Here is a 57,671-nt window from a genome sequence, read left to right as displayed (position 1 = left end):
TCAGCGGGTGCCGCGACGGCGCCCGCCCCGGGCGCGGTCACCGGTCTTGGCGCCGGCGTTACGACCGGCCCGGGCCGCCTTGGCCCGCTTGGTCGCGGCCTTCACGCCACCGGGGCTCTCCCCCGCCTTGACCTGGACCACCCGGGTGGAGGTCTCCAGGGTGCCCTCGCCGACCGAGATGACGGTCCACTCGACGGCGCCCAGCTTGGCCAGCCCGGCGCGCGAGTCGGCCAGCTCCTGCTCGGCGCTGTCCCCCTTGAGCGCCAGCATCTGCCCGTGCGGACGCAGCAGCGGCATGCCCCAGCCGGCCAGCCGGTCCAGCGGCGCCACGGCCCGGGCGGTCACCACGTCCACCGCGAGCTTGCCGATCATCTCCTCGGCGCGGCCGCGCAGCACCGTGACGTTCTCCAGCCCCAGCTCCCGGACGACCTCCTCCAGGAAGGTGGTCCGGCGCAGCAGCGGCTCCAGCAGGGTCACCGAGACGTCCGGCCGGGCCAGCGCCACCGGGATGCCCGGCAGACCGGCGCCGGAGCCGACGTCGCACAGGGTGGAGCCGGCGGGCAGCAGCTCGGCCAGCACCGCGCAGTTGAGGACGTGCCGGTCCCACAGCCGGGGCACCTCGCGGGGCCCGATCAGCCCGCGCCGGACGCCGGCCGTGGCCAGCAGCTCGGTGTAGCGGACGGCGGCGTCGAAGCGGTCGCCGAAGACCTCCCGGGCGGCGGCCGGCGCCTCGGCCAACACGTCCAGCTCGGGCAGCTCGGCCCGCTCCTCCGCGTCAGGGTTCACGTCCGCCCCCGGACGGCCGGTGGCCGCGTTCTCCGTGTCCATCTCGACCTCTCCGATCTCCGGATCCACCGACCCGCTCAACGCACTGTTTCACGTGAAACATCCCAGAAGGAAACAACGACCCCGCCCGCACGAGGCGGACGGGGTCGCGTTCGGCAAGACTCACCGGTCACCGCGGTGACCGGTCATCGTTCCGACGGCCTCAGGCCGGCAGCACGACCACGCACCGCTGGGGCTCCTCGCCCTCCGACTCGCTGCGCAGACCGGCGGCCGCGACCGCGTCGTGGACGACCTTGCGCTCGAACGGCGTCATCGGCCGCAGCTTGACCTGCTCGCCGCTGCTCTTCGCCTGCTCCGCGGCCTCGGCACCGAGGGCGGCCAGCTCCTCGCGCTTGCGGGCGCGGAAGCCGGCGATGTCCAGCATGAGACGGCTGCGCTCGCCGGTCTCCCGGTGGACGGCCAACCGGGTCAGCTCCTGCAGGGCCTCCAGCACCTCGCCGTCCTGGCCGACCAGGCGCTGCAGCGCGCGGTCGTTGCCGTCGCTGACGATGGACACCAGGGCACGGTCACCCTCGACGTCCATGTCGATGTCACCGTCGAGGTCCGCGATGTCGAGCAGACCCTCCAGGTAGTCCGCCGCGATGTCGCCCTCCTGCTCCAGGCGGGTGATGACGCTCTCGTCGGTGCTGGCGACGTCCTCGGCCTCGACGGCGGAGGTGGTGCCTTCCGTCACTGATGGACTCCTTCGGAGATGGGCCCGGCTGGCGGGCGGGGAACGAAGCTCTTCGCAGAAGTCGGTCAGGACTTCTTCTTCGGCCGCTGGCCGCCGCGCTTGGGCTGCTGCCGGGTGCCCTGCTTGGTGCCGCCGGGCTTGGCCGCGGTCTGCTTGGCAGCCGTCGTCTTGGCGGCGGAGTCCGCCGGGACGGCGTCCTCGGCGGGCTGCTCGACCTGGGTGTCCTCGCTCGACTCGACCGCCTGGCCGGCGCCCTGCTGGCGCTGGGCCTTGCTCTGGCGCCGGGGCTGCTGGCGGCTCGCCCGGACCGACTCCTCGACCACGGCGGCGGCGGAGGCCGCCTCGGCGATGGCCGCCTTGGAGGGGGGCAGCATGCCCCAGAGCGCGCCCTTGATCTCCGTACCGTCCGAGCGCAGTCGGCCGGCCTTCTTCAGCCGCGCCTGGCGCTCCGAGAAGGCATGGCTGCCCGGGGTCGGGTTGTTGTGGATGACGACCAGCTGCTGGCCCATCGACCAGACGTTGGTGGTCAGCCAGTAGACCAGGACACCGACCGGGAAGTTGATGCCCATCACGGCGAACATGACCGGGAAGACGTACATCAGCATCTTCTGCTGCTGCATGAACGGCGTCTTGACCGTGAGGTCGACGTTCTTGGTCATCAGCTGGCGCTGGGTGACGAACTGCGACAGCGACATCATCACGATCATCACCGCGGTGACGATCTTGACGCTGGTCTCCGGGCTGCCGAGGAAGGTCGCGGACAGCGGGGCACCGAAGATGTGCGCCTTGCCGGCGCTCACCAGCAGGGAGCCGTGGATGACGCCGATGTCGTGGCCCTTGGCGACGTTGGACAGCACGCCGTAGAGGGCGGTGAAGAACGGGGCCTGAACGATGATGGGAAGGCAGCTGGAGAACGGGTTGGTACCCGCATCCTTGTACAGCTTCATCATCTCTTCGGACTGGCGCTGCCGGTCGTTCTTGTAGCGCTCCTGGATGGCCTTCATCTTCGGCTGGATCGCCTGCATGGCCCGGGTCGCCTTGATCTGCTTCACGAAGAGCGGGATCAGGCAGATCCGGATGACGACCACCATCGAGGCGATGGCCAGACCCCAGGCCCAGCCACCGTCCGGGTCGAAGACGTTGCTGTACAGCGAGTGGAACTGGACGATGATCCAGGACACCGCTGTGTAGAGGGGACTCAGAAAACCGAAGGTCACCGGTCAGACTCCTTGGGCATCGGGCTTCGCCACCGGCTCCGGCTCGGCGGTCCCGCTCTTGGGGCTCAGCAGATCACGCAGCCGGCGGTGCCACACCGGGTGCTTGCGGGGCGGTACGTGGTCCACCCCGCCAGGTGACCAGGGATTGCAACGGAGGATGCGCCACACGGTCAGTCCGCCGCCCTTGACCGCCCCGTGCATCTTCACGGCTTCGAAGCCGTAGTGCGAGCACGAGGGGTAGTAGCGGCAGACCGGACCGAGCAGTGGGCTGATCGTCCACTGGTAGACCCTGATCAGTCCCATCAGCAGGTACTTCATCGCCCTGCTCCCGTCGGCGCCGTGGCGGCGGGCTCGACCCTCAGCAACCGCTTGAGCGCCGCGTCCAGGTCGCGTTCCAGCTCCTGGTACGAGGCGGTCGCGGCCTGGGGCAGCGCACGCACCACTATCAGGCTACCGGCGGGCAGCCTGGACAGACGATCACGAACGAGATGGCGCAACCGGCGCTTCACCAGGTTGCGGACGACCGCCGGGCCAACGGCCTTGCTCACGACGAAACCCGCACGCGCCGAAGGAGTCCCCTCGGCGACGTGCGGGCGGATGTCGCTGGTCCGGTCGGTCTGCCCCTGCGGGTCGCCTTCTCTGCTGAGATGGACGACCAGAAGGGGCCGACCGGCCCGGCGACCGCGTTTCACCGCGGTCGCGAAGTCCTGGCGCCGCCGCAGCCGATTCTCGGAGGGCAGCACAACAGACTCTGGGTGCGGATCAGGCGGACAGGCTGGCGCGGCCCTTGCCACGGCGGGCAGCCAGGATGGCGCGGCCGGCGCGGGTACGCATACGCAGCCGGAAGCCGTGGGTCTTCGCGCGACGACGGTTGTTCGGCTGGAAGGTGCGCTTGCTCACTCGGGGGCTCCTGAGGTGAATCGTAGGATGACGGGGAGTCGCTTGGCCGTCACCGTGCGTCCGCGTGATCTCCCTGGAATTCGGAAATCCGGCCCATCGCCCCAGTTCGGCTGGGGTCTGAGGCAATCCACGGCGCCCGTGCTGCGCGCCTTATGGAGCGGGTGGACCCGCGGACATGCGGCAGCGGCCATCGACAACTCGACCTGGTTACGGTACGCGGGACGGGGCACGAGGGTCAAACCAGCCGTCCGGAGGCCGTTTACCCACAGGCTGTGGACAACGACTTGATCCGTCCCTGTTCGCTGACTACCGTTGCAGGACTTGTCTGGTTTTGTTCTTGGAAAGCGTGCACCAGTGGCTGATGTCAACAGCGACCTCGTCCCGGTCTGGGCGAGGGTCGTCGAGCGGCTGGTCAGCGACCCCGATGTCGGGGAGATGGACAAACAGTGGGTGCAGCGCACCCAGCCCATGTGGATGATGCACGACACCGCCCTGCTGGCGACCCCGAACGAGCGGGCCAAGCAGGTGCTGGAGGGCCGGCTGCTGCCCCAGCTGACCGACGCGCTCAGCCGCGAGCTCAGCCGACCCGTCCGGATCGCCGTGATGGTCGACGCCAACGCGGTGCCCACCACCCCCGCACCGGCAGCCCAGGCCCCCGTCGAGCCCTACCCGGGCCCGGCCGAGGAGGACTCCGGCTACGGCGACCAGAACTACCAGCAGCCGTACGAGCAGGACTACGAGCGCCCCCGCTACGACACCGGCGGCTACGAGCAGCGCCCCGCGCCCTACGGCGGCGGCCAGCCCGCCCAGCCGTGGCCCGGCTACCAGGAGCCGCAGGCGCCGTACCACGAGCCCGAGGAGCCCTCGGCCCGCCCCGCGCCGCGGCACCTCCCCGGTCCGCCCTCCACGACCCAGGGCGACCTCTTCGGCGGCGCGTACGGCCCCGGCCCCGGCGAGCAGCCCCGCACCGGCGCCGGGCGCCGCGGACACGGCTCCCGGCCCTCCGGCGGACGCCCGGCCGAGAAGTCGGGCGCGGAGCCGCCGACCGAGCGCCCCGCCGTCCCCGGGGTGCCCGCCCCGCCCGGCGCTCCCCCGGCCGGCGGCTCCCGCAAGGACGAGCCGGCCGCCCGGCTGAACCCCAAGTACCTGTTCGACACCTTCGTCATCGGCGCCAGCAACCGCTTCGCGCACGCCGCGGCGGTGGCCGTCGCCGAGGCCCCGGCCAAGGCGTACAACCCGCTCTTCATCTACGGCGAGTCCGGGCTGGGCAAGACCCACCTGCTGCACGCCATCGGGCACTACTCGCGCAGCCTCTTCCCGGGCACCCGGGTGCGCTACGTGTCCTCGGAGGAGTTCACCAACGAGTTCATCAACTCGATCCGGGACGGCAAGGCGGACACCTTCCGCCGCCGCTACCGGGACATGGACATCCTGCTGGTGGACGACATCCAGTTCCTGGCGAGCAAGGAGTCCACCCAGGAGGAGTTCTTCCACACCTTCAACACCCTCCACAACGCGAACAAGCAGATCGTGCTGTCCTCGGACCGGCCGCCCAAACTGCTGACCACGCTGGAGGACCGGCTGCGCAACCGCTTCGAGTGGGGCCTGATCACCGACGTCACCCCGCCGGAGCTGGAGACCAGGATCGCGATCCTGCGCAAGAAGGCGATCCAGGAACAACTCAACGCCCCTGCCGACGTGTTGGAGTTCATCGCGTCCCGGATCACCCGCAACATCCGGGAGTTGGAGGGCGCGCTGATCCGGGTGACCGCCTTCGCCAACCTCAACCGGGCACCGGTGGACCTGGAGTTGGCGGGGATCGTCCTCAAGGACCTGATCCCCGGCGGGGACGAGGACGCCGGCCCGGAGATCACCGCGCAGGTCATCATGCAGCAGACCGCCGCCTACTTCGGCCTCGGTGTGGACGACCTCTGCGGCTCCTCGCGCAGCCGGGTGCTGGTGACGGCCCGGCAGATCGCCATGTACCTCTGCCGGGAGCTCACCGATCTCTCGCTGCCGAAGATCGGCGCCCAGTTCGGCGGCCGCGACCACACCACGGTGATGCACGCGGACCGGAAGATCCGCTCGCTGATGGCCGAGCGGCGCTCCATCTACAACCAGGTCACCGAACTGACCAACCGCATCAAGAGCTAGCCGTCCCCCGCGAGTTGGGGGCGGACACCGGAGTACCCCGGAAGGGCGTCAGGAGCGATCCTGGCGCCCTTCCGCCGTTTCCACAGGTGTGTACCGGGCCGCCGCCGGGCAGGTATCCGCACGACGGACGTCCCGCCGGTCCACAGCCCGCGCCGAACAACTGACCGGTGATTCGAAAACCGGGGGCGCGCAGGGCAGTTGTCCACAGGCCGGACCCCTTCCGCGCGGTCCACAGGCCCGGGAGCCCGGAGTTATCCAGAATTCGTCCACAGGCCCGGCGCCGCTACGCTCTTCCGCGCAGGTCAGGTGCCTGTGGACTTGTGCACAACCGTTGTCCACAGGGTGTGGACAATTGACGGGCCACCAGCGGGCCGTCCGGGTTATCCACCGGTTGTCCCCAGGGAGCGGGCGGTTATCCCCAGGTTGTCCACAACGGGGTCCACAGTTCGACAACCTTGGGCAGCTGTTCATACCCTGGTGTGAAAGGCGTCACGTAAAGTTGACCGGGGCCCGTGGATAACCGGGCCCGGATCTGGGGACAGTCCTGGGGATAACCTGTGGATACCCTGCGTGCCCTGTGGGTAACGCTCGGCTGTCCACAGCGCGGCCTGCCCGTCCACAGCCGCCGTCCACACCCGCTGTGGACAAAATCCGGGCGCTGACCTGCGGAAACAGGGTTATCCACGGTTTCCACAGGCCCTACTACTACCGCTACACAGTTAGACCGTGAACCTGCTTTCAAAGTGGGTGGTCCCGAAATCTGTGGACAACCGCGCCCCGACATCTGTTCGGCCTCGCTTCCGCCCGTCTGCCCCGTCTGTCGGCGGAGTACGTCAGACTGTCCTCTGCGACTGGAAGCGGAGTGGTAGAGCTCGGCGGACAGGCGGACCGACGATCAAGATCAGACGAACCAGAGTGCGAGCGGGAGCGCTCGATCCAGGAGGCGGTTACCGGTGAAGTTCCGGGTGGAGCGTGACGTCCTCGCGGAGGCGGTGGCCTGGGCTGCCCGCAGCCTCCCGGCACGGCCGCCGGTGCCGGTGCTGGCCGGCCTGCTGCTGACCGCGCAGGAGGGCAGCCTGGCGTTGTCCGGCTTCGACTACGAGGTCTCGGCCCGGGTCGAGCTCGAGGCGGACGTCGAGGAGGCCGGCACCGTCCTGGTCTCCGGTCGCCTGCTCAACGACATCTCGCGCAACCTTCCCAACAGGCCTGTGGAGATCTCCACCGACGGCCAGCGGGTCAGCGTGGTCTGCGGCAGCTCCCGCTTCACCCTCCCCACCCTCCCGGTGGACGAGTACCCGGCGCTGCCCCAGATGCCGACCGCCACCGGCACCGTCTCCGGGGACGTCTTCGCCTCCGCGGTCAGCCAGGCCGCCGTCGCGGCCGGCCGGGACGACACCCTGCCGGTGCTCACCGGCGTCCGGGTCGAGATCGAGGGCGACCGGATCACCCTGGCCGCCACCGACCGCTACCGCTTCGCCGTCCGCGACCTGCTGTGGAAGCCCGAGCAGTCGGACATCTCCGCGGTCGCCCTGGTCCCCGCCAAGACCCTCCAGGACATCGCCAAGTCCCTGGGTAGCGGTGACACGGTCTCCATCGCGCTCTCCTCGGGCGGCGCGGGCGAGGGCCTGATCGGCTTCGAGGGCGCCGGCCGCCGCACCACCACCCGGCTGCTGGAGGGCGAGTTCCCCAAGTTCCGCAGCCTCTTCCCGACCGAGTTCAGCGCGGTCGCCGCGATCCAGACCCAGCCCTTCCTGGAGGCGCTCAAGCGCGTCTCCCTGGTCGCCGAGCGCAACACCCCGGTCCGGCTCAACTTCGAGCAGGGCGTGCTGACCCTGGAGGCCGGCTCGGGCGACGACGCCCAGGCCACCGAGCGGATCGAGGCCGACCTGGAGGGCGACGACATCTCGATCGCCTTCAACCCGGGCTACCTGGAGGAGGGCCTCAAGGCCATCGACTCCCCGTTCGCCCAGCTGAGCTTCACCACCCCGACCAAGCCGGCCCTGCTCAGCGGCAAGGTCTCGGTGGACGCCGAGGAGGACAAGGCCTACCAGTACCTGATCATGCCGGTCCGCCTCTCCGGCTGACGACCGCTTCCGGCTGAGGACGGCTCCGGCCGACCCCGGCCGGTCCGGTCACCCACAGGCTGTGCACACCCGTTGTGCACAGCCTGTGGACGTCCCGACCCCGTCGACCCGGTCGGCCCGACCGCGCGGAGTCCGGATGCCCCGGAAGCGTAGGCTCGGGGATGCGGCAACGGCGCCGCCGCCAGGCACGTCCCCACAGTAAGGATTTGGTCATGGAGCTCGGCCTCATCGGTCTCGGCAAGATGGGCGGCAACATGCGCGAGCGGATCCGCCGCGCCGGCCACACCGTCATCGGATACGACCGCAACCCGGAGATCTCCGACGTCGAGACCCTGCAGGAGCTCGTCTCCAAGCTCCAGGGCCCGCGCGTGGTCTGGGTGATGGTCCCGGCCGGTGCCGCGACCCAGGCGACCGTCGACGAGCTCGCCGAGCTGCTCTCCCCCGGCGACGTCGTGGTGGACGGCGGCAACTCCCGCTGGACCGACGACATCAAGCACGCCGAGGCGCTGGCGGCCAAGGGCATCGGCTTCGTCGACTGCGGCGTCTCCGGTGGCGTCTGGGGCCTGGAGAACGGCTACGCGCTGATGTACGGCGGCGACGCCGAGCACGTCGCCCTGGTCCAGCCGGTCTTCGACGCGCTCAAGCCCGAGGGCGACTTCGGCTCGGTGCACGCGGGCGCGGTCGGCGCCGGCCACTTCGCCAAGATGGTCCACAACGGCATCGAGTACGCGATGATGCAGGCCTTCGCCGAGGGCTGGGAGCTGCTGGAGGCCGCCCCCGAGGTCACCGACGTGCGCGAGGTCTTCCGCAGCTGGCAGGAGGGCACGGTCATCCGCTCCTGGCTGCTGGACCTGGCCGTCCGCGCCCTGGACAGCGACGAGCACCTGGACAAGCTGCGCGGCTGGGCCGCCGACTCCGGCGAGGGCCGCTGGACCGTCGAGGCCGCGATCGACCACGCCGTTCCGCTGCCGGCGATCACCGCCTCGCTGTTCGCCCGCTTCGCCTCGCGCCAGGACGACTCGCCGCAGATGAAGATGATCGCCGCGCTGCGCAACCAGTTCGGCGGCCACGCGGTCGAGTCCAAGTAACCGAGAACCGGTCGGGGCCCCGGGGGCCGTTCCCCGGGTAGCCCCACACACAGAAGGCGGGCGCAGTCCACAGCCATGCACGTCGCGCACCTGTCGCTCGCCGACTTCCGGTCGTACGCCCGGGTCGAGGTTCCCCTCGACCCGGGCGTGACGGCCTTCGTCGGGCCCAACGGCCAGGGCAAGACCAACCTGGTCGAGGCGATCGGCTACGTCGCCACCCTGGGCAGCCACCGGGTGGCCACGGACGCCCCGCTGATCCGGCTGGGCGCCGAGCGGGCGGTCGTCCGCACCTCGGTGGTGGACCGCGGCCGCTCCACCCTGATCGAGCTGGAGCTCACGGCGGGCAAGGCCAACCGGGCCCGGATCAACCGCTCCGACAACGTCCGCCCGCGCGACGTGCTGGGCCTGTTGCGCACCGTGCTGTTCGCCCCCGAGGACCTCAGCCTGGTCAAGGGCGATCCGGGTGAGCGCCGGCGCTTCCTGGACGAGCTGCTGACCGCCCGGGCGCCCCGGCTGGCCGGGGTCCGGCAGGACTACGAGCGGGTGCTCAAGCAGCGCAACGCCCTGTTGAAGACCGCCGCGATGGCCCGCCGGGCCGGCGGCGGCAAGGGCGCCGACCTGTCCACCCTGGAGGTCTGGGACGGCCACCTGGCCCGCGCCGGGGCCGAGCTGACGGCCTTCCGGATCCAGTTGGTGGCCGCCCTGCAACCACTGGTGACGGGGGCGTACGGCCGGGTGGCCCCGGGTGGCGGGGAGACCGTCCTGGAGTACCGCAGCTCCTTCGAGGGCGAGCTGCCGAGCAGTCGGGAGCAGGCCGAGGAGCAGCTGCTGGCGGCGTTGCAGGCGGTCCGCAAGCAGGAGGTCGAGCGGGGGATCACCCTGGTCGGCCCGCACCGGGACGAGCTGGTGCTCAAGCTGGGCCCGCTGCCGGCCAAGGGCTACGCCAGCCACGGCGAGTCCTGGTCGTTCGCGCTGGCGCTCCGGCTGGCCTCGTACGAGCTGCTGCGCGCCGACGGCGGCGAGCCGGTGCTGGTCCTGGACGACGTGTTCGCCGAGCTGGACGCCGCCCGCCGGGACCGGCTGGCCGAGCTGGTGGCCGACGGCGAGCAGGTGCTGGTGACCGCGGCGGTGGCCGAGGACGTGCCGAAGGCGCTGGCCGGCGCCCGTTTCGCGGTCTCCGACGGCGCCGTGCGCCGGATCGACGCCTGAGCCCCCGAGCCGTAACGACCCGAGCCGTAACGACCCGGTCCGACCGGATCCGTCGCGGCCTGACCTGCCCCGTACCGAAGCTTTGCCGTCGGCACCCGCACCGCGGTGGGTGCCGACGTCCGGCGTGCGTGCGCTCCCGTAGGCTGGACGGCTCATCGGGTTGTCCACAGGCTGGGGAAAGGAGATCGCCGTGAGCGATTCGGCGGAGACCTCCCCCGGCCCCGGCGCCGCCGGGCCCACCGGTGCCGACCTCGCCCGCTCCGCGCTGAGGGCGGCCCGGGCCCAGGCCCGCCAGCGCGGTGAGCAGGTCCAGCAGAAGCGCGAGGCGAAGCGGCACGGGCTGCGCAGCGGCGCCCGCTCGGACGGCCGCGACCCGGTGCCGCTGGGGGCGGCACTGAACCGGCTGCTGACCGAGCGCGGCTGGGAGTCCTCCGCCGCGGTCGGCGGGGTGATGGGCCGTTGGCCGCAGATCGTCGGCCCGGACATCGCCGCGCACTGCCACCCCTCTTCCTACGACGAGGCCGCCGCGGTGCTCACCGTGCAGTGCGACTCCACCGCGTGGGCGACCCAACTGCGCTGGCTGGCACGCCAGTTGGTGGCCCGTCTGAACCACGAACTGGGCCACGGCACGGTCCGCACCATCAAGGTGCTCGGCCCGGCCGCGCCGGCCCGCGGCTACGGCCGGCTGCGCGCGCCGGGGAGCAAGGGCCCGGGCGACACCTGGGGCTGAGCCCGGCCGGCGGGGATCGCCCCCGGCCGGGATCGGACCACGATCTTCCGGAACCCCTGACGGCCCTTCCAGGCGCCTCCGGCCCCCCGGTCGAGTATCGGGACACGTCCAGAGGGGATTCAGGGCGGCATATCTGCCTTCAAGGGCTGCCAAACGCCCATCTATGTCAGTCGTACCGGTAGACTGAGAGCCAAACACTGTTGCTAGTGGCAACCGAGTCGAAACGCCGTGGTCGCACGCCCGCCCGCACGGGGCTGGAATGCGGCCCGCGCTGTGCCAGAGAGGGCGCTTCGTGGCCGATTCCGGCAACCCCAGCCAGACCCCAGACCAGAACGACCAGGCTTCCTACACCGGTAGCAACATCCAGGTGCTGGAAGGCCTCGACGCCGTCCGCAAGCGCCCCGGCATGTACATCGGTTCCACCGGTGAGCGTGGCCTGCACCACCTGGTGCAGGAGGTCGTGGACAACTCCGTCGACGAGGCGATGGCGGGGTACGCCGACACCATCGACGTCACGATCATGCCCGACGGCGCCATCCGCTGCGTCGACAACGGCCGAGGCATCCCGGTGGACATCGTCCCCGGCCAGGACAAGCCGGCCGTCGAGGTCGTGCTCACCGTCCTGCACGCGGGCGGCAAGTTCGGCGGCGGCGGCTACGCCGTCTCCGGCGGTCTGCACGGCGTCGGCGTCTCGGTGGTGAACGCGCTGTCCACCCGGCTCTCGGTGGAGATCCACAAGGACGGCCACATCTGGACCCAGGACTACAAGATGGGCGCGCCGACCGCCCCCCTGGTCAAGGGTGCCGAGACCGACCGCACCGGCACCACGGTGACCTTCTGGGCCGACCCGGACATCTTCGAGACCACCGTCTACTCCTTCGAGACGCTGTCGCGGCGCTTCCAGGAGATGGCCTTCCTCAACAAGGGCCTGTCGATCTCGCTGACCGACGAGCGCCCCGAGCACGTGGACGAGGAGGGCAAGCCGCTCTCCGTCACGTACAAGTACGACGGCGGCATCGCCGACTTCGTCGCCCACCTCAACTCCCGCAAGGGCGAGGTCATCCACCCCTCGGTGATCGACTTCGAGGCGGAGGACAAGGACAAGGCGATCTCGGTGGAGATCGCGATGCAGTGGAACTCCTCCTACACCGAGGGGGTCTACAGCTTCGCCAACACCATCCACACCCACGGCGGCGGCACCCACGAGGAGGGCTTCCGCGCCGCGCTGACCGGCCTGGTCAACCGCTACGCGCGGGACAAGAAGCTGCTCCGCGAGAAGGACGACAACCTCTCCGGCGAGGACATCCGCGAGGGCCTGACCGCGATCATCTCGGTCAAGCTCGGCGAGCCGCAGTTCGAGGGCCAGACCAAGGACAAGCTCGGCAACACCGAGGCGAAGACCTTCGTCCAGAAGGTCGTCCACGAGCAGCTCAACGACTGGCTGGACCGCAACCCCACCGAGGCTTCGGACATCATCCGCAAGTCCATCCAGGCCGCCACCGCGCGCGTCGCCGCCCGCAAGGCCCGCGACCTGACCCGCCGCAAGGGCCTGCTGGAGTCCGCCTCGCTGCCGGGCAAGCTCTCGGACTGCCAGTCCAAGGACCCCTCCGAGTGCGAGATCTTCATCGTCGAGGGTGACTCCGCCGGCGGCTCGGCCAAGCAGGGCCGCGACCCGCGCACCCAGGCCATCCTGCCGATCCGCGGCAAGATCCTGAACGTCGAGAAGGCCCGGATCGACAAGGTGCTGCAGAACACCGAGGTCCAGGCACTGATCTCGGCCTTCGGCTGCGGCATCCAGGAGGACTACGACGAGTCCAAGCTGCGGTACCACAAGATCGTCCTGATGGCCGACGCCGACGTCGACGGACAGCACATCCGCACCCTGCTGCTCACCCTGCTGTTCCGCTTCATGCGGCCGCTGGTCGAGTCCGGGTACGTCTACCTCGCCATGCCCCCGCTGTACAAGATCAAGTGGGGCAAGGACGACTTCGAGTACGCCTACTCCGACCGCGAGCGCGACGCCGTGATCGCGGCGGGCGTCGAGGCCGGCCGCCGACTGCCCAAGGACGACGCGATCCAGCGCTTCAAGGGTCTCGGCGAGATGAACGCCGAGGAGCTCCGGGTCACCACCATGGACGCCGAGCACCGCCTGCTGCTCCAGGTCACCCTGGAGGACGCCGCCCGTGCCGACGAGCTGTTCTCCGTGCTGATGGGCGAGGACGTCGAGGCGCGCCGCTCCTTCATCCAGCGCAACGCCAAGGACGTCCGCTTCCTGGACGTGTGACGCCTGCGAACCAGGCCCCGCACGTACCAGTCCGCGTGAAAGGAAACTGACCACCAGTGGTCGACGACAACCGTCCCGAAGGCGACCAGCCCGAGACTCCCGAGACCCCCGCAGCCGAGGCCGCCACCCAGGTGACCATGCGGATCGAGCCGGTCGAGCTCGAGACCGAGATGCAGCGCTCGTACCTCGACTACGCGATGAGCGTGATCGTCAGCCGGGCGCTCCCCGAGGTCCGCGACGGCCTCAAGCCGGTGCACCGCCGCGTGCTCTACGCGATGTACGACGGCGGGTACCGGCCCGAGAAGGGCTACTACAAGTGCGCCCGCGTCGTCGGCGACGTGATGGGCAACTACCACCCGCACGGTGACACCTCGATCTACGACACCGTGGTCCGCCTGGCCCAGCCGTGGTCGATGCGGATGCCGCTGGTGGACGGCAACGGCAACTTCGGCTCCCCGGGCAACGACCCGGCCGCGGCCATGCGCTACACCGAGTGCAAGATGATGCCGCTGGCCATGGAGATGATGCGCGACATCGACGAGGAGACCGTCGACTTCGCGGCCAACTACGACGGCCGCTCCCAGGAGCCGACCGTCCTGCCCGCGCGCATCCCCAACCTGCTGGTCAACGGCTCCACCGGCATCGCGGTCGGCATGGCCACCAACATCCCGCCGCACAACCTCCGCGAGGTCGCCTCCGGCGCGCTCTGGTACCTGGAGAACCCCGAGGCCTCCTCCGAGGAGCTGCTGGAGGCCCTGATCGAGCGGATCAAGGGCCCCGACTTCCCGACCGGCGCGCTGATCGTCGGCCGCCGCGGGATCGACGACTACTACCGCACCGGCCGCGGCTCGGTCACCATGCGCGCCGTGGTCGAGGTCGAGGAGATCCAGGGCCGCCAGTGCCTGGTGATCACCGAGCTGCCGTTCCAGGTCAACCCGGACAACCTCGCCCTCAAGATCGCCGACCTGGTCAAGGACGGCAAGATCGCCGGCATCGCCGACGTCCGGGACGAGTCCTCGTCCCGCACCGGCCAGCGCCTGGTGGTCGTGCTCAAGCGCGACGCGGTCGCCAAGGTCGTGCTGAACAACCTGTACAAGCACACCGAGCTGCAGACCAACTTCGGCGCCAACATGCTGGCCCTGGTCGACGGCGTGCCGCGCACGCTGTCGCTCGACGCCTTCATCCGGCACTGGGTCAACCACCAGGTCGAGGTCATCGTCCGGCGCACCAGGTTCCGCCTGCGCAAGGCCGAGGAGCGCGCCCACATCCTGCGCGCGCTGCTCAAGGCCCTCGACCTGATCGACGAGGTCATCGCGCTGATCCGGGCCTCGGCCAGCGCCGACGCCGCCCGCACCGGCCTGATGGGCCTGCTGGACATCGACGAGCTCCAGGCCAACGCGATCCTGGAGATGCAGCTGCGCCGGCTGGCCGCCCTGGAGCGCCAGCGGATCATGGACGAGCACGACGAGCTGCAGCGCAAGATCGACGAGTACAACGCCATCCTGGCCTCGCCGACCCGCCAGCGCGAGATCATCTCCGAGGAGCTCGGCGCGATCGTCGAGAAGTACGGCGACGAGCGCCGCTCGACCCTGATCCCCTCGGACGGCGACCTCTCCATCGAGGACCTCATCGCCGAGGAGGACATCGTCGTCACGATCACCCGTGGCGGCTACGTCAAGCGGACCCGCTCCGACCTCTACCGCTCGCAGAAGCGCGGCGGCAAGGGCGTGCGCGGTGCCCAGCTCAAGCAGGACGACATCGTCGACCACTTCTTCGTGACGACGACCCACAACTGGATCCTGTTCTTCACCAACAAGGGCCGGGTCTACCGCGCCAAGGGCTACGAGCTGCCGGACGCCGGCCGCGACGCCCGCGGCCAGCACGTGGCCAACCTGCTGGCCTTCCAGCCGGGGGAGCACATCGCCCAGGTGATGGCCGTCCGCACCTACGAGGACAAGCCGTACCTGGTCCTGGCCACCCGGGCCGGCCTGGTGAAGAAGTCCCCGCTCAAGGACTACGACTCCCCGCGCTCCGGCGGCCTGATCGCGATCAACCTGCGCCAGGACGACGAGGGCCGGGACGACGAGCTGATCGGCGCCGAGCTGGTCTCCTCCGAGGACGACCTGCTGCTGGTCTCCAAGAAGGCCCAGTCGATCCGCTTCACCGCGACCGACGACGCCCTGCGGCCCACCGGCCGCGCCACCTCCGGCGTCAAGGGCATGGCCTTCCGCGAGGACGACGAGCTGCTCTCGATGAACGTCGTCCGCCCGGGGACGTACGTCTTCACCGCCACGGACGGCGGCTACGCCAAGCGGACCGGTGTGGACGAGTACCGTGTCCAGGGACGCGGCGGCTACGGCACCAAGGCGGCGAAGATCGTCGAGGGCCGGGGCTCGCTGGTCGGCGCACTGGTGGTCGACGACACCGACGAGATCATGGCGATCACCCTCTCGGGCGGCGTGATCCGCACGAGGGTTTCCGAGGTTCGTGAAACCGGACGTGACACCATGGGCGTCCAACTGATCAACCTCGGAAAGCGCGACGCGGTGGTGGGCATGGCCCGCAACGCGGAGGCCGAGGACGAGGAGACGGCGGAGGACGAGGTCGCCGGCACCGAGTCCACCGAGACGACCGAAGGTGCGGGGACGGCGGTCGGCGGCGACGCCGAGGTCTGAACCGAACCGCAGACCGGTGCCGCCGCGTCCAGAAGAGTGGACGCGGCGTCACCGGACGCCGACCAGTTCCGGGCAATCCCGCCGGGCGCTGGATGACGAGTGACGGATCAGGGCGCCGCCCTGGTGGGAAGTGCGGGAGGACCAGGTGAGTGGAGCCACGGGTGCTGCGGGAGGACCCGCCGGCGGCCGTCCGGGCGCGCAGGGCGGGGGGTCGTACGGCGTTCCGGGGCAGCCGCCGACCGAGCACTCGGCCGCGTCCACCTCGCTGATGCCGCCGGTCGGCGGAGCGGGCCAGGCCGGACAGAGCGGCTTCTCGCAGCCGACGACGTACACCAAGGGGCAGCCGACCCCGGCCCGGGGCACCCGGACCGGCGGCAACACCCCGCCCGGAGGCACCCCGGTGCCCGGTGCGGCGCGTCGCCCCGCCGCCGCCCCGGCGACCGTCGGGGGCGGCCTCGGCCGGACCCGCAAGGCCCGGCTGCGGGTGACCAAGGTCGACCCGTGGTCCGTGATGAAGGTCAGCTTCCTGCTGTCGCTGGCCGTCGGCATCATCATCATCGTGGCCTCGGCCGTGCTGTGGATGACCCTGGACTCGCTCGGTGTCTTCGACTCGCTGACCAAGACCCTCAAGGACGTCACCGGCGGCGGCGCGGACAACGCCAGCAGCCAGCTGAACCTGATGGACTACATCGGCTTCGGCAAGGTCATGATGTTCACCACGCTGATCGCGGTGGTCGACGTGGTGCTGCTGACCGCGCTCTCCACGCTGTCGGCCTTCATCTACAACGCGGCGGCCGGATTCACCGGCGGCGTCGAGCTCACCCTGGCCGAAGAGGACTGATCCGGCCGGATCCTGACCCCTGGTCAATTCACCGTCCGCGGACGGAATGTACGGGCCCCGCAGGCTGTTGCAGCCTGCGGGGCCCGTCGGCATTTCGGGTGACAGCCGGCTCCCGCGGCGTGCCGCCCGGAAACGGGCCGGCCGCGGTGGGATTAGCTGGACGCCGCCCGTTCCCACCCGTGGGAGTGCCGCAGGCCGCCCCGGTCGGTCGACCGGGTCAGGAGGGTTTCCGCAGGAAGGCTGGACGGAGGCGCGCGGTGGCGAAGCTCGCAGATCAACTGGTCGAGGCCCTGGACGGGCTGTTGGGCATCCCGATCCCCTTGCGGGTGCAGGCCTGGGACGGCAGTGTCGCCGGGCCGCCCGGAGCACCCACCCTGGTGCTGCGCAACCGCAGGGCGCTACGCCGGCTGATGTGGCAGCCGGGCGAGCTGGGCCTGGCCCGGGCCTACGTCTCGGGGGACCTCGACCTCGCCCCCGGCACCGACCTCTACGAGACGCTCTCCGAGGTCGCCCGCTTCGCCGAACTCCCCGAGATCCGCACCATGGCCCTCGGGCCGCGCGACGTCCTCGGCGCCGCGGGCCGCCGGGCGGTCGCCGCGGCCCTCCGGGCCGGGGCGGTCGGCCCGGAGCCCACCCCGCCCCCGGAGGAGGTCCGCCGGGCCCAGGGGCGGCTGCACAGCCGCGGCCGGGACCGCGCCGCCATCAGCCACCACTACGACGTCGGGAACGACTTCTACGGCCTCGTGCTGGGCTCCTCGATGGTCTACTCGTGCGCCTACTGGACGCCCGAGGCGAAGAGCCTGGAGGCCGCCCAGGAGGCCAAGCTCGACCTGATCTGCCGCAAGCTCGGCCTGCGGCCCGGGATGCGGCTGCTGGACGTCGGCTGCGGCTGGGGCTCGCTGCTGCTGCACGCGGCCGAGCACTACGGGGTCACCGCGGTCGGCGTCTCGATCTCCACCGAGCAGGTCGCGCTGGCCCGCGCCCGGGTCGAGGAGGCCGGCCTGGCCGACCGGGTGGAGGTCCGGCTCCAGGACTACCGGGAGATCACCGACGGCCCCTTCGACGCGATCTCCAGCGTCGGGATGGCCGAGCACGTCGGCGCGGAGCAGTACCGGGTGTACGCCGACGGCCTGTTCCGGCTGCTGGCGCCCGGCGGCCGGCTGCTCAACCACCAGATCGCCCGGCGCCCCGACCACCCCGGCGAACCGCACCGCACCAGCCCCTTCATCGACCGCTACGTCTTTCCGGACGGCGAGCTCTCCCCGGTCGGTTCCACCGTGGCCCGGCTGGAGGAGGCCGGCTTCGAGGTCCGGGACGTCGAGGCGCTGCGCGAGCACTACGCGCTGACCCTGCGCGAGTGGGTGGCCAACCTGGAGGCGCACTGGACGGAGGCGGTCCGGCTGGTCGGCCTCGGCCGCGCCCGGGTCTGGCGGCTGTACATGGCGGCCTCCGCGCTGGCCTTCGAGCAGAACCGGATCGGGGTGAACCAGATCCTCGCCGTCCGCAGCACCGAGGAGGGCGGCTCGGGCCTGCCGCCGACCCGTGAGGAATGGCTGGTGCGCCCGGCCGCCGAGGTCACTGCCGCGACCCCGGTCGGAACGGATTTGGGAGATCGGCGGTCGGTCCGCTAATCTTTCAGTGCGGCAAGGGCCTATAGCTCAGACGGTTAGAGCGCTTCCCTGATAAGGAAGAGGCCACAGGTTCAAGTCCTGTTAGGCCCACCACCGCGAAGGGCCCGGAGTGATCCACTCCGGGCCCTTCGACGTTCCCCGGCGGACCGCCCCTGACGAGGGCTTCCCGGGCGGACCGGGTGCGGACGATCCGTACGACATGAGGTGCGGCGTCAATCCTCGGACCGGACCGCCGGGTTGACGGTGCCGGTGGCTGGTCACGATTGGGACACCGGTGTGTATCATCGGCCGCAAGGGCAGTCCGGCACCCGACAGCCCGTTCGCGCTCGAAACACATCTGGACTCGTCGGCCCGGTCGGTCCGGCCGGAGCACCGGCTCCTGAGTCCGCCAACGCTAGAAGGACGAGGTCCCGCGGTGAAGAAGCTCCTCCTGGTCGCCCTGGTCGCCCTCGGCGGCTTCTTTGTCTACCGTCAGGTCCAGGCGGACCGCGCCGAGCAGGACCTGTGGACCGAGGCCACCGACCCGGTTCCGGCCGGTCGCTGAGCCCCGGACGATCTGACGATCGACGGTCTTCGGAGGCGCTGACCGGCGCCTCCCGAACCGGTCGGCCCGCTCACTCGATCGGACCGGCCGGTTCCCCCAGGGGGACGGCTCTCGGAAACACGCCGGAACCCGGTACGCTAGTGCCCGTCGGCACGCGCCGTGCCGTCGAGGGGCATTAGCTCAGTTGGTAGAGCGCTGCCTTTGCAAGGCAGATGTCAGGAGTTCGAGTCTCCTATGCTCCACAGCGCCTGAACGGCGGTCGACCCTTCCGGGTCGGCCGCCGTTCGGCGTTCCCGGGGTCCTAGGGCGTGTCGTCCTCGGTGGGCTCGGCGGCTCCGGCCGCCTCCTCGGGGGTGAGGCCGTTCACCGGGGAGGTGGCGGCGGTCGCGCCGGCCGGCCGGTGGGACTGCGGGGCCGGGGGCTCGACCAGCCACTCCGGGTTGCTGTGCCGGCGCCACCACTGCCAGGCGACCAGCCCGCCGCCGACCGCCAGCACCCCGGCCAGCAGCAGCCCGGCCGTCGTCCGGCCGCCGCACCGCTGCTGCCGCTTCGCGTTCCGGGCGGCCAGCTCGTTGATCTCGGCCGAGCTGACGTGGCCCTGGAGGGCGGTCAGCGCGGCGGCGCCGCGGGACTGGGCCTCGTGGGCGACCGGGGAGACCGCGGCCCGGGCCTCCTCGACGGCCTGGGCGACCCTGGGGCCGACCGTGCCGCGCGCCTGGTCGGCGGCGCGGGCGGCGGACAGGCGGGCCGCCAGAGCGGCCTCCTGGGCCCGGTGGAGGGCCCGCAGTGTGTTCTGCTGGGCCTCGGGCGGCAGGTTGGCGAAGGCCTGGCCGAACTGCGGGGCGAGGTGCCGGTCGTACTGGACACGGAGGGTGTGGGCGGCCTGGGCGGCCTTGGGGCCGAGGGCGTCCAGGGCGGGCCCGAGGCGCTGCTTGGCGCCGTCCGCGAACTGTGCGGCGGAGTCCCGGGTCCTGGTGGCGGTGTCACGGGCCGAGTCCGAAAAGCTCACGAGTCTCTCCTCCTGGTGGCGTCCTTTATGCACATATCCACCTGAATGCTGATCATGCATCCGGATTTGTTCACCGGCACGCCGGGGTGGGCCGTACGCGGGCCCCTGCGGGGCCGTTCGGGGGCCCTGCGGGGCACCGCCGCAGTAGGCTGGCGGCTTCGGTGGTCGGCCAGGGGAAGGGGTAGCCGCTGATGCTCCCGGACGAGCCGCGAGGGTCCACGGACCGGTCCCCCGGGGCCGGGCAGCCCGACTGCCACCGGCACCCGGGGACGCCCACCGGGATCTCCTGCACCCGCTGCGAGCGGCCGATCTGCCCGCAGTGCATGGTGGCCGCCGCGGTGGGCTTCCAGTGCCCCGAGTGCGTCGGCGAGGGGCACGCCGGGGCGCGGCGGGCCACCACCCGCTTCGGCGGGGCGCCGACCCTGGACGGCGGGCTGGTGACCCGGACGCTGGTCGGGATCAACGTGGTGGTCTGGGTGCTGGCCGCGTACGTCCTCAACCCGCGCCTGGGCGAGGTCTGGTCGCTGGCCAGCGCCGGCCGGGCGCACGACGGGGGGCCGTACGGCGTCGCCGACGGCCCGGGCCAGTGGTACCGGCTGCTGACCGCCACCTTCCTGCACCTGGAGTGGTGGCACATCGGGCTGAACATGCTGGTGCTGCTGTGGCTCGGCCCCCCGCTGGAGGAGGCGCTCGGGCGGCTGCGCTTCCTGGCCCTCTACCTGCTCGCCGGGCTGGGCGGCAGCACCTTCGCCTTCCTGGTGGCGGGGGGCTGGATGAACTCGGTGGGGGCCTCCGGGGCCGTCTTCGGCCTGATCTCCGCCACGATCCTGATGCAGCTGCGGGACCGGGGCCCGGTCGCCCCGGCGGTGGCCTTCCTGGTCTTCAGCCTGGTGGTGACCTTCGCCCGCCCGACCATCGACTGGCGGGCGCACATCGGCGGCCTGGTGGTCGGCGGCCTGGTCGCCTTCGGCCTGATGTACGCCCCGCGCGAGCGGCGCGCCCTGGTCCAGTGGCTGACGCTGGCCGGCGCGGTGGCCCTGGAAGCGGTGCTGCTGCTGACCGGGATGGCCCTGTACGGCGCGTGACGCCCCGGACATTTGTCCACAGCGGGTGCGGAGTTGTGCACAGGCCGTGCGGTGATCGGGCTGTGGACTGTTGTTCTACGCGTGTCCTGCTGTGCGGTTCGTCCGCGTCCCGGGAGTTGTGCACAGCTGTGGACGGTGGTGCGGCGCGAAGTTATCCACAGGCCGTGGGGACTTTTCCCCAGTGTGGATAACCATGTGGATAAGCCCGACCGTCCGATGGTGGGACGGTCCGATGATGGGCGTGCCGATGACACCGCGACCGGTCGCGGGCACGCCTGAGCGCCACTCCGGGACCGGGGTCCGGAGCGGCGGTCAGGACTCGGGATCGAGCCTCAGGACGCGCGGAGCGTCACTTCCACTGGGTGGAGACGCCGAACCCGGCCGCGATGAAGCCGAAGCCGACCAGGATGTTCCAGTTCCGCCAGCTCTCCACCGGGTAGCTGCCGCTGGTCACGTAGTAGGTGACGATCCACACCAGGCCGATCAGGAACAGTGCCAGCATCAGCGGTGCGACCCAACTACGGCCCGAGCTGATCTTCACCGCGGTCGTAGCCGGCGGGGTGTAGTCGGACTTCTTGCGGAGTCGAGACTTCGGCACGAGGAGCTCTCCTGTCGATGCGCTGTGAGACCGCGCAGGGGTGCAGCGGGCGAGACGCCGACGGACGGTCGAGGAGAGTGCTCTGGGACCACTCCCACGCCTGCCACCGGCGTCCGTTAGCGTAGTGGCTCGGCGGGTCTCAAGGAGATAAGGGTACGGTGACTAATTTGTCGATTCCCCCCGGGAAGGCCGTCACCCCCCGTTCCGGCACCCGAATTGTCGGACGTGCCCTGACCTGCACCGTGTTCGCGCTCGCCGGTCTGCTCTTCTACATCAGCGCGCAGACCGCCCGCGGCACCGACCTGCGGACCGACAACTCGCTGCTGAGCCTCGGCGACGTCATCCGCCAGCGCAGCGGGCAGAACCAGCAGGCGCAGTCCCAGCTGGCCGACCTCCAGTCCCGGGCGCAGGAGCTCACCGAGCAGCAGGGCCACGACCCCGCCGACACGGCCCGGCTGGACGGCCTGCGGCTCGGCGCGGCCCTGGAGCCGCTCCAGGGCGGCGGGTTGACCGTCACCCTCAACGACGCCCCGCCGAACGCCACCGCGCGCATCCCCGGGGTCCCGGAGCCCGGCGTCAACGACCTGGTCATCCACCAGCAGGACATCCAGGCCGTGGTCAACGCGCTGTGGCGGGGCGGCGCGGCCGGCGTCCAGGTGATGGACCAGCGGCTGATCTCCACCAGCGCCGTCCGCTGCGTCGGCAACACCCTGCTGCTCCAGGGCCGGGTCTACTCCCCGCCGTACGTGGTCAAGGCGGTGGGCCGGACCGACGCCCTGCGGTCGGCCGTCGAGGGGGACCCGACGATCCGCAACTACCTGCAGTACGTCCAGGCGTACGGCCTGGGCTGGAAGGTCCAGGAGAGCGGGGACCTCACGCTGCCCGGGTACTCCGGCACGACCGAGCTCCGGTCCGCGGGCGGCCAGCCGTAACGCGGCGGCAGTAGGGGTGGACCGGCCTCACGGCCGTGGATACCGGGTCTACTCTTGAGCCCAGTCCGCTACCTAGAGGGAGCACCATGTACGGCTTCATCTGGCGTCACCTCCCGGGGAACGCCCTGGTCAAGGCCGTCATCTCGGTGCTCCTGATCCTGGGGATCGTCTACCTCCTCTTCACCTACGTCTTCCCGTGGGCGGAACCGCTGCTCCCCTTCGGCGACGTCACAGTGGACGGCGGCGACGGCGCCCCGGCCGGCTGACCCGGCCGGCCCGGAACTTCCCCCCAGTACCGCATCCCACGGAGAGCACGCGCGCATGACCACCCAGTCGACCCCGCCCCGCATCCTGGTCGTGGACAACTACGACAGCTTCGTGTTCAACCTGGTCCAGTACCTGTACCAGCTCGGCGCCACCTGCGAGGTGGTGCGCAACGACGAGGTGACCGTCGAGCACGCCGTCCGCCGGGCGGGGGAGGAGGGCTTCGACGGGGTGCTGCTCTCCCCCGGGCCCGGATCGCCCGAGGAGGCCGGGGTCTGCATCTCGATGGTGCACCACTGCGCGGCGATCGGGCTGCCGGTGTTCGGCGTCTGCCTGGGCCTCCAGTCGATCGCGGTGGCGTACGGCGCGGTGGTCGGCCGGGCGCCCGAACTGCTGCACGGCAAGACCTCGCCGGTCGAGCACCAGGACGGCGGGGTGTTCGAGGGCCTGCCCTCGCCGCTGACCGCGACCCGCTACCACTCGCTGGCCGTCGACCCGGCCACCGTGCCGGACGAGCTGGTGGTCACCGCCCGGACCGGCAGCGGCGTGGTCATGGGCCTGCGGCACCGTGAACTGCCGGTCGAGGGCGTGCAGTTCCACCCCGAGTCGGTGCTGACCGAGGGCGGGCACCGGATGCTCGCCAACTGGCTGGCGGAGTGCGGCTTCCCGCAGGCCGTGGACCGGTCGGCCGGGCTCGCCCCGGTGATCGGCCGGGGCTGAGCCGCGTGACCGCGGTACGTCCGGAGGGGCGTTACCAGTCGGAGCAGGGCCCGTACGGCGGCCCGCCGCAGTACGCCGGCGGCCCGTACCAGGGCGCGGAGCCCGGTGCCCCGCAGTACGGCGCCCCGCAGTACGGCGGGGCCGTGCAGGCCCGGCCGTACCCGGGGGAGCCGGCCGCTGCGGGCGCGCCCGAGGACGGCTGGGGCGTCTACGAGCAGGCCGAGCGGCCCGTCGAGGGCGGGCCCGAGTACCCGTGGCTGCCCGACCAGACCCTCCAACTGCGGCTGCCCGTCGAGGGCGGCGACCCGGCGGCCGAGCCCGTCTCGCCCACCGGCGGCCGGGCCGAGCGCCGGCGGGCCGCCCAGGGCCGGACCGCCGTCCGCACCGGCGGCGGCCGGCGCCGCGCCAAGGGCCGGGGAGCCGCGGGGCCCCGCCCCAAGGAGTCCGCGGTCGTGGTGGCGGCCCGCCTCGTCGGCGAGCTGTGCATCACCCTCGGCGCGGTGATGCTGCTGTTCGTCGCCTACCAGCTCTGGTGGACCAACGTGCAGGCCGACGCGGCCGCCAACAGTGCCCGGGACCAGCTGGAGCAGCAGTTCGACGCCCAGCCGCCCGGTGCGGGGCAGCCCGCCGCCGACCCGAACAAGCCCGAGGCGTTCGCGCCCGGCAAGGGCTTCGCCATCGTCTACCTGCCCAAGCTGGGGTTGAAGTTCCCGATCGCCGAGGGCACCGACAAGGCGGCGGTGCTCGACAAGGGCCTGGTCGGCCACTACCCCGGCACCGGGATGCCGGGCGACCCGGCGGGCAACTTCGCGCTGGCCGCGCACCGCAACACCCACGGCGAGCCGTTCCGGTACATCAACGAGCTGGGCAAGGGCGACAAGGTCGTGGTGGAGACCGCGACCGGGTACTACACGTACGAGATCACCGGGGGGATCCCGCAGACCTCCCCCAGCAACGTGAGCGTGATCAAGCCGGTGCCGAACGGCTCCGGGTACGCCGGGCCGGGCCGCTACATCACGCTGACCACCTGCACCCCGGAGTTCACCTCCAAGTTCCGCCTCATTGTCTTTGGCAAGATGATCGAGGAGCGGCCGCGCAGTCAGGGCAAACCGGCCGCGATCACGGGCGGATAGCCGCCCGGTACCGGTTTCGGAGGGGGAGCACCGCAGATGCAGGACGACGGGACCACGCGGCCGGCCGGTACGGCGGAGGAGGCCTTCCCCCCACCGGGAGGGGAGGGCCGCAAGGGCCGTGGCCGGGCGCTGGCCGCGCTCGGGGTGTTCGGCGAGCTGCTGATCACCCTGGGCCTGGTGCTCGGCCTGTTCGTGGCCTACTCGCTCTGGTGGACCAACGTGCAGGCGGACGCCTCCGCCGCGCACGCCGCGGACCGGCTGCGCGGCTCCTGGGCGGCCGGTCCGACCGCCGGCCCGCCGGGCGGGAGCGGCACGGCGCCCGCGCCCGCCGCGGTGCCCGCGATCGGGGACGACGTGGGCTTCCTGCACGTCCCGGCGATGGGCCGGGACTTCCAGGTGCTGATCCGGATGGGTACCTCCACCGCCGTCCTGGACGAGGGCGTGGCGGGCGTCTACGAGCAGCCCTACAAGTCCGCGATGCCCTGGGACGAGACGGGCAACTTCGCGCTGGCCGCCCACCGGGACGGCCACGGTGCCAAGTTCCACGACCTGGACGCCGTCCAGCGGGGCGCCGCGATCGTGGTGGAGACCAAGGACAAGTGGTACGTCTACAAGGTCGACAACACCCTCCCGGAGACCTCCAAGTACGACACCGGCATCGTCGCGCCCGTCCCGGTGAGTTCCGGGTACGCCGGCCCCGGCCGGTACATCACCCTGACCACCTGCACGCCGGTGTACACCTCGCGCTACCGGATGGCCGTCTGGGGGAGCCTGGTCCGGGTGGACCCCATGGACGCCAAGCGCACCCCGCCGCCGGAGCTGCGCTGATCCGAGGGCCCGGCCGAACGCAACGCCGGAACGGAACGCCCGAGGGCCCGTCGCGAACTCCGCGACGGGCCCTCGGGCGTTCTCACCGCTCCCGCTCCCCGGTGTCAGAACCAGGGGAAGAGGGGCGGCTTAGTTGTTGCCCCCTTTGCCGGGGGGTGTGGTGTTGGGGTCCCCCCCTTTGGCCGGATCGGCCGGCCGGGTGATCAGCTGCACCTGGGTGTTCGGGTCCACCTGGCTGCCGGCGCCCGGGTTGCTCTGCACCACGACCGCGTTCGGGTCCTGCGGACCGGCGATCACGGTGTAGGTCAGGCCGAGCTTCGCCAGCTTGTCGCCGGCGTCCGAGAGCTTGACGTTCTGCAGCGGCGGGATCTGCGGCTTGTCCGGCGCCTTGAAGATCGTCAAGATGATCTTGGTGTTGGCCGGGACCTTGGTGTTGGCCTGGACCGACTGCTGGGCCACGGTGTTGGCCTTGGTCGGGTCGTTGGTGGTCGTGGTCTTCGAGGCGTCCACCTGGAAGCCGGCGGCCTGCAGCGTGTTCGTCGCGTCGTCCTTCTGCGCGCCGACCACGTTCGGGACGGTCTGCTTGGTCTTGCCCTGGGAGACCGTGAGCTTGACCGGGGCGCTCGGGTCCGCGGAGGTGCCGGCCGGGGGGTCCTGGGAGAGCACGGTGTCCTGCGGCGCGGTGTCGTCGTCCTTGTAGTCCGGCGTGGCGATGTTGGTGAAGCCGGCCGCCGTCAGGGCCTGCATCGCCTGGTCCTTGGTCTTGCCGGTCACGGACGGCATCTGGGTCTTGGCCGGACCGGAGGAGACCTGGACGGTGAGGTGGGCGTCCTCGGCGACCGAGGTGCCCGCCGTCGGGGTCTGGGTGCAGACCTGGTCCTTCTTGACGTTGGTGTCCGGGCAGGCGATCTTGTCGCCCTCGGTGACCACCAGCTTGGAGCCGGCCGCGGCCGCGGCGGTCCTGGCGTCCGCCAGGCTCTTGCCGACCAGGTTCGGCGCCGTGACCTTCGGGGCGTCCTTGGTGCCCTTGTCGCTGAACATCGCCTGGGCCACGAAGAAGGTGCCGACCAGGACCAGCACGGCGGCCACCGCCAGGACGATCCAGGAGGTGTTGCTCTTCTTCTGCCGGTCGTCGCCGCGCCGGCCGCCCCGGCCGTAGCCGTCGTCGTAGCCGTCGTGGCCGCCCGCGCCGCCGGCGGAGGTCTGGCCGTAGCCGTCGTCCTGGTAGCCGGAGGCCTGCGGCAGCATGGTGGTCGGGCCGCCGGGCTGCTGCGGCAGCACGTTGGTCTGGCCGTACGGGTCGTGCTGCTGCGGGTAGCCGTTCTGGTCGTAGCCGTACCCGGCGGCGCCCATGCCGTAGGCGGCCTGCTGGGCGGCGGCGACCGGGAGGCCGTCGAGGAAGCGCTCGATGTCGTCGCGCATCTCGTCGGCGCTCTGGTACCGGTAGTCGCGCTCCTTGGCGAGCGCCTTGAGCACGATCGCGTCGATCTCCGGCCGCACCTCGGGGTCGAAGACCGACGGCGGCTGCGGCTCCTCCCGGACGTGCTGGTAGGCCACCGCGACCGGGGAGTCGCCGACGAACGGCGGCCGGACGGTCAGCAGCTCGTAGAGCAGGCAGCCGGTGGAGTAGAGGTCGGAGCGGGCGTCGACCTGCTCGCCCTTGGCCTGCTCGGGGGAGAGGTACTGGGCGGTGCCGATCACGGCCGAGGTCTGGGTCATGGTCATCCCGGCGTCGCCCATCGCGCGGGCGATGCCGAAGTCCATGACCTTGACGTTGCCCTGCCGGGTCAGCATCACGTTGGCCGGCTTGATGTCGCGGTGCACGATCCCGGCCCGGTGCGAGTACTCCAGGGCCTGGAGGATGCCGATGGTCATCTCCAGCGCCCGCTCGGGCAGCAGCCGGCGGCCGGAGTGCAGCAGCTCGCGCAGCGTGGACCCCTCGACGTACTCCATCACGATGTACGGGATGGAGATCCCGTCGATGTAGTCCTCGCCGGTGTCGTACACGGCGACGATCGCGGGGTGGTTCAGGGACGCCGCCGACTGTGCCTCGCGGCGGAAACGGGCCTGGAACGACGGATCCCGCGCCATGTCGGCCCGGAGCGTCTTCACTGCGACGGAACGGCCGAGCCGGGTGTCATGGCCGAGGTACACCTCGGCCATGCCGCCGCGTCCGAGGACGCCGCCGAGCTCGTACCTGCCGCCGAGGCGACGAGGCTCTTCCATAGTTCCGACCCTCTCCTTCACCCGCCGGTGAGGTTGTGACGTAGATGTCCCCGCACGCTCTGGGTGACGCCGCGCGGGCCGAGACCGGTTCTCCGGCCGGGCCGTGCACCGCCTCGCGGGCGGCAACGGGCACACCCGCTGCTGGCGGATACGCTACCGGTCGCACCGCACCGGACCGGAGTCAGCCGTCGGCCGATATCAGACCGGTATCCGGACGGGGGTGCCGATCGTGACTTTCGCCTCACCGTCGCCCTACTTGCCGAGCGCGGCCTGCATCACCGCCTTGGCGATCGGGGCCGCGAGGCGGCCGCCGCTGATGCCGTCGCGGTTCTGGGAGCCGTCCTCGACCACCACCGCGACCGCGACCGACTGGCCGTCCGAGGTCTTGGCCCAGGAGGTGAACCAGGCGAACGGCAGGCCGGCGTTGTCCTCGCCGTGCTGGGCGGTGCCGGTCTTGCCGCCGACCTGGAGACCGGGGATCTTGGCGTTGGTGCCGGTGCCGTTCTCGACCACCGAGACCATCAGGTCCTGCATCTTCTGCGCGGTGGCCGGGCTCATCGCCTGGGAGAACTGCTTCTCGGTGTGCTTGGAGATGGTGGTCAGCGAGGCCGAGCGCTCCTGGTCGACCAGGTACGGCTGCATCAGGCTGCCGTTGTTGGCGATCGCCGCGGAGACCATGGCCATCTGCAGCGGGGTGGCGCGGGTGTCGTGCTGGCCGATCGAGTCCTGGGCGGTGCCGTCCAGGCTGGGGCTGTCCGGGAAGATGCTCTTCTCCGAGCGGACCGGGGTGTCCACCGTGCTGTTGAAGCCGAACTTCTCGGCCTGCGCCCGCATCTTGTCCTTGCCGAGGTCGGCGCCCATCTTGGCGAAGACCGTGTTGCAGGACTGGTCCATCCCGGACTCGATGGCGGCGTTCTCGCAGCGCTCGTTGGGGCTCTCGTTCTTGAGCACCGTCTGGGTGTTGGGCAGGGTGTACGGGTCCGGCGTCTTCGTGGCGTCGTTGACGCCCTGGTAGAGGCCGTTCTCGAACGCGGCGGTGGCGGTGACCAGCTTGAAGGTCGAGCCGGGCGGGTAGGTCTCGCGCAGCGCCCGGTTGAGCATCGGCTTGTTCGGGTCCGCGTTGAGGTCCTGCCAGGACTTGGTGTCGCCGCTCTCGCCGCCGGCGAAGGTGCCCGGGTCGTAGGACGGGGTGGAGACCAGGGCCAGGATCGCACCGGTCTTCGGGTCGAGCGCGACCACCGCGCCCTTCTTGTCGCCCAGGCCGTCGAAGGCGGCCTTCTGCACCTTGGCGTTGATCGTCGTGACGACGTCGCCGCCGCGCTTCTGCTCGCCGGTCAGCATGTCCAGGGTGTTGCGGAAGAACAGCCGGTCGTCGGTGCCCGAGAGGATGCCGTCCTCCAGGTTCTCCAGCCCGCTGGAGCCGTAGGCCTGCGAGGAGTAGCCGGTGACCGGCGCGTACATCGCGCCGTCCTTCCAGGAGCGCTTGTACTTGTAGCGCAGGCCGTTCACGAAGTCGGAGTTGGTGACCGGCTGGCCGCTGACGATGATGTTGCCGCGCGGGTGGGCGTAGCGGTCGTACAGCTGGCGCTTGTTGTTCTTGTTGGAGGCCAGCGCGTCGGCCTGGACGCCCTGCACCCAGTTGGTGCGCACCATCAGCGCCAGGATCAGCACCAGGCAGAAGATCGAGACCCGTCGGATCGGCTTGTTCATCGGGCGGGTCCTCCCTGGCCCTCGGGGACCGGGGCCGGTTCGACCCCGGGACGTCGGGCGCTGTCGCTGATCTTGAGCAGGATCGCGACCAGCGCCCAGTTGGCGACCACGGACGAACCGCCCTGCGCGAGGAACGGCATGGTCATACCGGTCAGTGGGATCAGCCCGGTGACCCCGCCGGCCACCACGAAGACCTGCAGCGCCATCGCCGAGGCGAGCCCGACGGCGAACAGCTTGCCGAAGGGGTCGCGGGCGGCGAGGGCGGTGCGCAGGCCGCGCTGCACCAGCAGGGCGTACAGCAGGAAGATCGCCATCAGGCCGGTCAGTCCGAGCTCCTCGCCGAAGGAGCCCAGGATGAAGTCGCTCTTGGCGGCGAAGTTGATCAGCCAGGAGCGGCCCTGGCCGAGGCCGGAGCCGGTCACCCCGCCGGAGCCGAGCGCCATCAGCGACTGGCCGATCTGCTCGGTGGCGCCCTTGGGCGGGGTCGGCGCGAAGGCGGCCATCGGGTCGAGCCAGGCGTCGATGCGGACCTTGACGTGGCTGGTGGTCATGGCCACCGCGACCGCGCCGCCGACCGACATCAGCAGGCCGAACAGGATCCAGCTGGTCCGCTCGGTGGCGACGTAGAGCATCACCACGAACAGGCCGAAGAACAGGAAGGACGTGCCGAGGTCGTTCTCGAAGACCAGGATCAGCAGGCTGAGCAGCCAGATCACGACGATCGGGCCGAGGTCGCGGCCGCGCGGCAGGTACAGGCCCATGAAGCGGCGGCTGGCCAGTGCCAGGGCGTCCCGCTTGACCATCAGGTAGCCGGCGAAGAACACGGTCAGGACGATCTTGGCGAACTCGCCGGGCTGGATGGAGAAGCTGCCCATCCGGATCCAGATCTTCGCGCCGAAGTCCTCCGCCCGGGCCGGGAAGAAGGCCGGTGCGGCCAGCAGCACCAGCGCCACCACCATCGAGATGTAGGTGTAGCGCTGCAGCACCCGGTGGTCCTTCAGGAAGACCATCACACCGATGAACAGGGTGACCCCGAGGGCCGACCACATCAGCTGGTTGCGGGCCGCCGGGAAGTTGCCGCTGAGCAGGTGGCCCGCCTTGTCCAGGCGCCAGATCATCACCACGCCCAGCCCGTTCAGCAGGGTGGCGATCGGCAGCATCAGCGGGTCCGCGTACGGCGCGAAGCGGCGCACCAGCAGGTGCGCGACCAGGGCCAGCGAGCCCATCCCGAGGCCGTAGCCGAGCATCCCGGTCGGGAGCCGGGAGTCCATCGCCAGGCCCACGTTGGCGTACGCCAGGATCGGCAGCAGCACGGCGAAGACCAGCAGGGCCAGTTCGGTGTTGCGGCGGTTCGGTGCGCCCTGGAGCGAGATGGTGGTGTTGCCGCGGCGTCGCGGCACGACACGCCCGCCCGCCGCCCGGCGTCGGGAGCCGGTGCGGGCGGTGTCGCCGCTCAGGTCGTAGCTGCTCACGTGGTGACCGCTCCCTGACGGCCGGCGGGCCCGTTCCGGGCGGACCTATGTCGGATCAAGGACGTCACGGCTTCGGGCAGGCTTCGGCCCGGCTGCGCTCGTCGTCGGACAGTGCGGGTTGCTGGGGCGGCTGGGCCTGCTCGCTCGGGGCGGCCGCCGGGGGGGTGGCGTTCGGCGTCGGGGCGGCGGTGCCGGGGGCGGACGGGGTCGTCGTCGCGGACGGCGCGGCCGCGCCCGGGGAGCGGGGCTTCTCCCGCTCGCCGGGGGTGGTCGGGGTGGCGGCCACGAACGCGGTCCTGGTGGCCGTGGTGCCCTGGGTGCCCTGCGGGGCCGCGGTGTTCACGGTGGCGGCCTTCTGGCACAGCTTGGCCCAGTCCACCAGGGTGCCCATGGTCTTCTGGGCGTCCGACAGGCTGCCGACCGAGATGGTCCGGTTCACCTGGGCGCGCTGGTCCTGCGGCAGCCACTTCAACGGCGCGTCGCTGTGCGACTCGTGCACCGAGGACAGGCTCAGCCCGGCCAGGTTCTGGTTGACGCCCTGGTAGATGGCGACGTGGTCGCCGTCCTCGCCGATGTAGTACTGGTCCTGGGTCCACCGGTAGCCGAAGTACCCGGCGCCGCCGAGCAGGCCGAGCGTGACCAGGACGGCCAGCGGGACGGTCAGGCCCCGGCGCTTGCGCCGGGAGGGCTGCTCCCCGTCGAACTCCTCGGTGCCGTACACCGAGGGCTCGGCCGGGTAGCCGTAGCCGCCGTCGCCCTCGTAGCCCTCGGCGGGGCCGAAGGCGTTCCCGGCCGCGTCGTAGCCCTCGGCCGGGCCGAAGGCGCCCTGCGGGCCGCGGCCCAGGCCGGCGGCGCGGCCGGCCGGGGTGTCCGCGATCGAGCGGTCGGCGGCGGTCGAGGACGGCGGGGTCTCGGCGACCGCGCCGACGACCACCGGGACGTCGTTGAACTGGCCGCTCATGGTGTCCGTGGCGCCGACGTCGATGACGTCCGCCACGATGCAGGTGATGTTGTCCGGACCGCCGCCGCGCAGCGCGAGCTGGATCAGCTCCTGCACGGTCTGCTCGGGCGAGTAGTAGCTGCCCAGGGTGTCCTGGAGGGTCTGGTGGCTGACCGGGCCGGAGAGGCCGTCCGAGCAGATCAGGTAGCGGTCGCCGGCCCGGACCTCGCGGATCGAGAGGTCCGGCTCGACCTGGCCGCGGCCGTCCAGGGCCCGCATCAGCAGCGAGCGCTGCGGGTGGGTCTCGGCCTCCTCGGGTGTGATCCGGCCCTCGTCGACCAGGCGCTGCACCCAGGTGTGGTCCTGGGTGATCTGCACCAGCGAGCCGTCGCGCAGCAGGTAGGCGCGGGAGTCGCCGACGTGCACCAGGCCCATCCGCTGGCCGGTCCAGAGCATGGCCGTCAGGGTGCAGCCCATGCCCTCCAGCTGCGGGTCCTCCTCGACCATCTGCCGGAGCCGGTCGTTGGCGCCCTGGACGGCGTCGCCCAGCAGGGTCAGCAGGTCCGCGCCCGGCACGTCCTCGTCCAGCCGGACGATCGAGCCGAGCACCTCGGAGGAAGCGACCTCGCCGGCCGCGGCGCCGCCCATGCCGTCGGCCACGGCCAGCAGCCGCGGCCCGGCGTAGCCGGAGTCCTCGTTCCCCTCCCGGATCAGTCCCTTGTGGGAGCCGGCGGCGAAGCGCAGCACCAGGGTCATGCGACCTGTGCCCCCCTCTGGGTCTTGGACGGGATGCTGTCCCTCATGCGCTACTACTTCCGCAGTTCGATGACGGTCCTGCCGATACGGATCGGCGTGCCCGGCTGGAGCGGAGTGGGCGCGGTCAGGCGCTGCCGGTCCAGATAGGTGCCGTTGGTGGAGCCTAGATCCTCGACCGTCCACTGCCCAGTCTGATCCGGATAGATCCTGGCATGCCGGGAGGACGCGTAGTCGTCGTCCAGCACGATGGTCGAGTCGTGCGCCCGGCCCAGCGTGATGGTCTGGCCCTGGAGTGCGACCGTCGTTCCGGCCAGCGAGCCCTGGACGACCACCAGCTGGGTCGGGGCGCCGCGGCGGCGGCCGCCGCCGCCCTGGGTCTGGGCCGCCGGGGCGCCGTTGCCGGGGGCGGGGGCCGCGGGACGTCCGGGTGCCGAGGAGGGCGCCGCGGCGGCTCCGGACGCGGTGGCGGCACCGCCGCCGCGACGGGAGCTGCGGGGGTTCACCTTGGTGCCGAACAGGTCGCTGCGGATCACCTGGATCGCGACGATGACGAACAGCCACAGCACGGCCAGGAAGCCCAGCCGCATGACCGTGAGGGTCAGTTCTGACATGGCCGTCCCGCCAGTCGGTGAGCGAGGCGCGCGAACAACTCGGACACTACCCTTCGACCTGCCGGTAGACGATGGTGGTGGAGCCCACGACGATTCGGGAGCCGTCGCGGAGCGTAGCGCGCTGGGTGTGCTGCCCGTCCACCACGATGCCGTTGGTGGAGCCCAGGTCGAGGACCATCGAAGGGGTGCCCGGGCGGATCTCGGCGTGCTTGCGGGAGACCCCGGGGTCGTCGATCCGGACGTCCGCCTCGGTCGAGCGGCCGAGGACGCAGGCCGCGCCGGTGATCTGGTGGCGGGCGCCGTTCACCTCGATCCAGCGGCGGACCGAGGTGCCGTGGCCGGCTCCGGGGAAGGCGCGGACGTTGCCGCCGGCCGGAGGGCCCGGGGGCATCGCGGGGGGCGCGGCCGGCGGCGGGGGCGCGCTGTACTGCCCGGCGCCGCCCTGCTGCCACGGTGCGCCGGGGGCCGGTGCGGCCGGCTGGCGGTCGTAGCCGGGCTGCTGCTGCGGGGCGAACTGCTGGGGTTCCTCGGAGGCCAGGGTGCGGCTGCGCACCCGGTAGAGGCCGGTGTCCAGGTCGTCGGCCTTCTCCAGGTTCACCTGGAGCGGGCCCATGAAGGAGTACCGCTGGGCCTCGGCGTACTCGCGGACCATGCCGGCCAGCTCGGCGCCGAGCTGCCCCGAGTAGGGGCTGAGCCGCTCGTGGTCGTGCGGGCTGAGCTCGACGATGAAGTCGTTCGGCACGACGGTGCGGTCGCGGTTCCAGATGCTCGCGTTGTTGTCGCACTCGCGCTGCAGAGCGCCGGCGATCTCCACGGGCTGGACCTCGGACTTGAACACCTTGGCGAAGGTGCCGTTGACGAGACCCTCCAGCCGCTGCTCGAACTTCTTCATCATCCCCATGGGGCACCCCCTTCCAGGGTTCGTTCGCCTGCCTGCCGACCGGGGTCCGCCGCGGAGGTGTCCTCGGGGGAGTCGGTCGTGCCTACTTGCGGTACTTCCGTACTGATCGTATCCACGCCGGGCCCTTCCGTACGGTTCCCGGACCGCGTGGTGCCGGGGGGTGGGCTCGGACACACAGGGTGACGCATTCCGGGTGCGGCACGCCAGGTCTGCCCGTCGGAGCGGTGCACCGCGCTCCGCCCGTCCGTTCGTCGCGCGGCCGTTCGGACGTGGTCGGTCTCCCCGGGAAACGGATTCGGAGCAGCCCCCCAGGTCGTGCTACTGTTTTCCACGTCGGAAGGGCCGCCCGAAAGGGAGCCGGACCGGGGAAACGCGAAGACCACATGGTACCGAGCGGCTCCGCGGAACGGACGGCAGTGAAGACGACACCCATGCGCGGGTGGCGGAATAGGCAGACGCGCTGGATTCAGGTTCCAGTGCCCGAAAGGGCGTGGGGGTTCAACTCCCCCCTCGCGCACAGCGAAGCCCCGCAGATCTTCGGATCTGCGGGGCTTTCTCGTTGTCCCGCGCCGCCGGCCCCGCCCCGGAGGGCCGGGCCGGAGCGGGCGGGTCAGGACTGGCCGGCCGGGAGGTCGGCACGGACCTCGAAGCCGCCGTCCTGGGTCGGACCGGCGGTGAGGGTGCCGCCCAGCAGCTGGGCGCGCTCGCGCAGCCCGACCAGGCCGTGGCCGCCGCCCGGCAGGGTCTCGGCCGGGCGGACCGGCGGCGCCTCGTTGCGGACCTCGACCCGCAGCCGGCGGCCCTTCGCCCGGACCCGCACGTGCACCACCGCCTCCGGGGCGTACTTGGTGATGTTGGTGAGCGCCTCCTGGACGGTGCGGTAGGCGGCCCGTTCGACCGCCTCCGGCCACGGGCGGTCACCGGGGTTCAGCTCGGAGTCGGCGGCCAGCCCGCTCTCCGCGATCAGCCGGGGCAGGTCGGCCAGCCGGGGCTGCGGGGCGAGCGGGGCGTCCGGGCGGGGGCCGCCGGTGCTGCGCAGCACCCCGACCATCTGGCGCAGCTCCTCCAGGGTCCGGACGGACAGCTCGCGGATGGTGCGGGCGGTGGTCGCGGCGGCCGGGTCGGTGGTGCTCACCTGGAGCGCGCCGGCCTGGATGCTGATCAGGCTGACCTGGTGCGAGACCACGTCGTGCATCTCCCGGGCCAGCCGGCCGCGCTCGCTGATCAGCACCCGTTCGGCGAGCAGCCGGCTCTCCCGCTCCTGGCCGCGGGTCAGTTCGTCCAGCCGGGCGGCCAGCTCCCGCCGGGTGCGGGAGAGCAGTCCGGTGGCGGCCGGGCCGGCGGAGAGCATCACGGCCTGGATGGCGTCCAGGGCGGTGTTCCGGCTGAGCTCGACCAGCGGGTTCGGCAGCGGCCAGTGGAAGAAGTCGACCAGGGTGAACAGGGCCGCGCAGGGGAACAGCACCGCCGCCCTGGGGCGCTCGGTGGCGACCGTGTAGACGGCGGTGATCGGGGCCAGCCAGATCGCCTCCACCCAGGTGCCGGGCATGGTGAGCAGCAGCACCGTCACCGGGAAGCGGCGCCGCCAGAACAGCGCCACGGCGGCCAGCACGGAGAGCGTCACCTGCCACCAGGTGGAGTCCCGGGACACCAGGGCGGCGTCCATCAGGGAGTACAGGACGGGCAGCAGCACCATCGGCCAGGGGGCGGTGCACCAGGCCGGCAGCCGTCGGGACGGCAGCTGGTCGGCGGCCGTCATGCCCCGTCGCCGGGCTTGGGCCGCACCAGGCCGGCCCGGTGGGCGAGCACGGCGGCCTGCACCCGGTTGGCGGCGCCGAGCTTGCCGAGGATCGCGCTGATGTGGTCCTTGACCGTGCCGGTGCCGAGGAAGAGCCGGTCGGCGATCTCGGCGTTGGACAGGCCCTCGCCGAGCAGGGCCAGCACGTCCAGCTCGCGGCCGGTCAGGGTGCGGGCCAGCGCGGTGGCCTCGGCGTCCGGGCCGCCGCCGTCCACGTAGCCGCCGATCACGGTGCGGGTGACGGTCGGGGAGAGGATGTTGCCGCCCGCGGCGAGCACCCGGACGGCGTGCACCAGCTGCTCGGGGGCGGTGTCCTTGAGCAGGAACCCGGTCGCGCCGGCCCGCAGCGCGGTGCCGATGTACTCGTCGGTGTCGAAGGTGGTGAGCATCGCGACGGCCGGCGGGTCGGGCAGGGCGCGCAGGCGGCGCAGCACCGAGATGCCGTCGAGGTCGGGCATCCGGATGTCGAGCAGCACCACGTGCGGGCGCAGGCGCTGGACGTGCTCCTCGGCCTGTCCGCCGGAGCAGTCGCCGACCACCTCCAGGTCGGGGGCGGAACCGACGATCAGGCCGAGGCCGGAGCGGACCAGGATCTCGTCGTCGACGATCAGCACGCGGGTGGTGGTGATGGGGGGCCTCCTCGGTTCGGGCGGCCGGGTTCGGTCGGTCCGCGGGGGTCGCTTTGAGAGTAGGGGTAGCCGGGGCGGGGTGCCGAACCCATGGGGGGTAAGAACCCCCGCCGTTCGGCGGGGGTGGGAATCCGCTACCCGGTTCACGCAATTTTCAGGAATGGTGCGGAACCATGGAGTTGGCTGCCTTTTCCGGCCGGTCGCTCGACGCGGGCGGTCGGTGGGCGGGGGTGGCCGGTCAGCCCGTCGGGCCCGTGCCGGCGCCCGGCGCCGGGCCGCGTGCGGATGCGCCCCACCATCTGATCGTTTGGAATTGAGCTGTGTCGTCCACTGTGAAGTCGGAGCCGTCCGCCACCTCCGCCGAGCCCCGGCCCGCCGGACCGCTCGACCGCTGGCGCCCGCGGGCCGCGGCCGCCTCGGTCTGGTACCTCCGGCTGCTGGCGCTGTTGAACGTGGCGACCGTGCTGCTGGTGCCCTGGGGGAACCAGGTCAACGAGCACAACGAGGGCGAGTACTTCACCCCGTACCTGATGACCTCCGGTCTGGCGGCCGCGGTGCTGTCGGTCTTCCTGGCGGTCGCGATGCGGCGGCGCAAGCGGGCCGCGTGGATCTTCAACGCGGCGCTCAGCAGCGTCTTCGCCCTGCTGTACCTGGCGGTCATGGTGCTGCCCGGCGAGCGCTTCAACAAGCACCCGCTCAACTACATCTCCACGGTGCTGACCTGCCTGTTCGTGCTGGCGCTGCTGATCGGGCGCAAGGAGTTCACCTCCAAGGGCGACCGCTCCAACCCGAAGACCGCGGCGGCCACCTTCGTCGGCGGGCTGTTCTTCGGCGGCGCCGTCGGCGCGCTGCTGGTCTGGATCACCAACGAGCTGAACGGGGCCGGCTGGTGGGACCTCTTCCGCTACTCGGTCGGCCGGATGATCACCATCACCCCGTCCGAGCACCTGCGCTCCGTGATCGCGGCCCCGACCTGGGTGAACGCGGCGATCAACGCGATGGGCGCGGTGCTGTTCCTGCTGGTGCTGTACGTGGCGTTCCGCAGCCCGCGCGGCAAGGAGCTGCTCAACCCCGAGGACGAGGCGAAGCTGCGCGGCCTGCTGGACAAGCAGGGCGAGCGCGACTCGCTCGGCTACTTCGCGCTGCGCCGGGACAAGGCGGTGGTCTTCTCCCCCAGCGGCAAGGCGGCGGTGACGTACCGGGTGATCGGCGGGGTCTCGCTGGCCTCGGGCGACCCGATCGGCGACCCGGAGGCCTGGCCGGGCGCGATCGAGGCCTGGCTGTCCGAGGCGCGCGAGCACGCCTGGGCGCCGGCCGTGATGGGCGCCTCCGAGGAGGCCGGGGTGATCTACGCCCGGCACGGGCTGGACGCGCTGGAGCTGGGTGACGAGGCGATCGTCGAGCTGGACGAGTTCTCGCTGGACGGCCGGGCGATGCGGGTGGTCCGGCAGGCGTACAACCGGGTCAAGCGGGCCGGGTACACGGTGCGGATCCGCCGGCACGAGGACATCTCCGAGGAGGAGATGGCGCGGCTGGTGTCCAAGGCCGACGAGTGGCGCGACGGGGCGACCGAGCGCGGCTTCTCGATGGCGCTGGGGCGGCTCGGCGACCCGGGCGACGGCCGCTGCGTGATGCTGGAGTGCAGTGACGGGGACGGCGAGCTCAAGGCGCTGCTGAGCTTCGTGCCGTGGGGCCCGGACGGGCTCTCGCTGGACCTGATGCGCCGGGCCCGGGACACCGAGAACGGCCTGATGGAGTTCATGGTCATCGAGCTGCTGCAGCGTGCGGAGGAGGTCGGGCTCAAGCGGGTGTCGCTGAACTTCGCGATGTTCCGCTCGGTCTTCGAGCGCGGTTCCAAGCTCGGTGCCGGTCCGGTGCTGCGGCTGTGGCGCTCCGTCCTCGGCTTCTTCTCGCGCTGGTGGCAGATCGAGTCGCTGTACCGCGCGAACGCCAAGTACCGGCCGATCTGGGAGCCGCGCTACCTGCTGTTCGAGAAGAGCAGCGAGATTCCCCGGATCGGCATCGCCAGCGCCCGCGCCGAGGGCTTCATCGTCGCGCCGAGCCTGCCCGCCCTGTTCCGGCGCCGGCACGCCGGGCCCGCCGTGGTGGCGCCCCGGGTGCCGGTGGCGGCCCGGGACGGGAAGGGGTAGCCCTCCGTCGGGGGGCGGAGGGGGGCCGGGCGGCCGGGGGCGGAGAAGGCCATCGGTCGTACGGGGGGTCCGGAGGGGGGATTCGTCTCCCTCCTGAGGATGACCTCGATCCCCATCCATGCCGATGTGGATTTGTTAACAGGCTTCTAATGTGGGAGTAGCTGACAAGTTCGGGGATTCGGGAGAAACGGTTGTGATTCACAGGACCCACGCGGGGGGCGTGCGAAAGGGGCTGCTGGCGCGAGCCAGAAAGGCCGCTGTCGCAGAGTGGGGGACGTTGTACCTGACGGTCCGCGACGCGGTGGTGCGCAAGAAGTTCGCCGCCTTTCCGCTGGCCACGACGGCGACGTTTCTGATCCTGCTGTTCAGCATCGTCCAGCACCTGCCGGGCGGTGAGCGGTTCGTCAACCACATCGGGGTGGTGCGGGCCTCGCTGCCGCTGGAGGTCTCGCTGCTGCGGACCCCGCTGTCGTTGTACGTGCCGGCCCTGGACCTGCCGGTGTGGGGAGCACTGGCCCAGGTCTTCGTGGTCTTCGCGATCGCCGAGGTCGTGCTCGGCCGGCGGATGACGCTGGTGGTCGCCTACGCGTGCACCCTGGCGGGCACGCTGTTCGCCCGGGTCGGCGTGGCGATGGGGCCGCACCACCTGTTCGGCTTCCCGAAGTGGGTCGCCTTCGTGCGGGACACCGGGCCCTCGGCCGCGGTGGTGGCACTGGCCATCTGCATCGCGTTCCGCACCCGGGCCTGGTTCACCGCCGCCACGGTGGTGGTGCTGATGGTCGGCGAGGCGGTCGTGCTGCCGAACCTGGCGGGCCTGGAGCACGTGGTCGCGGTGGTCACCGCGCTGCTGATCGCCGTCTCGGCCGAGGTCTTCGGGGACTTCTGGCCGCGGGTGCTGGCCGGGGTCGGCGCCGCCACCTCGGTGGCCACCGCGGCCTCCCGGGAGGTCGCGGCGGAGGCCCGGCGCCGTTCGGCGGGGGCCGTCATCCCCTGAGTGACCCTTCACCTTCCTTGTCGGCCGCGTACGGGGCGTTGCCCGTACGCGGCCGTCATGCGTGCGGGAGGGGCAGCTCGAACCAGACGACCTTGCCCACCGCCTTGCGGGCGGTGCCCCAGTGTTCGGCGAGCTTGGTGACCAGGGTGAGGCCGCGGCCGGTCTCGCCGAGCTGCTCGGCCGGTTCCAGCGAGGGCAGGTTGTGGTTGTCGTCGCTGACCTCGACCAGCAGCTTGTCCACCCGGATCAGCTGGAGCTGCACCCGGTCCCGGGCGACCCGGACGGCGTTCGTGACCAGTTCGCTGACCAGCAGCTCGGTGGTGTCGCTGAGCGCCTCCAGGTGCCAGGCGGCCAGCTGCTCGCGGACCAGGGAACGGGCCCGGCGCACCTCGCGCTGGTCCACGGTGAGGTTCCAGGTGGCCACCTCGGACGGGGCGACCCCGTCGAAACGGGCCACCAGCAGGGCGACGTCGTCCTTGCGGTCGTCCGAGTGCAGCCGGCGCAGCACCTCGTCGCAGGCCTGCTCGGGGCTCTGCTGCGGGTCGATCAGGTTGCCGCACAGCGCGGCCAGGCCCGCCCCTATGTCCCCGCCCCGGACCTCGACCAGTCCGTCGGTGCACAGCACCAGCATCGAGCCGTCCGAGACGTCGATGGTCTTGGCGACGAACGGCACCCCGCCGACGCCGATCGGCGCGCCGGCCGGGATCTCCAGCAGTTCCCCGCTGCCGTCCGGGTGCACCAGGACGGGTGGGACGTGGCCGGCGCTGGCCAGCTCGCAGGTCCGGTTGATCGGGTCGTAGACCGCGTACAGGCAGGTGGCGAGGTGGTCGTCGCCGAGCTTCTGGGCCAGGTTGTCCAGGTGCCGCAGCAGCTGGCCGGGCGGCAGGTCCAGGGCGGCGAGGGTCTGCATCGCGGTGCGGAAGCGGCCCATCGCGGCGGCCGAGTGGATGCCGTGGCCCATCACGTCGCCGACCACCAGGGCGACCCGGCTGCCGGGCAGCTGGATCGCGTCGAACCAGTCGCCGCCGACCTCGGCCTTCGGATCGCCGGGCAGGTAGCGGTGGGCGATCTGCACCCCGGGGATCTGCGGCGGGCGGGTCGGGATCATCGAGCGCTGGAGGGTGGTGGCGACCCTGGCCTCGGCGCGGTGCAGCCGGGCGTTGTCCAGCGACAGCGCGGCCCGTACCGCCAGCTCCTTGAGGGTGGCGGCGTCGCTCTCGTCGAAGGGGGCGCGGTCCGGCAGCCGGAGCAGCTTGAGGATGCCCAGCACGGTGCCCCGGGCGGACAGCGGGACCACCAGCATCGAGCGGCCGGAGACCACCGGGGCCAGCCGGGCGCCGCCGAGCGCGATCGCGTAGTCCACCGCGACGTCCGCGCTGACCACCGGGACCAGCACCGGCTGGTTCAGTTGCAGGGCCAGCCCGGGCGGGGTCCGGCGCGGCATGCTGACCAGCGAGCCCTCGGAGAGCACGTGGTCCCAGGCGCCGCCGGTCTGGTTGAAGACCAGGGCGACCCGGCGCAGCATGGTGTCGTCGTCGGGGCGGGAGACCGGTAGCTCGGAGTCCGAGATCAGGCCGTCCACGAGGTCCACGCAGGCGAAGTCGGCGACCCGGGGGACCAGCACCTGGCACAGCTCGTGGGCGGTGAAGCCGAGGTCCAGGGTGGTGCCGACCTTGCCGCCGACCTCGTTCAGCAGGGCCAGCTGTTCGCCGGCCTGGCCGTTGGTGAGGAACGGGCCCAGTCGGCCGCTCGGCGGTCCCTCGGCGCCGGTGGGGGCGGGGACGGCGCCGGGCGGGGCCTGGTGTGGGCGGCGCGGCGGGAGGCCGTGGGCGGACGACTCGACGGCGGCCTGCGGCTCGATGGTGGCTCCTCCTCCGGTGCGTGGGGGTGTCTCGCGGCCGGGGGCCGGGAGCGGGGCGGGCGGGGCACCGACGACCGCGGTGGGCCGCTCGCCGGGGGCGTGCGGGGCGGGGTCGAGCCGGGCCGGTTCGCGTTGGGCGGGCAGCGGGCCCTGGGGACGGCGGCCCGGCGCGGACTGGTCGGCCTGCGGCGGCGGACCGAGCCGGGCCGCGCGCTGCTGGGGCGTCGGGTAGCGGCGGCCCAGGCCGGCGGCCACGTGGGCGGTGCCGGCCTGCGGATCGGAGGGCAGCACCGCCAGCACGGTGGTCGCGTCCAGCCGCAGTGCGGGCAGCCCGCCCAGGGCGGCGGCCGCGCGCAGCGGGGCCCGGAGGGCGGCGGGCAGCAGCCGGGCCAGCGGCTCGGGCAGCTCGGCGGCCGGCGGGGTGAGGGCGGCGGTCAGCCCGTGGAAGCCGCCCCGGGCGCCGGGCGCCGCGGCGAAGGGCAGCAGGCGCTCGCCGAGGGCGAGCCGCGGTCCGGAGCTGCGCAGCGGGCGGGCGTCGGCGGCGAGCGCGAGCAGTCCGCCGGCCGGGCCGGGCAGCGGGTAGGCCCACCAGAGCACGTCGCGCTGGTGCTCCTCCCGGTCGGTCACGGTGAGCCGCCCGGCCCAGGGGCGCCCGGCGGCGGTCAGCCCGGCCAGGGTGTCGAGGGCGTCGCAGCGGCGGCGCACCGCGCAGCGGCCGAGCACCCGTGCCTCCAGGGCGGGCAGCAGGCCCGAGGCCGGGCGGTCGGTGGCGGCCTCGGCGCGGTGCCCGAACAGCTCCTCGGCGGCCCGGCTCCACTGGGCGATCCGGCCGGCCCGGTCGACCACGACGAGGGCGAGCCGGACCAGGGCGGCCACTCCGGTCGGGTGGTCGCCCGGCGCGGTCTCGGCGCCCGCCGGAAGCGGTGTGGAGTTGGACTCGGCCACCATGGATTCGGTCTGCTCCCGCCTGGCCACCGCGCCCGGGGCGGCCGTTTCTCCGGAGGAAGGCACGCTGTGCGGATACCAGCGAAGCACGGACCGGGCCGGGCCCGACACCGAAACGGGGAGATTCATCAGGATCGGTTGCGTGTCACGTGCCGCGCGCCGGTCCGCACGCCCGCTTCACCCGGACGGCGGCCCGGAACGCGGCGGTAGGGTGGCAGGCCGGGCCGCCCGCGCGGCGGCTCCGCAGGAAGCCGGCCGGACGGACGAGACAGAGGCGAGATCGTGACCGCGCAGAGCCCCGCCCGCTGGACGGACCCGGAGCAGCAGGAGCTGGAGGAGCGGGTCGCCGCCGCCGAGCTGGCCTGGCTCAGCATGGACGTGGACGTCCAGACGCTGCGGGTCGAGATCGACAACTTCGCCCTGATCCACCACCAGCTGCTCGGCCCGCTCTACGCCCGGCTGGACGAGCTCGACGCGCTGGTCGCCGAGGCCGTCGCGGCCCGCACCGGGGACCCGGAGGACCGGCGGCGGGCCACCGAGGCCCGGCAGCGGGTCGAGGAGCTGCCGGACCTGGACGCGCTGTTCGACTCCGTACGGGAGAAGTCCGCGGAGGGCGCGGAGGAGGCCGTCCCGCCGCCGCCCGCCGCGCCCGCCCGGGTGCGGCCCGGGAAGGAGGCCCAGCGGATCTACCGCGAGCTGGTCCGCCGCGCCCACCCCGACCTCACCACCGACCCCGGCGAGCAGCAGCGCCGGGCGGACTTCCTGGTCCGGGTGAACGAGGCCTACGCCTACGGGGACGCCGCCGTGCTGGAGGGCCTCGCCGCCGAGTGGTCCACCGCGCCGGAGGCCGCGCCCGCCGTCGACTCCCCCGACCGGCTGGGCTGGCTGCGCCGCCGGCTGGACTGGCTGACCGCCAAGATCACCGAGACCGCCACCGAGCAGGTCCGGCTGGAGCAGACCCCGATGGGCCAGCTGCTCGCCCTCGCCCCGCAGGACCCGGACCGGCTGCTGGAGCAGCTCGCCGAGGAGCTGCTCGCCAAGGCCGCCGCACAGCAGGCCGAGCTGGAGCGGCTGCTCGGAACCCCGGATCCGGCCCACCGGCCGACGGCGGTGGGCGACAATGGCACCGGCCCCACCGACTCCACCGACCCGCACCGAGCCCAGGAGAGCCCCACGATGTTCGCGCAGATCCCCTCCACCGACGCCGCCTCCGTGCCGGCCGATGCCGCCCTGCTGGACGTGCGCGAGCAGGACGAGTGGGACGCCGGCCACGTGGACGGCGCGCTGCACATCCCGATCGGCGAGGTGATCGCCCGGATCGGCGAGCTGCCGGAGGAGAAGCTGTACGTGCTCTGCCGGGTCGGCGGCCGCTCCGCGCAGGTCGTCCAGTACCTGGTGCAGCAGGGCCGGGAAGCGGTGAACGTGGACGGCGGGATGTACGCCTGGGAGGGCGCCGGCCGTCCGATGGTCAGCAGCACCGGCCAGGCCGCCTTCGTCCTGTAGGACCTCCGGAACCTCGCGGTGCCCGCCCGGGGACGGGTAGGGCAGGATGGGCGCGCGACGCGCCGGTACCGGCCGGCGGCGCGCCGACCGGGCGGGGAGGCCATGACGGGCAGCACGGACCGGGCCGCCCCGGGGAGGGTCTGGTCGACGCCCGCGCAGCTCGTCCTCGGCCTGGCCGCCGCGGTGCTGGTCAGCGGCACCGGGCTGTTCCTCGCCGCGGTGTTCCTGCACGTCGCCCCCGCCAACACGCTGTCCCGGCAGTACCGGGACGAGGTCGACGGGATCGTCTACCCGGAGTTCGAGCAGAACTGGAAGCTGTTCGCCCCCAACCCTTTGCAGCAGAACGTCGGCGTGGACGCCCGGGTGCGCACCGTCGCGGACGGCGGCGCCACCCGCACCCATGACTGGACCGGGCTGACCGCGCAGGACATCGCGGCGATCCGGGGCAACCCGGCGCCCAGCCACGTCGACCAGAACCTGCTGCGCCGGGCCTGGGACTTCTACGACGGTTCCCACGACGCCCAGGACGGGAAGCCGACCAACTCGCGCGGCCGGCTCGCCGAGCAGTACCTCAAGCGGATCGCGTTGCAGCGGATCGGCCGGGAGGTGGACGGCGAGCGGGTGCTGGAGATCCAGTTCCGGGCGACCACGGCGACCGTGCCGCCGCCGTCCTGGAGCGGTGAGGCCGCGCCGCCCGCGCCCAGGGTGCGGGAGCTGCCGTGGTGGCCGGTCGGGGACGAGGACTACCGGGGGCTGGGGTGAACGAGGGGGCGGTGGAGCCCGTGGCGTTGGGCGTGGACCCTGCGGCGCCGACCGTGGCGGGCGGGCCGGTGGAGCCGCGGCCGCTGGACGGCGTGCCGCTGCTGGACGGCGTGCCGCGGCAGGGCGGACCGTCCGTCGCCCCGGCGGGCCCCGGGCCCGGCGCGGCGCCGCGCCGGCCGGTCGCCGCCCTCGGGCGGGCGATGGAGGCCTTCACCGGGCGGGCGCTCGGACGGCACCAGGCCGCGGCGGTGCGGATCGGCTTCGGGCTGGTCTGGCTCGCCTACCTGCTGCGCGAGTGGCCCAACCGGCGGGTGCTGTACGGCGACCGCTCGCCCTGGTCGATGGAGCTCGCCCAGCGGCTGCTGGCCGACGACGGGGCGTTCACCGTGCTGCCCTGGTTCGGCGGGCGGCTCTGGTTCGAACTGGTCTACCACCTGGCCCTGCTGGCCGCCCTGGCGGTGCTGCTGGGCTGGCGGACCAGGGCGAGCACCGTCCTGTTCCTGGTCACCGTGCTGTCGCTGCAGAACCGCGACGTCCTGCTCGGCGACGGCGGCGACAACGTCGTCCACCTGATGGCCGTCTACCTGGTCTTCACCCGCTGCGCCGAGGTCTGGTCGCTGGACGCGCGCCGGGCCCGGCCCGGGCGGGGCGGGGTGGTGCTCTGGGCCCTGCTCGGCGCGGTGCTGGCCGTCTGTCAGGCCGGCGACTTCTCCGGGGACAGCCTCACCTGGACCGGGCCGGCCTTCCCGTACCTCGGCTGGGCGCCGCTGTTCTGGGGGCTCTGGGCGGTCTCCGGGATCTGGTGGACGCTCGGCCGGCTGCGGCCGGCGGGCGAGCCGCGGGCCGTGCTCGACGCGCTGGCGAACATGGTGCACAACTGCGCGATGCTGGTCATCGCCACCGAGGTGGTGCTGGTCTACGCCACGGCCGGCTGGTACAAGGTGCAGGGCTCGCGCTGGCAGGACGGCACGGCCCTGTACTACCCGCTGCACCTGGACTACTTCGCGCCCTGGCCGGGGCTGTCGGCGCTGGTCGGCTCGGCACTGCTGCCGGTCTTCCTGATCTCGTACGGCACGGTGGTCCTCCAGGTCGCGTTCCCGTTCACGCTGCTCAACCGGCGGGTCAAGAACGCGCTGCTGGCGGTCCTGATGCTGGAACACCTGGGGATCGCGGTGGTGCTCGGGCTGCCGGTGTTCTCGCTCGCGATGGTCGCGGCGGACGCGGTGTTCCTGCCGACGGGGGCCCTGCTGTGGGCGGCGGCGCGGCTGGGGCGGCTCGGGCAGCGGTGGCGGAGGTCGGGGCCGACGGCAGCCTAGGATGGCGGTATGTCCTGGTTCGCCGCCCTTCGTGACACCGCGCGGACCGGACTCACCCTCGACCGGGCGCTCACCGATCCCAAGCGCGCGCTGCGCGGGGCGGTCGCCGTGGCGCTGGTGCTCTTCCCCACGCTCGCCCTCGGCGGGGTCGGGCTCGCCACCTCGGCCGCGATGGGCGCGTTCATCGCCGGTTCGGCCACCTTCCAGCGCAGCTTCCGGCCCCGCGCCAGTCTGGCCGTCGCGGCCGGCGTCGGGCTCGGGATCAGCACCTTCCTCGGCTACCTCGCCGCCGGGGTGTACGGGCTGTTCCCGGTGCTGCTCGCGGTGTGGGCCTTCGGCGCGGGACTCGCCTGGGCGATCGGCCCCACCGCCGGAGTGGTCACCGCGAACACCCTCTCGGTGATGCTGATCGTGGTCCAACTCCCGGTCAGCGCGGCCGCCGCGCTCGGCCACGGACTGGTCGCCGCGCTCGGCGGCGTCGCCCAGGCCGTCGTCATCACCCTGTGGCCGATCGGCAGTTGGAGCGCCCAACGGGCCGCGCTCGCCGACACCTTCGCCGAACTCGCCGACTACGCGCGCCGGTTGCGCCAGGACCCGACCGCGCACGTGGACCCGGAACCGTTCATGACCGCCCGGCACGCCTCCGCCGTCACCCCCTGGCAGGACCGCCACCGGCCGCCCGAACTGCGCGGCCTGCGCGGCATCGCCGAGCGCATCCGCCCCACCCTCGCCGCGCTCGCCGACCCCAAGGTCGGCGCCCCCGAGGAGGGGCCGGAACGCGACCGGGCCCGGGAGGTGCTGGCCGCCGCCGCCGAGGTGATGGACGCCCTCGCCCGGGCCGTCCGCACCGGCGACCCCGTCCGGCTCCCCCGGTCGGCGCCCGCGCTGACCCTGGTCCGGCCGGACCAGGGGGCGCAGTTGCAGGGGGCGGCCCGGCGCTCTGCCCGGCGGCTCGGCGGGCTGCTGCGCAAGGCCGCGGACACCCTGGACCGCAACGACGAGGACACCATCACCACGCCCGTGGTCGGCGCCGGCGGGGCGCTGCACAAGCCGTCGATCTCGCGGATGCTGCCGGTCGCGCTGCGGGCCGTACGGCGGCAGCTGCGGCCGCGGTCGGCGATCTTCCAGCACGCCGTCCGGCTCGCCGGGGTGGTCACCGCCGCCTACCTGCTGGCCCGGCTGGCCGGGTTCCACCACGGGTACTGGGCGCCGATGACCGCGGCCATGGTGATGCGGCCCGACTTCGCCCAGACCTACAGCCGGGGGGTCGCCCGGCTGGCGGGGACGGTGGTCGGGGTCGCCGTTTCGACGCTGGTGGTGCAGTTGGCCCATCCCGGGGAGTGGGTGCTGGCCTCGCTGGCGGTGCTGTGCATCGGCGGGGCGTACCTGGCGTTCCGGACGGGGTACGCGCTGACGACGGTCGGGATCTCCTCGTACGTGGTGTTCCTGCTCGGGCTGCAGGCCGGGGATCCGCTGGTCACGGCCTTCGAGCGGGTCGGACTGACGCTGCTCGGGGGGTCGCTGGCGCTGCTGACGTACGCGCTGTTCCCGACCTGGCAGACCGCGCGGCTCGGGGAGCGGCTCGCCGAATGGCTGGCGGCGGCCGGACGGTACGCGGCGGCGGTGGTCGACTGCTACGAGGATCCGGCGGCGCCGCGGGGGCGGGCGGTGCGGGCGGCGCTGCTGGACTCGCGGGAGGCGCGGTCGGAGCTGTTGCAGGCGATGCAGCGGGCCGATGCGGAGCCGGGGCGGCACGAGTCGGGGCTCAGCGGGGTGACCCGGCGCCAGATCGACCGGGCGCGGGCCGCGGTGGGGCACCTGGGGCGGGCGGCGGTGCTGCTGGAGGCCCATCTGCCGGCGGCCGACGCGGAGCCCGTGCCGGGGGCGGCGGAGTACGCGGAGGAGCTGCGGTTGGCGACGGCCTTGGCGGCGGGGGCGTTGCTGACGGGGCGGGCGGTGGAGTTCGGGGCGGTGCGACAGGCGCAGGTGCGGTTGGAGGAGGGCCTGGGGGAGGGAGCGGGGGCGGGGGTGCAGGGGGACGTGGTGCGGGCCGGGACCCGGTTGGTGGGGGTGGCCCTGCGGGATCTGGAGCGGGCTCTGCGGGGGAGTTCGGAGAATCTGCGGGGGAGTTCGGAGAAGGAGAAGCGGTAGGGGGCCGGGGGCGGGGTGGGTTTCCTCGTGCGGGCGCGCGGGCTCCGGCCCTGCGCGCCCGCTCGGGGTCCGGGGTCAGGCGGCGGTGTGGGCGGCGCGGAGCCAGTTGGTGAACTCGCAGGCGAAGTGCCACTGGTGGCCGGTGGGGAGGTGGTCGGGGGCGGCCTCGGGGAACTGGACGGTGAGGCGGATCCGGAGGCCGGCGGGGGTGTCGGCGAACTCGTGGAGGACGCGGAGGATCTCGGTGCCGTCGGCGAGGGTGCCGGTGCCGGCGATGTGGGTGGGGAAGGTGGTGGGGACGGGGACGTCGTCGTGGAAGCGGAGGAAGAAGCGGGTCGGGGTGGTGCCGAGGGTTTCGATGATCTCGACGCGGTCGGCGGTGGAGTCGGCGAGGTAGTGCTCGGGGTTGGCGGCGAGCAGGGCGGTGCGGTCGCCGGCCCGGAGGCGGCCCTGCCACCAGGCGAGGAACCGGGTGGCGTCGATGCCGGTGGCGGTGAGTTCGGTGACGGCGGTGCGCCAGCGGCCCCGGGAGGCGTGGGCCCAGGTGGTGAGGGCGGCGTCGGCCTCGGCGGTGTAGGGGGTGAGGAGTTCGCGCATCCGGTCGTCGCCGAGGCGCTGCTTGAGCAGGTGCAGGGCGGCGCGGGCGCGGTCGAGCTCCCAGGCGAGGACGGCTTCGCGGGGCTGGGGGACGCCGTCGAGTGCGGTGTGGACGGTGAGGGGGGTGGTGGTGGGCATGGTGGCGCTCCTCGGGGAGGGCGATAGGCGGAGAGTTTTTCTCCGGTTGGCTGGACGCTAGCATAGGGGGAGAGAAGTTCTCCGGTTAGGGAGTGGTGGATGAGGGCCGACGCGGAACGCAGCCGGCGCAGGATCCTGGACGCCGCCTGCGAGGTGTTCCTGGAGCGCGGGCCGGACGCCCCGTTGGACGCGGTGGTCCGGCGGGCGGGCGTCGGGCCGGGCACGCTCTACCGGCGTTTCCCCGACCGGGAGGCCTTGGTGCGGGCACTGGTCACCGATCTGCTGGGCCGGCTCACCGGGGCGGCGGAGGAGGCGCGGCGGGCGGAGGACGATCCGTACCGGGCGCTGCGCCGGTTCGTGCACGCGGCCGCCGATCTGCGGATGGGGGCGGCGATCGTGGTGCTGCTCGAACGGCTGGTGGTGGACGGGGAGTTGGTGGCCGCCCGGCGGGGTGCGGTGACGGCGGTGGAGGGACTGCTGCGGGCTGCCCGGGACGCCGGCAAGATCCGGGCGGACGTGGGGATGGGGGATCTGGTGCTGCTCTGCGTCCGGGTCTCCCGGCCGCTGCCGGGGGCGTTGGCCGCGCTGGACGCGGACGGGGCGTTGGTGCACCGGCATCTGGATCTCGCGTTGGCCGGGTTGGCCGCCGAGGGCGGCCCGGTGGGGGTGCCGCTCGGGTTCGACGAGGTGATCGCGGCCGCCGGGCGGCCCGGGGAGCCGGGGGTGGGAGAGTGAGCGGCATGGACGACGAGCTGGTGCGGGACTGGCGGGCGGCCGAGCGGGGCGCGGTGCTGCTGGACGGGTTCCACCCGCTGAAGCACGCGCTGCGGTTCGGGGGCGAGGTCCGGCGGGTGCTGACGGCCGACCGGGGGGCCCTGCTGGCACTGGCCGGGGAGTTGGCGCCGGACGTGGTCCCGGCGCTGGACGCGCTGGCGGTGGAGGTGGCCGAGGAGCGGCTGCGGGGGCTGGCGCCGCGGCTGCATCCGACCGGGGTGGTCGGGTTGGCGGCGCGGCCGTCGGTGGCCGCGAACCGGGAGGCGTTGGGGCGGCTGCCGCGGCGGGCGCCGGTGGTCGTGCTGGAGAATCCGCGGAACCTGGGGAACGTCGGGGCGGTGATCCGGCTGGCGGCCGGGTTCGGGGCGACCGGGGTGGTGACCACGGGCGAGTTGGACCCCTGGCACCCGACGGTGCTGCGCGGGAGCGCGGGACTGCACTTCGCCACCGCGGTGGAGCGGGTGGACCTGCCGGAGCTGCCGGCCGGGCCGTTGTACGTGCTGGACCCGGAGGGCACGGACATCCGGGACCTGCCGTTCCCGGACGACGCGCTGCTCGCCTTCGGCACCGAGCGGCACGGGGTGTCGGCGGAGCTCAAGGAGCGGGCCGACCGGCTGGTCGCGGTGCCGATGCAGGCGGGGGTGTCCAGCTTCAACCTGGCGACCAGCGTGGCGATGGGGCTGTTCCACTGGATGTCGGGCCGGTGCTGAGGCGCGGCGCCCGGGCGGTGCCGCGACCGCGGGGGCCTCAGGGGGACGGCGGCGGGGTGCCGGCGTCGATGTCGTGGCCCTTGTGGTGGACCAGGAAGTCCCAGGTGTCCTTGCCCGGGATGCCGTCGGCCTCGCCGCCGCGCCAGCCCTGGGCGAGTTGGAAGGCCTGGGTGGCCCTGCGGTCGGCCTCGCCCCAGCGGGGGCCGGGGCCCTCGGCGTAGAAGCGGGCGCCGCCGCGCTGCGCCAGCAGCTGCCCGAGCCTGGTGACGTAGCCGTTGTCCGCGCCGGGGCCGAACTCCTGCGCGCCGGGGAAGGCGTCGGTGCTGCCGGTGCCGTCGCTGCTGCCGCCGGACAGGCCGGTGTAGCGGTACGGGAGGTAGGAGCCGGAGTTGTTCCAGTAGGCGTACGGGGTGGAGCGCTTCCTGGTGCCCGGGGAGGTCTGCTCGTAGGCGACGTACCGGGTGCGGGAGGAGTCCGTCCAGCCGCCGAAGATCGTCACGTGCGAGCCGGCCTGGGGGTTGGCCGGGTTGTTGTAGATCAGCGCGTCGCCGGGCTGGAGGTCGTTGCGGTCGATCCGTTCGGCGAAGTTCGGCAGGGTCCAGGTGGTCTGGCTGCTGCCGAGGCCCCAGGCCATCGAGACGAAGCCGGAGCAGTCCTGGCGGTAGCCGTCCGACCAGTAGCGGCCCATGCCGTACGGCACGGCCTGGTCGACCCAGGCCTGGGCGCGCTGGATGATCCGGGCCCGGGTGACGGGCTGGGCGGCGGGCTGCGGGGCGGCGGAGCGGGCGCCGGGGTCCTGGCCGTAGAGGCCGCTGACCTCGCCCTGCGGGGTCCGCGGGGGCTGGGCGGTGCTGCTGCCGCCCGGGGTGGGGCCGGGGGCGGGTGCCGCGGCGGCGGTGCCGCCGCCTATCGCGGTGCCGACGGCGGCCACCAGGACGGCGGCCCGGCGGCGGGTGCTGCGGGCCGCGGCGTGCCCGCCCTCGTGGACCGGGGCGGCGTGCAGCCGGGCGCGGCGGCGGGCGTTGCAGCCGCCGCATATGCAGTCCTCCTCGGGGTCGACCTCGGTGAACTCCATCAGCGGTGAGGGGCCGTCGGTGAGGGTCATGCCCCGCCTCTTTCCTGGTCGGCGCGCCTGACGGCGGGACGGGAGTGCTCGTCCCGGTCCGACCGCGTGTCATCGGGAACCAAAGGTCCCAGAGCGGGCGGGGTGCGGCGCGGCGGATTGCGCCGGACGGGTGAGGACCCTCCCCCGGCCTTCGGTCGGGGGCCCGTACGGAACTGACCCGTGGTCAGTGCGGGTTGGCGGGCGAGTACTCGGGATCGGTCCAGGTCAGCGGGGTGGCGTCGGCGATCTCCCGGACCCCGGTGACGGTCAGTTCGACCATACGCTCGGCGCCGGGGGCGGCCCGCCGGGCCTCCTCGGACCAGTCGGTGCGGGCCTCGCCGGTGATCAGCAGGGCCCCGCCGGTCTCCCAGTCGGGCAGCAGCAGTCCGGCCCGCGGGTCCAGCTCCAGGTTCCCGAGGGTCAGGAACATGCTGTTGCCGCGGTACTCGGGCCAGCGGACGGTGTCCGGCGCCACCGCCTCCAGGAAGCCGGGGAAGCCGCCGCGGTGCGAGGCGTCCACCCGGCCGTCGGGTCCACAGGTGGCGATGAAGAAGGTGTCGGCGGTGGCCGCGGTCAGCCGCTGGGCCGTGGTCAGGACCGGCCCGTCGGCGACCGTGCGGGGCGTGCCCGCGCCCGGGCGGTCCAGCGGGCTGCGGCGCTGGATGTACTTCGGGCAGTTGGACACCACCTCCTCGGCACGGACCACCAGCCCGCCCCGGCCGTCCGGCACCGAACGGCCGTTGAGCCGCATCCGGCGGCGGCCGGCCGGGTCCAGGGCGATGGTGCCGAGCTGGGCGGGGCGGGCCAGGGCCGCGGCCAGCGGGTCGGCCTCGGACGGGTGGGCGGCGATCGTCACGGTGTGCTCGTCCGGGGCCCGCAGGAAGCCGGCCGGGCCGGACAGCTGGGTGGCCCAGACCCGGCCGTCCTGGTCGGCGGCGCCGACCACCAGCGTCCGGCGCTCGGTGAGGAAGCGGGCGGCCACGGCCGGGACGGTGCTGCGGATCGACCGGCCCGCGTGGTCGGCCCGCTCGGTCACTCCGGCGCGGGCCTGGGCCCTGCGCTCGCCGGGGTGGTAGGGGGTGCTGGTGGCGGTCATCCCGTTGCCTAGAAGAAGCCGCAGGTCGGGGCGTCGGCGTGGGGGGCCTCGGCGGCGGTGTCGGCCAGCCCGGTGCGGGTGTAGACCTCCAGCCGGATGCCGTCCGGGTCCGTGAAGAAGACGCCGCCGGAGGCGGAGCCCTCGCTGTGCGGGACGACGCCGTCGTAGGCGAACTCGGCGCCCAGGGTGCGCAGCAGTTCCTCGGTGGCGCGGACCTCGTCGAGGTCCGCCACCTCGAAGGAGAGGTGGTGCAGGCCGGGGGTGGTGGTGGGGAAGGTGCCGGTGCTCTGCTGCCAGAGGGTGACCACCAGGCGGCCGTCGCGGCCGAGCAGGGCGTAGCGGCGTTCGGGGTCGGTGCCCCGGTGGGTGAGTTCGAGGCCGAGGACGGTCCGGTAGAAGTCGACCGAGCGGTCGAGGTCGGTGACGTTGAGGCCCACGTGGCCGGTCTGCAGGGTGCGGAGTGCGGTGGTGCCGGACATGCCTGGTCCCTCCCGGTGGGTTCCGGCGGGGCGACTGCCTAACCGGTACTAATGAGGTTATGGGTTAGATGATGGAGCGTCAACCGATGGAGCGGCTTGAAGGGGTCAGGTTTCCGGGAGGGGACGCGGAAGCCCCGCCGGACCTGGTGGTCCGACGGGGCTCCGGTGGGCTTCGGTGGTGCGGTGGTGCCTAGGGCCATTCCCAGCGGATGCCGATGTGGCCGGGCTGCTGGTCCGGGGCCAGGACGTGGGCGCTCGCCGAGGCGCCGATCCACAGTTGCTCGCGGCGGTGGTCGACGTCCGCGCCCGGCTCGCGGTCGTAGCGCTCGCAGTGCACCGGGACGGCCGCCGGGTCGAAGTGCACCTGGAGCACGTACTCGCGCACCGTGGTGGCGAAGCGGCGGCTGTACTCCATGGTCGGGCCGCCGGGCGGGATCTCCACCTCGTACTCGAAGACCGTGCTGTCGCCGAGCCCGAGCGGGCGGTCCAGCATCAGCTCGGCGACGGTCAGGCCGACCTCCGGGCGGCGGCGGACCCGGCCCAGCCGGCCGTGCCGCACCGAGGTGATCTCCGGGCAGCCGGTGGCCTCCTCGTCGGCCTTGTGCACGACCAGGCAGCGGCCGACGCCGCCGACGGTGGCGCGCACCACCTGGCGCATCCGCAGCAGGTTGGCGCGCCGCTCGGCGTCCACGTAGTACGAGTCGTGGATGCTGAGCCGCTCCAGCTCGCCGGCCGGCGGGGCGTCCAGTTCGGCGAAGATCTCGGCGATCTCCTGCTCGCCCGGCCAGACGTCCTCCAGCCCGAGGTGGAGGGTGTTGGCGGCGGCGGCCCAGCGGCCGCGCGGGCGGGGCGGGCCGAGCAGTGAGGAGAGCGCGCTGTGCGGCAGGCCGAGCAGTTCCTCCAGCAGGTGGACGGCGCGCAGCGAGCTGGCCCGTTCGGGCTGGCTGCGGCCGCGGCGCCAGTAACTGAGCGTTGTGACACTGACCCTGACGCCGCGTTGGGCGAGTGCGGCGCGGATCCGGTCCAGGCTGAGGCCGCTGGCCTCGATCGCCAGGTGCAGGGCGTCCGCGAAGCCGCCGGCCGGGGCCGGTCGGCCGGCGGACGGCGCCGGGGGCCCCGGGGTCGGGGCGGGCGCCTGGACGGGCGGGTCGGGGCGCTCCGTACGCGATCCGACCAGCCGCAGCCGCGCGGCGTCCTGAGGCTGCTGTGCGGCCATGCGGTGAACCTCCCCACCAGGTGGATTCGGTGGCACCGGACCGGCGCCGGGGCGCGCTGTGAGCGGCTTCACCGAGCTTTGGGGAACCCTATGCACCGTCGAGAGGCTACGTCATCAGTCGTGCGGATGACAGTGGTCACAGCAGGTGGACCGGATGGTTAGCGATCTTGAAACAGTTCGGAAACACGGCCGGAACGCGACGTCGGGAACGGTGCGGAACCGGGCGCAAACGGACACCGCCGGGGCGGGCCCTGACGGCGCCGCCCCGGCGGGGGTCTACGTGGTGCTACCGGCCGGTGATCACTTGACGTTCAGGGCGACGTCGTCGATCACGAAGCTGGTCTGGTTGGAGCCGTCCTCGGTGCCGGTGAACTTGAGGGTCACGCTACGGCCGGCGAAGGAGGTCAGGTCCACGGTCTGCTGCACGTAGCCGGCGGCCGCGTCCACGTTGGACCAGGTCTTCACGGTGGTGCCGTTCGCCTGGAGGGTCAGCGTGTCGTACGGGGTGGAGCCGGTCTCCGCGGTGTCGATGTGCAGCGCGAAGGTGAGGGTCGCCGAGGCGCAGCCGGCCGGGACGGTGACGGTCTGCGACAGGGTGTCGGTGTGGGCGCTGCCGTAGCCGTCCAGCCAGGCCTTCCAGCTGCCGGAGTGGGCCGGCTCGGAGGTGCCGTTGTCGACGACGCCCGAGGAGGTGCTCCACGGGGCGGCGGTGCCGGTCTCGAAGCCGCCGTTGCCGATCAGCTGGGCGGCGGTGCAGCCCCCGCCGGTCGGCGGGGTGGTGCCGCCGGTGCTGCCGCCGCCGAGCAGGGCGGTGGTCAGGGCGTCGGCGACCGGGGTGCCCCAGCCGGTGACCTGGTCGTAGCCGGTGCCGGCCGAGAAGTCCTGGTTGGCGCCGGTGGTCACGTCGTGGAAGGTGCTGCCGTAGCTGCTGCTGTTGGCGACCGCGTACAGCTTGGGGTTCGCCTCGCCGAGGGCGGGCTGCCCGGCGGCCTTGGCCTTCTGGTTGACCTGGGCGGCGTAGCCGGCCCACAGCGGCGCGGCCGCGCTGGTGCCGCCGTAGATGTTCCAGCCGCCGCCGGTGTAGATCGCGAAGCCGCTCTGCGGGTCGGCGTTGGAGGCGACGTCCGGGACGGTGCGCATGGTGCCGCCGATGCCGGTGCCGGTCTGCCAGCTCGGCTTGCCGAACACGGTGGAGACGCCGCCGCCGGCGGTGCTCCAGGCGCTCTCCGAGGAGTAGCCGTTGCCACCGGTGACCTGGAGGTTGGTGCCGCCGACGCCGGTCTGGTGCGGGCTGGAGGCCGGGAAGTCGACCGAGGTGACGCTCGCGCCGCTGGCGGAGCGGGTGCAGTCCTTGGAGCCGTCGTCGCCGGAGGCGGAGAAGACCGAGATGCCCTGGGCGGCGGCCTGCTTGAAGGCGTTGTCGACGGCGGTCATCGAGGAGGCGGTGGTGTCCGGCTCGCAGGTGCCCCAGGAGATCGAGATGACCGAGACCTTGTTGTCGGCCACGATCTTGTTGGCCATGTCGATCTCGCCCTGGTCGCTGTTCGGGGCCTCGTAGAGCAGCTGGGTGGCCTTGGGGGCCGCGCCGCGGACGATCTCGCTGTCCAGCTCGACCTCGCCCTCGCCCTGGCCGGGCGAGGAGTCGTAGTTCGCGCCGTCCACCGGAACGGTGGTGACGGCCGGGCCGGTCAGGCCGTACTGGGAGTCGTAGGTGGTCAGGTCCGAGGACTTGTAGCCGTCGAACTCCCAGAGGGCGACCGTGGTGCCGGTGCCGTCGGCGCCGGTCCTGTCCAGGTTGTACGCGCCCCGGTACTGGGCCGGGGCCATGCCCTTCGGGGTGGCGGTGGCGGCGTTCGGGGTCACCGAGTGCGGGGCGGCGATCCGGCCCTTGCGCACCGCGTGGTTGTCCAGGCCGCTCAGGCCCTGGACCACGGAGGCCAGTTCGGCGGGGATCGAGGCGGCGCCGTCGTTGGCGAAGAAGGTGCGCTGCTGCTGCGGGTCGAGGTACGAGCTCTCGTGGGTGCCGAAGGCCTGCGAGACCTGCGCGGCGGTGCCGTGGGCGTTGACCACCTGGCGGTTGGCGCTGACGTCGCCGACGGTCAGGCCCTGGGCGGTCAGGTAGGCCTTGACCTGGTCGACGGCCTGCTGGGTGGGCGCGTACCGCGCGCTGAACTGCTCCGGCGTCAGGTACGTGCCGTACTCCGGGGTGCCGGGGGTGGCGACGGCGGCGAGGAAGCGGTCCAGCCCGGCGGAGTCGCGCAGCTTGAGGCTGACGGCCACCGAGATCTGCTGCTCGGCCGGGACGTCACCCTTCTTCTCCGAGTGGGCCACCGCGGGGTTCACGGTGTTCGGCAGGGCGACGCGCGGGGCGGCGTGCGGGGTGGCGGCCTGTGCGGTGGCGACGCCGAGGGAGACGGCGGTCAGCGGCAGGACGGCTATCGCCGCGGCGATGGCGAGGGAACGGTGACGCAACGGATCCTCCTCCGGCCGGCTGTGGGGAGCCGGCAAGGGGCAAGGCGTCCCGAGGGGTTCAGGAACGCTGGCTAGAACATGTCAGAGCGGATCGGTGCGGTGGATCATGGTCCGGCAATTCGTTGCTAAAAAACAGTCAACTGTGGAGGGCCGGAAATCCGGGCGTTCCATACAGTGAATGGCCGCTGTTCCGGGAACGGTCCACACCAATTCCCGGTGCGGGAGCGGACGTAGAATCGGGCCGAGCCGAGGGAGAGCGATGACTGACCTGATGCCGGACCCGAGGGACCACCGACCGCTGACCGGCGAGCCGCTCGCCCTCGACCTGCTCAACACCCGCTGGTCCGGAACGCCCGTCAACGACGCGCTCACCGACGTGGAGCAGTACGGGATCTGGCTCTCCTCCAACGGGCTGACCGAGCGCTGCCCGGCCGACGCGGCCGGACTGGCGGCGATCCGGCAGACCCGCGAGGCGGTCCTGCTCGCGGCCCAGGACGCCCGCGAGCGGGGCGAGTTGGGCGAGCGGGCGCGGGCCGGGCTGGACGCGGTGCTGGCGCACGGACGGATCCGGCGGACGGCCGGGCCGGGCGGGGCCGAGGAGCGGGTCGAGGCCGACCGGCCGGAGTGGCTGGCACCCTGGCTGGCGGCCGACGACTTCCTCGCGCTGCTCGGACAGGGCGCCCACCGGGTGAAGCAGTGCGCACACGAGGCGTGCATTCTGCATTTCTTCGACGCCTCGCAGAACGGGCGCCGGCGGTGGTGCCGGATGGCGGTCTGCGGGAACCGGGCGAAGGCGGCGCGGCACTACGTGAAGGCGCGGGGTTAGGGCCTGTCCGGCGGATCTTGGCAGATCAGCGCGCGGCGTTGGGCGCCCGGCTGGGCGTGCGCCCGAGTCGGCCTCGTACTGGACGTAC

48 protein-coding genes and 3 tRNA genes are annotated in these 57,671 nt (G+C 72.6%); 28 read left to right on the top strand and 23 right to left on the bottom strand.

What is annotated here, in order from left to right; translation table 11 throughout:
* The 6 genes from rsmG to rpmH form a co-directional block, all read right to left on the bottom strand.
* Positions 1-828: a 16S rRNA (guanine(527)-N(7))-methyltransferase RsmG gene (rsmG, locus tag ACFXPX_RS21945; RefSeq protein WP_375891836.1), complete on the bottom strand. Its 828-nt coding sequence runs from the start codon at positions 826-828 to the stop codon at positions 1-3.
* Between the two features lie 160 nt (positions 829-988).
* A complete protein-coding gene (locus ACFXPX_RS21940; RefSeq protein WP_375891838.1) occupies positions 989-1,519 on the bottom strand; it encodes a protein jag in 531 nt (176 codons plus the stop codon).
* 65 nt (positions 1,520-1,584) lie between these two features.
* A complete protein-coding gene (gene yidC / locus ACFXPX_RS21935; protein ID WP_380642854.1) occupies positions 1,585-2,736 on the bottom strand; it encodes a membrane protein insertase YidC in 1,152 nt (383 codons plus the stop codon).
* 3 nt (positions 2,737-2,739) lie between these two features.
* Positions 2,740-3,054: a membrane protein insertion efficiency factor YidD gene (gene yidD / locus ACFXPX_RS21930; RefSeq protein WP_380642852.1), complete on the bottom strand. Its 315-nt coding sequence runs from the start codon at positions 3,052-3,054 to the stop codon at positions 2,740-2,742.
* On the bottom strand, positions 3,051-3,479 hold the full coding sequence (rnpA, locus tag ACFXPX_RS21925; protein WP_375891842.1) for a ribonuclease P protein component: 429 nt from the start codon (positions 3,477-3,479) through the stop codon (positions 3,051-3,053). Before rnpA ends, yidD begins: the two co-directional genes overlap by 4 nt.
* Before the next feature lie 19 nt (positions 3,480-3,498).
* On the bottom strand, positions 3,499-3,636 hold the full coding sequence (rpmH, locus tag ACFXPX_RS21920; RefSeq protein WP_030059672.1) for a 50S ribosomal protein L34: 138 nt from the start codon (positions 3,634-3,636) through the stop codon (positions 3,499-3,501).
* Positions 3,637-3,990: 354 nt separating this feature from the next.
* On the opposite strand from rpmH, the gene dnaA reads away from it, so the two are divergent.
* The 12 genes from dnaA (at position 3,991) to ACFXPX_RS21860 (ending at position 19,118) form a co-directional block, all read left to right on the top strand.
* Positions 3,991-5,790 (top strand): chromosomal replication initiator protein DnaA, encoded by a 1,800-nt coding sequence (gene dnaA / locus ACFXPX_RS21915; protein ID WP_375891844.1) that lies wholly within the window; start codon positions 3,991-3,993, stop codon positions 5,788-5,790.
* 953 nt (positions 5,791-6,743) lie between these two features.
* Positions 6,744-7,874: a DNA polymerase III subunit beta gene (gene dnaN, locus ACFXPX_RS21910; protein ID WP_360242831.1), complete on the top strand. Its 1,131-nt coding sequence runs from the start codon at positions 6,744-6,746 to the stop codon at positions 7,872-7,874.
* Between the two features lie 212 nt (positions 7,875-8,086).
* Positions 8,087-8,962: a phosphogluconate dehydrogenase (NAD(+)-dependent, decarboxylating) gene (gene gnd, locus ACFXPX_RS21905; RefSeq protein ID WP_375891846.1), complete on the top strand. Its 876-nt coding sequence runs from the start codon at positions 8,087-8,089 to the stop codon at positions 8,960-8,962.
* Between the two features lie 75 nt (positions 8,963-9,037).
* Entirely contained in the window at positions 9,038-10,171 is a 1,134-nt protein-coding gene (recF, locus tag ACFXPX_RS21900; protein ID WP_380642850.1) for a DNA replication/repair protein RecF, read from the top strand.
* 190 nt (positions 10,172-10,361) lie between these two features.
* Positions 10,362-10,901, top strand: coding sequence for a DUF721 domain-containing protein (locus tag ACFXPX_RS21895; protein ID WP_375891849.1), 540 nt, complete (start codon positions 10,362-10,364; stop codon positions 10,899-10,901).
* 259 nt (positions 10,902-11,160) lie between these two features.
* Positions 11,161-13,185: a DNA topoisomerase (ATP-hydrolyzing) subunit B gene (gene gyrB / locus ACFXPX_RS21890; protein ID WP_375891851.1), complete on the top strand. Its 2,025-nt coding sequence runs from the start codon at positions 11,161-11,163 to the stop codon at positions 13,183-13,185.
* Between the two features lie 137 nt (positions 13,186-13,322).
* Entirely contained in the window at positions 13,323-15,860 is a 2,538-nt protein-coding gene (gene gyrA, locus ACFXPX_RS21885) for a DNA gyrase subunit A (protein WP_375891972.1), read from the top strand.
* A gap of 145 nt (positions 15,861-16,005) precedes the next feature.
* Positions 16,006-16,701 carry a DUF3566 domain-containing protein gene (locus ACFXPX_RS21880; RefSeq protein ID WP_375891852.1) on the top strand — a complete coding sequence of 232 codons (696 nt, stop codon included), beginning with the start codon at positions 16,006-16,008 and terminating at the stop codon, positions 16,699-16,701.
* Between the two features lie 257 nt (positions 16,702-16,958).
* The gene (locus ACFXPX_RS21875) at positions 16,959-18,332 is read left to right on the top strand and encodes a class I SAM-dependent methyltransferase (protein WP_380525509.1); all 1,374 of its coding nucleotides are present in this window, start codon (positions 16,959-16,961) and stop codon (positions 18,330-18,332) included.
* Between the two features lie 16 nt (positions 18,333-18,348).
* Positions 18,349-18,425, top strand: a tRNA-Ile gene (locus ACFXPX_RS21870).
* A gap of 322 nt (positions 18,426-18,747) precedes the next feature.
* Positions 18,748-18,876: a DLW-39 family protein gene (locus ACFXPX_RS21865; protein ID WP_014137031.1), complete on the top strand. Its 129-nt coding sequence runs from the start codon at positions 18,748-18,750 to the stop codon at positions 18,874-18,876.
* A gap of 169 nt (positions 18,877-19,045) precedes the next feature.
* A tRNA-Ala gene (locus tag ACFXPX_RS21860) sits at positions 19,046-19,118 on the top strand.
* A gap of 59 nt (positions 19,119-19,177) precedes the next feature.
* On the opposite strand, the gene ACFXPX_RS21855 is transcribed toward ACFXPX_RS21860, so the two are convergent.
* Entirely contained in the window at positions 19,178-19,885 is a 708-nt protein-coding gene (locus ACFXPX_RS21855; RefSeq protein WP_375891855.1) for a DUF5324 family protein, read from the bottom strand.
* A 191-nt stretch (positions 19,886-20,076) separates the two neighbouring features.
* On the opposite strand from ACFXPX_RS21855, the gene ACFXPX_RS21850 reads away from it, so the two are divergent.
* Complete coding sequence (locus tag ACFXPX_RS21850; protein WP_380642848.1) at positions 20,077-20,970, top strand: rhomboid family intramembrane serine protease; 894 nt, start codon at positions 20,077-20,079, stop codon at positions 20,968-20,970.
* Positions 20,971-21,319: 349 nt separating this feature from the next.
* On the opposite strand, the gene crgA is transcribed toward ACFXPX_RS21850, so the two are convergent.
* Entirely contained in the window at positions 21,320-21,568 is a 249-nt protein-coding gene (gene crgA, locus ACFXPX_RS21845; protein ID WP_360242861.1) for a cell division protein CrgA, read from the bottom strand.
* Between the two features lie 167 nt (positions 21,569-21,735).
* On the opposite strand from crgA, the gene ACFXPX_RS21840 reads away from it, so the two are divergent.
* From ACFXPX_RS21840 to ACFXPX_RS21820, 5 genes are all read left to right on the top strand, one after another.
* Positions 21,736-22,500: a DUF881 domain-containing protein gene (locus ACFXPX_RS21840; RefSeq protein ID WP_375891859.1), complete on the top strand. Its 765-nt coding sequence runs from the start codon at positions 21,736-21,738 to the stop codon at positions 22,498-22,500.
* Positions 22,501-22,586: 86 nt separating this feature from the next.
* Positions 22,587-22,766, top strand: a complete 180-nt coding sequence (locus ACFXPX_RS21835) for a hypothetical protein (RefSeq protein WP_375891861.1) — start codon at positions 22,587-22,589, stop codon at positions 22,764-22,766.
* A 55-nt stretch (positions 22,767-22,821) separates the two neighbouring features.
* The gene (locus ACFXPX_RS21830; protein ID WP_380642846.1) at positions 22,822-23,484 is read left to right on the top strand and encodes an aminodeoxychorismate/anthranilate synthase component II; all 663 of its coding nucleotides are present in this window, start codon (positions 22,822-22,824) and stop codon (positions 23,482-23,484) included.
* Between the two features lie 5 nt (positions 23,485-23,489).
* Positions 23,490-24,617 (top strand): class E sortase, encoded by a 1,128-nt coding sequence (locus tag ACFXPX_RS21825; protein ID WP_380593201.1) that lies wholly within the window; start codon positions 23,490-23,492, stop codon positions 24,615-24,617.
* A 36-nt stretch (positions 24,618-24,653) separates the two neighbouring features.
* On the top strand, positions 24,654-25,445 hold the full coding sequence (locus ACFXPX_RS21820; protein WP_380642844.1) for a class E sortase: 792 nt from the start codon (positions 24,654-24,656) through the stop codon (positions 25,443-25,445).
* 129 nt (positions 25,446-25,574) lie between these two features.
* Here the strand turns inward: ACFXPX_RS21820 and pknB are convergent, their stop codons facing one another.
* The 6 genes from pknB to ACFXPX_RS21790 all read right to left on the bottom strand — a co-directional run bounded on the left by pknB (position 25,575) and on the right by ACFXPX_RS21790 (position 34,061).
* Positions 25,575-27,671, bottom strand: coding sequence for a Stk1 family PASTA domain-containing Ser/Thr kinase (pknB, locus tag ACFXPX_RS21815; RefSeq protein WP_380525513.1), 2,097 nt, complete (start codon positions 27,669-27,671; stop codon positions 25,575-25,577).
* A 252-nt stretch (positions 27,672-27,923) separates the two neighbouring features.
* Entirely contained in the window at positions 27,924-29,381 is a 1,458-nt protein-coding gene (locus ACFXPX_RS21810) for a peptidoglycan D,D-transpeptidase FtsI family protein (protein WP_380642842.1), read from the bottom strand.
* The gene (locus ACFXPX_RS21805; protein WP_375891974.1) at positions 29,378-30,781 is read right to left on the bottom strand and encodes an FtsW/RodA/SpoVE family cell cycle protein; all 1,404 of its coding nucleotides are present in this window, start codon (positions 30,779-30,781) and stop codon (positions 29,378-29,380) included. The genes ACFXPX_RS21810 and ACFXPX_RS21805 overlap by 4 nt, the downstream gene beginning before the upstream one ends.
* Positions 30,782-30,917: 136 nt before the next feature.
* On the bottom strand, positions 30,918-32,549 hold the full coding sequence (locus tag ACFXPX_RS21800) for a PP2C family protein-serine/threonine phosphatase (protein WP_380525514.1): 1,632 nt from the start codon (positions 32,547-32,549) through the stop codon (positions 30,918-30,920).
* A gap of 53 nt (positions 32,550-32,602) precedes the next feature.
* Entirely contained in the window at positions 32,603-33,160 is a 558-nt protein-coding gene (locus ACFXPX_RS21795; RefSeq protein ID WP_380642840.1) for an FHA domain-containing protein, read from the bottom strand.
* Positions 33,161-33,206: 46 nt separating this feature from the next.
* Complete coding sequence (locus tag ACFXPX_RS21790) at positions 33,207-34,061, bottom strand: FhaA domain-containing protein (RefSeq protein ID WP_375891876.1); 855 nt, start codon at positions 34,059-34,061, stop codon at positions 33,207-33,209.
* Positions 34,062-34,494: 433 nt separating this feature from the next.
* Here ACFXPX_RS21790 and ACFXPX_RS21785 point away from each other — a divergent pair.
* Positions 34,495-34,578 (top strand) — tRNA-Leu (locus tag ACFXPX_RS21785).
* Positions 34,579-34,671: 93 nt separating this feature from the next.
* Here the strand turns inward: ACFXPX_RS21785 and ACFXPX_RS21780 are convergent.
* Positions 34,672-35,820, bottom strand: a complete 1,149-nt coding sequence (locus ACFXPX_RS21780; protein WP_375891878.1) for a sensor histidine kinase — start codon at positions 35,818-35,820, stop codon at positions 34,672-34,674.
* On the bottom strand, positions 35,817-36,467 hold the full coding sequence (locus ACFXPX_RS21775) for a response regulator transcription factor (RefSeq protein WP_229928260.1): 651 nt from the start codon (positions 36,465-36,467) through the stop codon (positions 35,817-35,819). The genes ACFXPX_RS21780 and ACFXPX_RS21775 overlap by 4 nt, the downstream gene beginning before the upstream one ends.
* Positions 36,468-36,808: 341 nt before the next feature.
* Between ACFXPX_RS21775 and ACFXPX_RS21770 the strand changes: the two genes are divergently transcribed.
* On the top strand, positions 36,809-38,638 hold the full coding sequence (locus ACFXPX_RS21770) for a phosphatidylglycerol lysyltransferase domain-containing protein (RefSeq protein WP_380525516.1): 1,830 nt from the start codon (positions 36,809-36,811) through the stop codon (positions 38,636-38,638).
* 277 nt (positions 38,639-38,915) lie between these two features.
* Positions 38,916-39,632, top strand: coding sequence for a hypothetical protein (locus ACFXPX_RS21765; protein WP_380642838.1), 717 nt, complete (start codon positions 38,916-38,918; stop codon positions 39,630-39,632).
* A gap of 55 nt (positions 39,633-39,687) precedes the next feature.
* On the opposite strand, the gene ACFXPX_RS21760 is transcribed toward ACFXPX_RS21765, so the two are convergent.
* The gene (locus tag ACFXPX_RS21760) at positions 39,688-42,504 is read right to left on the bottom strand and encodes a SpoIIE family protein phosphatase (RefSeq protein ID WP_380642837.1); all 2,817 of its coding nucleotides are present in this window, start codon (positions 42,502-42,504) and stop codon (positions 39,688-39,690) included.
* Positions 42,505-42,720: 216 nt separating this feature from the next.
* Between ACFXPX_RS21760 and ACFXPX_RS21755 the strand changes: the two genes are divergently transcribed.
* The 4 genes from ACFXPX_RS21755 to ACFXPX_RS21740 all read left to right on the top strand — a co-directional run bounded on the left by ACFXPX_RS21755 (position 42,721) and on the right by ACFXPX_RS21740 (position 48,170).
* Complete coding sequence (locus ACFXPX_RS21755) at positions 42,721-43,941, top strand: rhodanese-like domain-containing protein (protein ID WP_375891884.1); 1,221 nt, start codon at positions 42,721-42,723, stop codon at positions 43,939-43,941.
* Between the two features lie 102 nt (positions 43,942-44,043).
* On the top strand, positions 44,044-44,703 hold the full coding sequence (locus ACFXPX_RS21750; RefSeq protein WP_380642835.1) for a DUF5819 family protein: 660 nt from the start codon (positions 44,044-44,046) through the stop codon (positions 44,701-44,703).
* 32 nt (positions 44,704-44,735) lie between these two features.
* The gene (locus tag ACFXPX_RS21745; protein ID WP_380642858.1) at positions 44,736-46,019 is read left to right on the top strand and encodes an HTTM domain-containing protein; all 1,284 of its coding nucleotides are present in this window, start codon (positions 44,736-44,738) and stop codon (positions 46,017-46,019) included.
* 9 nt (positions 46,020-46,028) lie between these two features.
* Positions 46,029-48,170 (top strand): FUSC family protein, encoded by a 2,142-nt coding sequence (locus ACFXPX_RS21740; RefSeq protein ID WP_375891888.1) that lies wholly within the window; start codon positions 46,029-46,031, stop codon positions 48,168-48,170.
* Between the two features lie 75 nt (positions 48,171-48,245).
* Here ACFXPX_RS21740 and ACFXPX_RS21735 read toward each other — a convergent pair whose 3' ends face one another.
* The gene (locus tag ACFXPX_RS21735) at positions 48,246-48,905 is read right to left on the bottom strand and encodes a hypothetical protein (protein ID WP_380642833.1); all 660 of its coding nucleotides are present in this window, start codon (positions 48,903-48,905) and stop codon (positions 48,246-48,248) included.
* A 99-nt stretch (positions 48,906-49,004) separates the two neighbouring features.
* Between ACFXPX_RS21735 and ACFXPX_RS21730 the strand changes: the two genes are divergently transcribed.
* Both ACFXPX_RS21730 and ACFXPX_RS21725 read left to right on the top strand, forming a co-directional pair.
* Positions 49,005-49,640, top strand: coding sequence for a TetR family transcriptional regulator (locus ACFXPX_RS21730; RefSeq protein WP_375891891.1), 636 nt, complete (start codon positions 49,005-49,007; stop codon positions 49,638-49,640).
* A gap of 5 nt (positions 49,641-49,645) precedes the next feature.
* Positions 49,646-50,389, top strand: a complete 744-nt coding sequence (locus ACFXPX_RS21725; RefSeq protein ID WP_380642831.1) for a TrmH family RNA methyltransferase — start codon at positions 49,646-49,648, stop codon at positions 50,387-50,389.
* A 37-nt stretch (positions 50,390-50,426) separates the two neighbouring features.
* On the opposite strand, the gene ACFXPX_RS21720 is transcribed toward ACFXPX_RS21725, so the two are convergent.
* The 5 genes from ACFXPX_RS21720 to ACFXPX_RS21700 form a co-directional block, all read right to left on the bottom strand.
* The gene (locus ACFXPX_RS21720; RefSeq protein WP_380532289.1) at positions 50,427-51,494 is read right to left on the bottom strand and encodes a peptidoglycan-binding protein; all 1,068 of its coding nucleotides are present in this window, start codon (positions 51,492-51,494) and stop codon (positions 50,427-50,429) included.
* A 184-nt stretch (positions 51,495-51,678) separates the two neighbouring features.
* A complete protein-coding gene (locus ACFXPX_RS21715; protein WP_380642829.1) occupies positions 51,679-52,590 on the bottom strand; it encodes a pyridoxamine 5'-phosphate oxidase family protein in 912 nt (303 codons plus the stop codon).
* Between the two features lie 8 nt (positions 52,591-52,598).
* Positions 52,599-53,069 (bottom strand): VOC family protein, encoded by a 471-nt coding sequence (locus ACFXPX_RS21710; protein ID WP_380592967.1) that lies wholly within the window; start codon positions 53,067-53,069, stop codon positions 52,599-52,601.
* A 190-nt stretch (positions 53,070-53,259) separates the two neighbouring features.
* Entirely contained in the window at positions 53,260-54,285 is a 1,026-nt protein-coding gene (locus tag ACFXPX_RS21705) for an XRE family transcriptional regulator (RefSeq protein ID WP_375891899.1), read from the bottom strand.
* A 300-nt stretch (positions 54,286-54,585) separates the two neighbouring features.
* Positions 54,586-56,757, bottom strand: a complete 2,172-nt coding sequence (locus ACFXPX_RS21700; protein ID WP_380642827.1) for a protease pro-enzyme activation domain-containing protein — start codon at positions 56,755-56,757, stop codon at positions 54,586-54,588.
* A gap of 259 nt (positions 56,758-57,016) precedes the next feature.
* Here ACFXPX_RS21700 and ACFXPX_RS21695 point away from each other — a divergent pair, with 259 nt between their 5' ends.
* On the top strand, positions 57,017-57,583 hold the full coding sequence (locus tag ACFXPX_RS21695; protein WP_375891903.1) for a CGNR zinc finger domain-containing protein: 567 nt from the start codon (positions 57,017-57,019) through the stop codon (positions 57,581-57,583).
* Positions 57,584-57,671 lie beyond the last annotated feature (88 nt).

Source organism: Kitasatospora sp. NPDC059146 (assembly GCF_042786665.1).
Classification (GTDB): domain Bacteria; phylum Actinomycetota; class Actinomycetes; order Streptomycetales; family Streptomycetaceae; genus Kitasatospora.
Note: the sequence above shows the minus strand (reverse complement) of the source record. Positions and strands in the feature narration are given on the sequence as shown.

What these genes read in the sequence shown, in the direction of transcription:
- rsmG (WP_375891836.1), bottom strand. Translation starts at nt 828, where the DNA reads ATGGACACGGAGAACGCGGCCACCGGCCGTCCGGGGGCGGACGTGAAC.
- ACFXPX_RS21735 (WP_380642833.1), bottom strand. Translation starts at nt 48,905, where the DNA reads ATGCCCACCACCACCCCCCTCACCGTCCACACCGCACTCGACGGCGTC.
- gyrB (WP_375891851.1), top strand. Translation starts at nt 11,161, where the DNA reads ATGCGGCCCGCGCTGTGCCAGAGAGGGCGCTTCGTGGCCGATTCCGGC.
- ACFXPX_RS21780 (WP_375891878.1), bottom strand. Translation starts at nt 35,820, where the DNA reads ATGACGGCCGCCGACCAGCTGCCGTCCCGACGGCTGCCGGCCTGGTGC.
- gyrA (WP_375891972.1), top strand. Translation starts at nt 13,323, where the DNA reads ATGCGGATCGAGCCGGTCGAGCTCGAGACCGAGATGCAGCGCTCGTAC.
- pknB (WP_380525513.1), bottom strand. Translation starts at nt 27,671, where the DNA reads ATGGAAGAGCCTCGTCGCCTCGGCGGCAGGTACGAGCTCGGCGGCGTC.
- ACFXPX_RS21820 (WP_380642844.1), top strand. Translation starts at nt 24,654, where the DNA reads ATGCAGGACGACGGGACCACGCGGCCGGCCGGTACGGCGGAGGAGGCC.
- ACFXPX_RS21740 (WP_375891888.1), top strand. Translation starts at nt 46,029, where the DNA reads ATGTCCTGGTTCGCCGCCCTTCGTGACACCGCGCGGACCGGACTCACC.
- ACFXPX_RS21695 (WP_375891903.1), top strand. Translation starts at nt 57,017, where the DNA reads ATGACTGACCTGATGCCGGACCCGAGGGACCACCGACCGCTGACCGGC.
- recF (WP_380642850.1), top strand. Translation starts at nt 9,038, where the DNA reads ATGCACGTCGCGCACCTGTCGCTCGCCGACTTCCGGTCGTACGCCCGG.
- ACFXPX_RS21705 (WP_375891899.1), bottom strand. Translation starts at nt 54,285, where the DNA reads ATGGCCGCACAGCAGCCTCAGGACGCCGCGCGGCTGCGGCTGGTCGGA.
- ACFXPX_RS21810 (WP_380642842.1), bottom strand. Translation starts at nt 29,381, where the DNA reads ATGAACAAGCCGATCCGACGGGTCTCGATCTTCTGCCTGGTGCTGATC.
- ACFXPX_RS21850 (WP_380642848.1), top strand. Translation starts at nt 20,077, where the DNA reads ATGCTCCCGGACGAGCCGCGAGGGTCCACGGACCGGTCCCCCGGGGCC.
- gnd (WP_375891846.1), top strand. Translation starts at nt 8,087, where the DNA reads ATGGAGCTCGGCCTCATCGGTCTCGGCAAGATGGGCGGCAACATGCGC.
- ACFXPX_RS21835 (WP_375891861.1), top strand. Translation starts at nt 22,587, where the DNA reads ATGTACGGCTTCATCTGGCGTCACCTCCCGGGGAACGCCCTGGTCAAG.
- yidD (WP_380642852.1), bottom strand. Translation starts at nt 3,054, where the DNA reads ATGAAGTACCTGCTGATGGGACTGATCAGGGTCTACCAGTGGACGATC.
- ACFXPX_RS21790 (WP_375891876.1), bottom strand. Translation starts at nt 34,061, where the DNA reads ATGGGGATGATGAAGAAGTTCGAGCAGCGGCTGGAGGGTCTCGTCAAC.
- ACFXPX_RS21750 (WP_380642835.1), top strand. Translation starts at nt 44,044, where the DNA reads ATGACGGGCAGCACGGACCGGGCCGCCCCGGGGAGGGTCTGGTCGACG.
- ACFXPX_RS21800 (WP_380525514.1), bottom strand. Translation starts at nt 32,549, where the DNA reads ATGACCCTGGTGCTGCGCTTCGCCGCCGGCTCCCACAAGGGACTGATC.
- ACFXPX_RS21730 (WP_375891891.1), top strand. Translation starts at nt 49,005, where the DNA reads ATGAGGGCCGACGCGGAACGCAGCCGGCGCAGGATCCTGGACGCCGCC.
- ACFXPX_RS21830 (WP_380642846.1), top strand. Translation starts at nt 22,822, where the DNA reads ATGACCACCCAGTCGACCCCGCCCCGCATCCTGGTCGTGGACAACTAC.
- ACFXPX_RS21710 (WP_380592967.1), bottom strand. Translation starts at nt 53,069, where the DNA reads ATGTCCGGCACCACCGCACTCCGCACCCTGCAGACCGGCCACGTGGGC.
- ACFXPX_RS21720 (WP_380532289.1), bottom strand. Translation starts at nt 51,494, where the DNA reads ATGACCCTCACCGACGGCCCCTCACCGCTGATGGAGTTCACCGAGGTC.
- ACFXPX_RS21725 (WP_380642831.1), top strand. Translation starts at nt 49,646, where the DNA reads ATGGACGACGAGCTGGTGCGGGACTGGCGGGCGGCCGAGCGGGGCGCG.
- ACFXPX_RS21715 (WP_380642829.1), bottom strand. Translation starts at nt 52,590, where the DNA reads ATGACCGCCACCAGCACCCCCTACCACCCCGGCGAGCGCAGGGCCCAG.
- ACFXPX_RS21795 (WP_380642840.1), bottom strand. Translation starts at nt 33,160, where the DNA reads ATGTCAGAACTGACCCTCACGGTCATGCGGCTGGGCTTCCTGGCCGTG.